The organism is Gordonia sp. NPDC003429 (assembly GCF_053588575.1).
Map to the genome: position 1 here is coordinate 1 of NZ_JBSFQF010000017.1, position 56,274 is coordinate 56,274.

General features: G+C 67.1%; 57 protein-coding genes, 2 tRNA genes and 2 pseudogenes. 29 read left to right on the plus strand and 32 right to left on the minus strand.

Annotated features, from left to right (window positions below):
- Window positions 1–539: alanine:cation symporter family protein (locus tag ACWDSI_RS17130; RefSeq protein ID WP_449757268.1), on the plus strand; the 539-nt coding region annotated here is incomplete at its 5' end.
- On the opposite strand, the gene ACWDSI_RS17135 is transcribed toward ACWDSI_RS17130, so the two are convergent.
- Genes ACWDSI_RS17135 through ACWDSI_RS17155 form a run of 5 tightly spaced genes read right to left on the minus strand, consistent with a single transcriptional unit; the run spans window position 502 to window position 6,017 of the window.
- A complete protein-coding gene (locus tag ACWDSI_RS17135) occupies window positions 502–1,230 on the minus strand; it encodes a sirohydrochlorin chelatase (protein WP_449745047.1) in 729 nt (242 codons plus the stop codon). The genes ACWDSI_RS17130 and ACWDSI_RS17135 overlap by 38 nt on opposite strands.
- Complete coding sequence (locus ACWDSI_RS17140; protein WP_449745046.1) at window positions 1,227–2,537, minus strand: sulfate adenylyltransferase subunit 1; 1,311 nt, start codon at window positions 2,535–2,537, stop codon at window positions 1,227–1,229. Before ACWDSI_RS17140 ends, ACWDSI_RS17135 begins: the two co-directional genes overlap by 4 nt.
- Complete coding sequence (gene cysD / locus ACWDSI_RS17145; protein WP_449745045.1) at window positions 2,537–3,490, minus strand: sulfate adenylyltransferase subunit CysD; 954 nt, start codon at window positions 3,488–3,490, stop codon at window positions 2,537–2,539. The genes ACWDSI_RS17140 and cysD overlap by 1 nt, the downstream gene beginning before the upstream one ends.
- Window positions 3,487–4,263, minus strand: coding sequence for a phosphoadenylyl-sulfate reductase (locus ACWDSI_RS17150; RefSeq protein WP_449745044.1), 777 nt, complete (start codon window positions 4,261–4,263; stop codon window positions 3,487–3,489). The genes cysD and ACWDSI_RS17150 overlap by 4 nt, the downstream gene beginning before the upstream one ends.
- Window positions 4,260–6,017 (minus strand): nitrite/sulfite reductase, encoded by a 1,758-nt coding sequence (locus tag ACWDSI_RS17155; protein ID WP_449745043.1) that lies wholly within the window; start codon window positions 6,015–6,017, stop codon window positions 4,260–4,262. The genes ACWDSI_RS17150 and ACWDSI_RS17155 overlap by 4 nt, the downstream gene beginning before the upstream one ends.
- Before the next feature lie 331 nt (window positions 6,018–6,348).
- On the opposite strand from ACWDSI_RS17155, the gene hemW reads away from it, so the two are divergent.
- Window positions 6,349–7,572, plus strand: a complete 1,224-nt coding sequence (gene hemW, locus ACWDSI_RS17160; RefSeq protein ID WP_449745042.1) for a radical SAM family heme chaperone HemW — start codon at window positions 6,349–6,351, stop codon at window positions 7,570–7,572.
- A 7-nt stretch (window positions 7,573–7,579) separates the two neighbouring features.
- On the opposite strand, the gene ACWDSI_RS17165 is transcribed toward hemW, so the two are convergent.
- Complete coding sequence (locus ACWDSI_RS17165; protein WP_449745041.1) at window positions 7,580–8,050, minus strand: MarR family winged helix-turn-helix transcriptional regulator; 471 nt, start codon at window positions 8,048–8,050, stop codon at window positions 7,580–7,582.
- 80 nt (window positions 8,051–8,130) lie between these two features.
- Here ACWDSI_RS17165 and ACWDSI_RS17170 point away from each other — a divergent pair, with 80 nt between their 5' ends.
- Complete coding sequence (locus tag ACWDSI_RS17170) at window positions 8,131–9,198, plus strand: substrate-binding domain-containing protein (protein WP_449745040.1); 1,068 nt, start codon at window positions 8,131–8,133, stop codon at window positions 9,196–9,198.
- On the opposite strand, the gene ACWDSI_RS17175 is transcribed toward ACWDSI_RS17170, so the two are convergent.
- Entirely contained in the window at window positions 9,186–10,274 is a 1,089-nt protein-coding gene (locus ACWDSI_RS17175) for an AAA family ATPase (RefSeq protein ID WP_449745039.1), read from the minus strand. The two genes, ACWDSI_RS17170 and ACWDSI_RS17175, sit on opposite strands and share 13 nt — an antisense overlap.
- Window positions 10,275–10,525: 251 nt before the next feature.
- Here ACWDSI_RS17175 and ACWDSI_RS17180 point away from each other — a divergent pair, with 251 nt between their 5' ends.
- Window positions 10,526–11,563, plus strand: coding sequence for an aliphatic amidase (locus tag ACWDSI_RS17180; protein ID WP_449745038.1), 1,038 nt, complete (start codon window positions 10,526–10,528; stop codon window positions 11,561–11,563).
- A 19-nt stretch (window positions 11,564–11,582) separates the two neighbouring features.
- Here ACWDSI_RS17180 and ACWDSI_RS17185 read toward each other — a convergent pair whose 3' ends face one another.
- The gene (locus tag ACWDSI_RS17185; protein ID WP_449745037.1) at window positions 11,583–12,029 is read right to left on the minus strand and encodes a type II toxin-antitoxin system VapB family antitoxin; all 447 of its coding nucleotides are present in this window, start codon (window positions 12,027–12,029) and stop codon (window positions 11,583–11,585) included.
- A gap of 153 nt (window positions 12,030–12,182) precedes the next feature.
- On the opposite strand from ACWDSI_RS17185, the gene hrcA reads away from it, so the two are divergent.
- The 13 genes and pseudogenes from hrcA to ACWDSI_RS17250 all read left to right on the plus strand — a co-directional run bounded on the left by hrcA (window position 12,183) and on the right by ACWDSI_RS17250 (window position 24,172).
- The gene (hrcA, locus tag ACWDSI_RS17190) at window positions 12,183–13,217 is read left to right on the plus strand and encodes a heat-inducible transcriptional repressor HrcA (RefSeq protein ID WP_449757269.1); all 1,035 of its coding nucleotides are present in this window, start codon (window positions 12,183–12,185) and stop codon (window positions 13,215–13,217) included.
- A gap of 66 nt (window positions 13,218–13,283) precedes the next feature.
- On the plus strand, window positions 13,284–14,441 hold the full coding sequence (gene dnaJ, locus ACWDSI_RS17195; protein ID WP_449745035.1) for a molecular chaperone DnaJ: 1,158 nt from the start codon (window positions 13,284–13,286) through the stop codon (window positions 14,439–14,441).
- A 30-nt stretch (window positions 14,442–14,471) separates the two neighbouring features.
- Window positions 14,472–15,221: a 16S rRNA (uracil(1498)-N(3))-methyltransferase gene (locus tag ACWDSI_RS17200; RefSeq protein WP_449745034.1), complete on the plus strand. Its 750-nt coding sequence runs from the start codon at window positions 14,472–14,474 to the stop codon at window positions 15,219–15,221.
- Between the two features lie 7 nt (window positions 15,222–15,228).
- Complete coding sequence (locus ACWDSI_RS17205; protein ID WP_449745033.1) at window positions 15,229–16,017, plus strand: alpha/beta hydrolase family protein; 789 nt, start codon at window positions 15,229–15,231, stop codon at window positions 16,015–16,017.
- A gap of 139 nt (window positions 16,018–16,156) precedes the next feature.
- On the plus strand, window positions 16,157–17,251 hold the full coding sequence (locus ACWDSI_RS17210; protein ID WP_449745032.1) for a PhoH family protein: 1,095 nt from the start codon (window positions 16,157–16,159) through the stop codon (window positions 17,249–17,251).
- Window positions 17,248–17,826 (plus strand): rRNA maturation RNase YbeY, encoded by a 579-nt coding sequence (gene ybeY / locus ACWDSI_RS17215; protein ID WP_449745031.1) that lies wholly within the window; start codon window positions 17,248–17,250, stop codon window positions 17,824–17,826. The genes ACWDSI_RS17210 and ybeY overlap by 4 nt, the downstream gene beginning before the upstream one ends.
- The gene (locus ACWDSI_RS17220; RefSeq protein WP_449745461.1) at window positions 17,823–19,244 is read left to right on the plus strand and encodes a hemolysin family protein; all 1,422 of its coding nucleotides are present in this window, start codon (window positions 17,823–17,825) and stop codon (window positions 19,242–19,244) included. Before ybeY ends, ACWDSI_RS17220 begins: the two co-directional genes overlap by 4 nt.
- Window positions 19,245–19,294: 50 nt before the next feature.
- A complete protein-coding gene (locus tag ACWDSI_RS17225) occupies window positions 19,295–19,630 on the plus strand; it encodes a cytidine deaminase (RefSeq protein ID WP_449745030.1) in 336 nt (111 codons plus the stop codon).
- Window positions 19,630–20,544, plus strand: a complete 915-nt coding sequence (era, locus tag ACWDSI_RS17230) for a GTPase Era (protein ID WP_449757270.1) — start codon at window positions 19,630–19,632, stop codon at window positions 20,542–20,544. Before ACWDSI_RS17225 ends, era begins: the two co-directional genes overlap by 1 nt.
- 17 nt (window positions 20,545–20,561) lie before the next feature.
- Window positions 20,562–22,066, plus strand: a pseudogene (locus ACWDSI_RS17235) (YhgE/Pip domain-containing protein).
- A 67-nt stretch (window positions 22,067–22,133) separates the two neighbouring features.
- A complete protein-coding gene (gene recO / locus ACWDSI_RS17240) occupies window positions 22,134–22,892 on the plus strand; it encodes a DNA repair protein RecO (RefSeq protein WP_449745027.1) in 759 nt (252 codons plus the stop codon).
- A gap of 13 nt (window positions 22,893–22,905) precedes the next feature.
- Window positions 22,906–23,745, plus strand: coding sequence for an isoprenyl transferase (locus ACWDSI_RS17245; protein ID WP_449745026.1), 840 nt, complete (start codon window positions 22,906–22,908; stop codon window positions 23,743–23,745).
- 7 nt (window positions 23,746–23,752) lie between these two features.
- Window positions 23,753–24,172, plus strand: a complete 420-nt coding sequence (locus tag ACWDSI_RS17250; protein ID WP_449745025.1) for a hypothetical protein — start codon at window positions 23,753–23,755, stop codon at window positions 24,170–24,172.
- 14 nt (window positions 24,173–24,186) lie between these two features.
- Here the strand turns inward: ACWDSI_RS17250 and ACWDSI_RS17255 are convergent, their stop codons facing one another.
- Window positions 24,187–24,633, minus strand: a complete 447-nt coding sequence (locus tag ACWDSI_RS17255; protein WP_449745024.1) for a Fur family transcriptional regulator — start codon at window positions 24,631–24,633, stop codon at window positions 24,187–24,189.
- Window positions 24,630–25,013, minus strand: a complete 384-nt coding sequence (locus ACWDSI_RS17260) for an ArsR/SmtB family transcription factor (protein ID WP_449745023.1) — start codon at window positions 25,011–25,013, stop codon at window positions 24,630–24,632. The genes ACWDSI_RS17255 and ACWDSI_RS17260 overlap by 4 nt, the downstream gene beginning before the upstream one ends.
- Window positions 25,014–25,155: 142 nt before the next feature.
- On the opposite strand from ACWDSI_RS17260, the gene ACWDSI_RS17265 reads away from it, so the two are divergent.
- The 3 genes from ACWDSI_RS17265 (at window position 25,156) to ACWDSI_RS17275 (ending at window position 28,426) form a co-directional block, all read left to right on the plus strand.
- On the plus strand, window positions 25,156–26,544 hold the full coding sequence (locus tag ACWDSI_RS17265) for a glycine--tRNA ligase (protein WP_449745022.1): 1,389 nt from the start codon (window positions 25,156–25,158) through the stop codon (window positions 26,542–26,544).
- A 123-nt stretch (window positions 26,545–26,667) separates the two neighbouring features.
- Window positions 26,668–27,126 carry a cold-shock protein gene (locus tag ACWDSI_RS17270; protein WP_449745021.1) on the plus strand — a complete coding sequence of 153 codons (459 nt, stop codon included), beginning with the start codon at window positions 26,668–26,670 and terminating at the stop codon, window positions 27,124–27,126.
- Entirely contained in the window at window positions 27,119–28,426 is a 1,308-nt protein-coding gene (locus ACWDSI_RS17275; RefSeq protein WP_449745020.1) for a deoxyguanosinetriphosphate triphosphohydrolase, read from the plus strand. Before ACWDSI_RS17270 ends, ACWDSI_RS17275 begins: the two co-directional genes overlap by 8 nt.
- 15 nt (window positions 28,427–28,441) lie before the next feature.
- On the opposite strand, the gene ACWDSI_RS17280 is transcribed toward ACWDSI_RS17275, so the two are convergent.
- Complete coding sequence (locus ACWDSI_RS17280; RefSeq protein ID WP_449745019.1) at window positions 28,442–30,661, minus strand: glycoside hydrolase family 3 C-terminal domain-containing protein; 2,220 nt, start codon at window positions 30,659–30,661, stop codon at window positions 28,442–28,444.
- 140 nt (window positions 30,662–30,801) lie between these two features.
- Between ACWDSI_RS17280 and dnaG the strand changes: the two genes are divergently transcribed.
- Complete coding sequence (gene dnaG, locus ACWDSI_RS17285; RefSeq protein ID WP_449745018.1) at window positions 30,802–32,724, plus strand: DNA primase; 1,923 nt, start codon at window positions 30,802–30,804, stop codon at window positions 32,722–32,724.
- Window positions 32,725–32,728: 4 nt separating this feature from the next.
- Here dnaG and ppsA read toward each other — a convergent pair whose 3' ends face one another.
- From ppsA to ACWDSI_RS17305, 4 genes are all read right to left on the minus strand, one after another.
- Complete coding sequence (gene ppsA / locus ACWDSI_RS17290; protein ID WP_449745017.1) at window positions 32,729–35,035, minus strand: phosphoenolpyruvate synthase; 2,307 nt, start codon at window positions 35,033–35,035, stop codon at window positions 32,729–32,731.
- A 123-nt stretch (window positions 35,036–35,158) separates the two neighbouring features.
- Window positions 35,159–35,326 carry a hypothetical protein gene (locus ACWDSI_RS17295; RefSeq protein WP_449745016.1) on the minus strand — a complete coding sequence of 56 codons (168 nt, stop codon included), beginning with the start codon at window positions 35,324–35,326 and terminating at the stop codon, window positions 35,159–35,161.
- Between the two features lie 155 nt (window positions 35,327–35,481).
- Window positions 35,482–36,063 (minus strand): zeta toxin family protein, encoded by a 582-nt coding sequence (locus ACWDSI_RS17300; RefSeq protein ID WP_449745015.1) that lies wholly within the window; start codon window positions 36,061–36,063, stop codon window positions 35,482–35,484.
- Window positions 36,060–36,443, minus strand: a complete 384-nt coding sequence (locus ACWDSI_RS17305; RefSeq protein WP_449745014.1) for a TA system antitoxin ParD family protein — start codon at window positions 36,441–36,443, stop codon at window positions 36,060–36,062. Before ACWDSI_RS17305 ends, ACWDSI_RS17300 begins: the two co-directional genes overlap by 4 nt.
- 252 nt (window positions 36,444–36,695) lie before the next feature.
- Between ACWDSI_RS17305 and ACWDSI_RS17310 the strand changes: the two are divergent.
- A pseudogene (locus tag ACWDSI_RS17310) lies at window positions 36,696–36,761 on the plus strand (hypothetical protein); the annotation flags it as partial.
- 196 nt (window positions 36,762–36,957) lie between these two features.
- Here the strand turns inward: ACWDSI_RS17310 and ACWDSI_RS17315 are convergent.
- A complete protein-coding gene (locus ACWDSI_RS17315) occupies window positions 36,958–38,766 on the minus strand; it encodes a PGRS repeat-containing protein (RefSeq protein ID WP_449757271.1) in 1,809 nt (602 codons plus the stop codon).
- A 352-nt stretch (window positions 38,767–39,118) separates the two neighbouring features.
- Window positions 39,119–39,195: transfer RNA gene (locus ACWDSI_RS17320), tRNA-Ile, on the minus strand.
- Between the two features lie 183 nt (window positions 39,196–39,378).
- Between ACWDSI_RS17320 and ACWDSI_RS17325 the strand changes: the two genes are divergently transcribed.
- The 7 genes from ACWDSI_RS17325 (at window position 39,379) to ACWDSI_RS17355 (ending at window position 45,172) form a co-directional block, all read left to right on the plus strand.
- Window positions 39,379–40,092 (plus strand): GntR family transcriptional regulator, encoded by a 714-nt coding sequence (locus ACWDSI_RS17325; RefSeq protein ID WP_449745012.1) that lies wholly within the window; start codon window positions 39,379–39,381, stop codon window positions 40,090–40,092.
- Window positions 40,093–40,216: 124 nt separating this feature from the next.
- Window positions 40,217–41,638, plus strand: a complete 1,422-nt coding sequence (locus tag ACWDSI_RS17330; protein ID WP_449745011.1) for an allophanate hydrolase — start codon at window positions 40,217–40,219, stop codon at window positions 41,636–41,638.
- A 35-nt stretch (window positions 41,639–41,673) separates the two neighbouring features.
- Window positions 41,674–42,384 (plus strand): cysteine hydrolase family protein, encoded by a 711-nt coding sequence (locus ACWDSI_RS17335; RefSeq protein ID WP_449745010.1) that lies wholly within the window; start codon window positions 41,674–41,676, stop codon window positions 42,382–42,384.
- A 44-nt stretch (window positions 42,385–42,428) separates the two neighbouring features.
- On the plus strand, window positions 42,429–44,024 hold the full coding sequence (locus ACWDSI_RS17340; RefSeq protein ID WP_449757272.1) for a regulator: 1,596 nt from the start codon (window positions 42,429–42,431) through the stop codon (window positions 44,022–44,024).
- A gap of 114 nt (window positions 44,025–44,138) precedes the next feature.
- Window positions 44,139–44,211 (plus strand) — tRNA-Asn (locus ACWDSI_RS17345).
- Window positions 44,212–44,468: 257 nt separating this feature from the next.
- Window positions 44,469–44,744, plus strand: a complete 276-nt coding sequence (locus ACWDSI_RS17350) for a hypothetical protein (RefSeq protein WP_449757273.1) — start codon at window positions 44,469–44,471, stop codon at window positions 44,742–44,744.
- Window positions 44,741–45,172: a hypothetical protein gene (locus tag ACWDSI_RS17355; RefSeq protein WP_449757274.1), complete on the plus strand. Its 432-nt coding sequence runs from the start codon at window positions 44,741–44,743 to the stop codon at window positions 45,170–45,172. The genes ACWDSI_RS17350 and ACWDSI_RS17355 overlap by 4 nt, the downstream gene beginning before the upstream one ends.
- Window positions 45,173–45,863: 691 nt before the next feature.
- Here the strand turns inward: ACWDSI_RS17355 and ACWDSI_RS17360 are convergent.
- The 15 genes from ACWDSI_RS17360 to ACWDSI_RS17430 form a co-directional block, all read right to left on the minus strand.
- Entirely contained in the window at window positions 45,864–46,340 is a 477-nt protein-coding gene (locus tag ACWDSI_RS17360; RefSeq protein WP_449757275.1) for a phage protease, read from the minus strand.
- A 17-nt stretch (window positions 46,341–46,357) separates the two neighbouring features.
- A complete protein-coding gene (locus tag ACWDSI_RS17365) occupies window positions 46,358–47,239 on the minus strand; it encodes a major capsid protein (protein ID WP_449757276.1) in 882 nt (293 codons plus the stop codon).
- A gap of 11 nt (window positions 47,240–47,250) precedes the next feature.
- Entirely contained in the window at window positions 47,251–47,631 is a 381-nt protein-coding gene (locus ACWDSI_RS17370; protein ID WP_449757277.1) for a capsid cement protein, read from the minus strand.
- Window positions 47,632–47,641: 10 nt separating this feature from the next.
- Entirely contained in the window at window positions 47,642–48,172 is a 531-nt protein-coding gene (locus ACWDSI_RS17375; protein ID WP_449757278.1) for a hypothetical protein, read from the minus strand.
- Between the two features lie 28 nt (window positions 48,173–48,200).
- Entirely contained in the window at window positions 48,201–48,596 is a 396-nt protein-coding gene (locus tag ACWDSI_RS17380; RefSeq protein WP_449757279.1) for a helix-turn-helix domain-containing protein, read from the minus strand.
- Window positions 48,593–48,949 (minus strand): hypothetical protein, encoded by a 357-nt coding sequence (locus ACWDSI_RS17385; protein WP_449757280.1) that lies wholly within the window; start codon window positions 48,947–48,949, stop codon window positions 48,593–48,595. Before ACWDSI_RS17385 ends, ACWDSI_RS17380 begins: the two co-directional genes overlap by 4 nt.
- Before the next feature lie 321 nt (window positions 48,950–49,270).
- Window positions 49,271–49,744, minus strand: coding sequence for a hypothetical protein (locus tag ACWDSI_RS17390; RefSeq protein WP_449757281.1), 474 nt, complete (start codon window positions 49,742–49,744; stop codon window positions 49,271–49,273).
- A complete protein-coding gene (locus ACWDSI_RS17395; protein ID WP_449757282.1) occupies window positions 49,741–50,862 on the minus strand; it encodes an AAA family ATPase in 1,122 nt (373 codons plus the stop codon). Before ACWDSI_RS17395 ends, ACWDSI_RS17390 begins: the two co-directional genes overlap by 4 nt.
- A complete protein-coding gene (locus tag ACWDSI_RS17400) occupies window positions 50,859–51,140 on the minus strand; it encodes a DUF2742 domain-containing protein (protein ID WP_449757283.1) in 282 nt (93 codons plus the stop codon). Before ACWDSI_RS17400 ends, ACWDSI_RS17395 begins: the two co-directional genes overlap by 4 nt.
- Window positions 51,137–51,274, minus strand: coding sequence for a DUF6011 domain-containing protein (locus tag ACWDSI_RS17405; protein ID WP_449757290.1), 138 nt, complete (start codon window positions 51,272–51,274; stop codon window positions 51,137–51,139). Before ACWDSI_RS17405 ends, ACWDSI_RS17400 begins: the two co-directional genes overlap by 4 nt.
- Window positions 51,275–51,482: 208 nt before the next feature.
- Window positions 51,483–51,683 (minus strand): excisionase family DNA-binding protein, encoded by a 201-nt coding sequence (locus ACWDSI_RS17410; RefSeq protein ID WP_449757291.1) that lies wholly within the window; start codon window positions 51,681–51,683, stop codon window positions 51,483–51,485.
- A gap of 565 nt (window positions 51,684–52,248) precedes the next feature.
- On the minus strand, window positions 52,249–53,409 hold the full coding sequence (locus ACWDSI_RS17415; RefSeq protein ID WP_449757284.1) for a tyrosine-type recombinase/integrase: 1,161 nt from the start codon (window positions 53,407–53,409) through the stop codon (window positions 52,249–52,251).
- Window positions 53,410–54,222: 813 nt separating this feature from the next.
- Window positions 54,223–55,068, minus strand: a complete 846-nt coding sequence (locus ACWDSI_RS17420) for a DUF2510 domain-containing protein (RefSeq protein WP_449747234.1) — start codon at window positions 55,066–55,068, stop codon at window positions 54,223–54,225.
- A 360-nt stretch (window positions 55,069–55,428) separates the two neighbouring features.
- Complete coding sequence (locus tag ACWDSI_RS17425; RefSeq protein ID WP_449747233.1) at window positions 55,429–55,623, minus strand: hypothetical protein; 195 nt, start codon at window positions 55,621–55,623, stop codon at window positions 55,429–55,431.
- A gap of 59 nt (window positions 55,624–55,682) precedes the next feature.
- The gene (locus ACWDSI_RS17430) at window positions 55,683–56,237 is read right to left on the minus strand and encodes a dihydrofolate reductase family protein (protein WP_449747232.1); all 555 of its coding nucleotides are present in this window, start codon (window positions 56,235–56,237) and stop codon (window positions 55,683–55,685) included.
- Window positions 56,238–56,274 lie beyond the last annotated feature (37 nt).

Genomic DNA, 56,274 nt, shown 5'->3' on the forward strand with positions numbered 1-56,274 from the left:
ATTTCGACACGTTTCTGATCTGCTCGATCACCGCGTTCATCATCTTGGTCTCCGTGCCCGATCTCGGCACGGCCTCCAAGGGTATCGGCCTGACCCAGGGTGGGCTGGAATCGGCGCTGGGATCGTGGACCCACGTCGCGCTGAGCATCATCGTTTTCCTGTTGGCGTTCTCCTCGATACTCGGGAATTACTACTACGGCGAGTCCAATATCGAGTTCCTGGGGGCACACCGCGCGATGCTCACCGTCTATCGCGTTCTGGCGGTCCTTGCGGTATTCGCGGGTTCGGTGGCCTCGTCGGATCTGGTGTGGAACCTGGCCGACGGCATCATGGGCGTGATGGCGCTCATCAATCTCATCGCCATCGCGTTGCTGTCCGGCATCGCATTCAAGCTGCTCGCCGACTTCACGCGTCAGCGGCGGGCAGGGCGCGATCCCATCTTCACCCGCGATCGGCTTCCCGAGGTGGGTGGCGTCGAATGCTGGGAGGACGAGGATACGGTCACCGGACCGATGAACGCGGTGTCTCCCGCCGGCTGAGGCCTCGGGCGTACGCCTCGGCGACAGCGGATACCAGTTGCGGGTGTGCGCCGATCGGTCCGGCCACCAATGCGCCTGGGGCCCAACGGTCCAGGGCGTTCTCGACGCGTTCGGTGAGCAGCCCTGCGGACAGGAAGTAGGGACTGAGAACGATGCGGGTGCACCCGGCCGTGTGCAGGCGACGAATCGCGGTGCGCAGCGCGAGGTCTCCGGTGCCCAGCCGGGTCCCGAACACGACGTCCACCGGATGGTGAAGCATGGTGGACAGCTCGATGGCGCGACGTCGGACCATCGAGGCCGCCGACGGGTTCGTGGACCCGACCGCGGTCAGCACGATACCGTCGCCGCGGCGCAGACCCGCTTCGCGCAATCGGTCGGCCAGGGCTGTGGTGAGCCCGTGTGCACCGACGACGTCGGTGCACACCACCGGATGAGTGGCGTGTTCTCGCACGATCGAGGGAACATCGACCTCACTGTGGTGGCCGGGTGCCAACAGCAGCGGCACGACGACGGCTGCTCCCGACATCCGCGCCAGTGCCTCGGAGGTCAGCGGCCGGTCGAGGTCCAGGTACGACAACTGCACGTCGACCGCGGGTAACCGCTCGGCCACCGCCGCCCGAACCCGCCGGGCGGTGTCGGCGAAACGCGGATCGCGGGAGCCGTGGGCCACCAGCAGCAGTGCCGGTGTCACACCAGCTCTTTGAGGTGCAGCGTCGACAACGCGTCACCCACCAGCCCGGCCGCCAGGGTGTTGCCGCCCTGCGGGTCGATCAGCAGAAAGCTGCCCGACTCGCGACTGACCTGGTAATCGTCGGCCGGAATCGGCTCGGCGGTCTGCACAGAGATCCGTCCGATCTGGTTGAGCTCCACCGTTTCCGGGACCTCCACCAGTGTCAGATTCTGTTCGTCGAACAGCGCATCGAGACCACCGACGATCGCTTGGGTGGTCTTGGTGCCGTGCTTGAGCAGCAGCCGCGCGCCGGGACGCAACGGCTTTTCGGCGAGCCAGCAAACCGTCGCGGTGAACTGCTGCACGGGTTCCGGTGCGTCGGAGACCCCGGCGATCACGTCGCCGCGCGAGATGTCGACGTCGTCGGCGAGCAGCAGTGTCACGCTGCGGCCGGTGTGCGCGGTGGCCATCGGGCCGTCGGCGGTGTCGATCTGGGTGACGGTGGTGCGGCTACCCGACGGCAGCACCACGATCTCGTCGCCCACCGATACCCGGCCGGCGGCGATCTGACCGGCGTAGCCGCGATAGTCGGGGAACTCGGGCGTCCGCGGACGGATCACGTACTGCACCGGGAATCGCAGACCGACCTCGTCGTGGCGTTCGGTGGCATTGGGCACGGTCTCGAGGTGCTCGATGAGTGTGGGGCCGTCGTAGAACGGGGTGTTGGCCGAGCGGGTCGCGACGTTGTCGCCGTGTAGCGCCGACACCGGGATCGCCTGCACCTGCTCGGGTGTCCAGCCCAGCGACCCGGTGAGCTCGGCGAACTCGGCCGAGATCTCGGCGAACACGTCGGCGGCACTGTCCACCAGGTCGATCTTGTTGACCGCCAACACCAACTGCGGAACACCGAGCAGCGCCATCACTGCGGCGTGGCGGCGCGTCTGGGACACCACGCCGTTGCGGGCGTCCACCAGCAGGATCACCAACTGGGCGGTCGATGCGCCCGACACCGTGTTGCGGGTGTACTGCACGTGACCCGGCGTGTCGGCGAGCACGAATGACCGTGCGGGCGTGGCGAAGTAGCGGTAGGCGACATCGATGGTGATGCCCTGTTCGCGTTCGGCGCGCAGGCCGTCGACGAGCAGCGAGAGGTCGGGCCCTTCGAGGCCGCGGTCGACAGAGGCCTTGGTGACCGCGTCGATCTGGTCGGCCAGAACCGATTTCGTGTCGTAGAGCAGCCGACCCACCAGCGTCGACTTGCCGTCGTCGACGCTGCCTGCGGTGGCGATGCGGAGCAGATCGGGAACGTGCCCGAAGGTCGATGCCATCAGAAATATCCTTCGCGTTTACGGTCTTCCATCGCCGCCTCCGACACCCGGTCGTCGCCGCGGGTGGCGCCGCGCTCGGTCAGCCGTGATGCGGCGACCTCGGCGAGCACGGCCTCGTTGGTTGTGGCCTCCGACAGCACCGCACCCGTCGACGAACCGTCGCCGACGGTGCGGTAGCGCACGGAGAGTCGTTGCACCTCTTCGCCTTCGCGGGGTCCGCCCCACGAGCCGGCCGTCATCCACATGCCGTCCCGCAGGAACACCTCACGCTGGTGCGCGTAGTAGATCGGTGGCAGCAACACCTGCTCGCGGCTGATGTAGCGCCACACGTCGAGTTCGGTCCAGTTCGACAGCGGGAACACCCGCACGTGCTCACCCGGGGCGTGACGCCCGTTGTACAGATTCCACAGCTCGGGACGCTGCCGCTTGGGGTCCCACTGTCCGAAGGCGTTGCGCAGCGAGAAGATCCGCTCCTTGGCGCGTGAACGCTCCTCGTCGCGGCGGCCGCCACCGAACACCGCGTCGAACCGGTTCTCGGTGATCGCGTCGAGCAGCGGAATGGTCTGCAGCGGGTTGCGCACACCGTCGGGACGTTCGGTGAGGCGACCATCGGCGAGGTAATCCTCGACCTTGGCCACGTGCAGGCGCAGGTTGTGGCGCTCGACCACCTCGTCGCGGAACTGCAGCACCTCCGGCAGGTTGTGTCCGGTGTCCACGTGCAGCAGCGAGAAGGGCAGGGGTGCCGGCCAGAACGCCTTGAGCGCCACGTGCAGCAGCACGGTGGAGTCCTTGCCGCCGGAGAACAGGATCACCGGTCGCTCGAATTCGCCTGCCACCTCGCGGAAGATGTGGATGGCCTCGGATTCCAGCGCGTCGAGCGTGGTGAACTCGTCTGCGGTCTCGCGGGACGAGGTCTCGGGCGACGTGCCGGTGGTGGAGTCGGTGAGAGTCATGCGTGCAATCCACATTCTGTCTTGGCGCGACCGGCCCAGCGGCCGCTGCGCGGATCGGATCCGGGTTCGGGTTTGGCGGTGCACGGTGCGCAGCCGATCGACGGGTACCCCTCGTCGACCAAAGGGTTGACCAGTACACCGTGGGAGTCGATGTAGTCCTGCATTGTCTCGTCCGACCACGGCGCGATCGGGTTGATCTTCACCAGGCCGAAGCCCTCGTCGAAGGAGATCAACGGCGCGTTGGCCCGGGTCGGCGCCTCCACCCGGCGAATACCGGTGACCCAGGCGTCGTATCCGGAGAGTCCGGCCCGCAACGGCATCACCTTGCGCAGTCGGCAGCACTCTCCCGGGTCGCGGGCGAACAGGTTGCGGCCCAACAGTTCATCTTGCTGGGCCACGCTGTGTTCCGGAGTCAGGTTGACCATCTCCACGCCGGGACGGGCGAGGCGTTCGGCGCCGTGGTTGTAGACCTGTTCGACGGCGTCACGGGTACCGATGGTCTCGGCGAAGTGGTAACCGGTGTCGAGGAAGAGGATCTTCACCGCACCGCCCACCAGGTCGCGATCCACGTGGTTGACGGCCAGGTCCACCAGGGCCGCGTCCTGCATGTTGGAGGCCACCACGAAGTTGTCGCCGAAGGTCTCCGCGGTCCAGCGCAGCAGGTCTTCGGGCGATGCCTCGGCGCCGAGTTCGTGGGCGCCGCGTGTGGCGATCTCGCGCAGTTCGTCCTCGGTGAAGCGTCGACCGGTGCGGGCGGTGGTCGTCGTGCTCATCGCAGTGCCTCCTCGTCGGCGCGAACGGCCCATTGTGCGAACCGTTCCCCGTCTTCGCGTTGTGCCACGAAGTTGCGGACGACGCGTTCGATGTAGTCGCCGAGCTCGGTGGACACCACCTTGTGCTGGCGCAGTTTGCGGCCGAATCCGGCGTCCTGGCCGAGGCTGCCGCCGAGGTGGACCTGGAAGCCCTCGGTGGTGGTGCCGTCGGCGTTGTCGACGAGTTGTCCCTTGAATCCGATGTCGGCGATCTGGGCGCGGGCACAGGAATTCGGGCAGCCGTTGATGTTGATCGTGATCGGCACGTCGAGTCCGGCGTTGATGTCGGCCAGCCGCTTCTCGAGTTCGGGCACGAGCACCTGCGAGCGTTTACGGGTCTCGGTGAAGGAGAGTTTGCAGAACTCGATTCCACTGCACGCCATCAGGTTTCGTCGCCACATCGATGGCCGCGCGTTCAGTCCGAGCTCGCCGAGTTCGGCGATCAGCGCTTCCACCTTGTCGTCGGCGACGTCGAGGATCACCAGCTTCTGGTACGGCGTGAAACGGATGCGGTCCGAACCGGCGCGGGCGGCGGCGTCGGCGACCGCGGTCAGGATGGTTCCCGACACCCGGCCGGCGATCGCGGCGAAACCGACGGAGTTGGTGCCGTTCTTGAGTTTCTGCACTCCGACGTGGTCGCGAGGTGCGGTCAGCGGTTCCGGTGCGGGCCCGTCGATCAGCGTGCGGCCGAGGTACTCCTGCTCGAGCACCTCGCGGAACTTCTCCACGCCCCAGTCCTTGAGCAGGAACTTCAGCCGCGCCTTGGTGCGCAGCCGACGGTAGCCGTAGTCGCGGAAGATGCTGACCACGGCCTCCCACACGTCGGGCACCTCGTCGAGCGGCACCCACACGCCGAGTCGTTGCGCGAGCATCGGATTGGTCGACAGTCCGCCACCGACCCACACGTCGAGTCCCGGGCCGTGCTCGGGGTGCTCCACGCCGATGAATGCGATGTCGTTGACCTCGTGCGGCACATCCTGCAGGCCGGAGATCGCGGTTTTGAACTTGCGCGGCAGGTTCGAGTACTGCGGATCGCCGATGTAGCGCCGCACGATCTCGTCGATCGCCGGAGTCGGGTCGAGCACCTCGTCGACGGCCTCGCCGGCGAGCGGGGAGCCCAGGATGATGCGGGGGCAATCGCCGCACGCTTCGGTGGTCTGGAGTCCCACGCCCTCCAGACGCTCCCAGATGGTGGGGACGTCTTCGATGCGGATCCAGTGATACTGGACGTTCTCGCGATCGGAGAGGTCGGCGGTGTCGCGGGCGAACTCGGTGGAGATCTCCCCGAGGGTGCGCAACTGTTCGGCGGTGAGGGCACCCGCGTCGCAGCGCACCCGCATCATGAAGTGGTTGTCCTCGAGGATGTCGATGTTCTCGTCGCCGGTCCAGGTGCCGTCGTAGCCCTGCGCACGCTGCGTGTACAAACCCCACCAGCGCATGCGGCCGCGCAGGTCCTGCTTGTCGATGGAGTCGAAGCCGCGGTGGGCGTAGATGTTCTCGATGCGCGCCCGCACGTTGAGCGGATTGTCGTCCTTCTTGATCTGCTCATTGGGATTGAGCGGTTCGCGATAGCCGAGCTTCCACTGGCCTTCGGCGCGGCGCTTGGCTGGCCGGGGCTTGCGGGCGGGGCGTTCCCCCGTGGCGGATGCGCGGGCCGGACGCTCGGGTGTGGGCTCGGCGTCGGAGGTGGAGGGCGCGTCGGTGGTGGACGTCATGAATACTCCTGGCCGGCGGCAGGCACCGGCGATCGTGGCACGGGCGAGGGGCTGTGCGTGCGGGCATCCCGGGCGCGACGACGCAGGCGAGCGTCATGCATGGAGGGGACCTTCGAGGCCGGCAGCGTCGTCAGATGCGACAGAAAGCGCTGCACACGCGCTTGAGGTCGATGTGGCGCCGCGCGGCGAGCCACACCCCGGGAGAAGTCATGTCACCCATGGTGCCATGCTGACGACGCCCGCGTCTACTTGCGGATACTTTGCGTCACGCTGAGGGAAAGCGCCCGAGCGCGGTGTCCGGGCACGTCGCGCGCATCATGGAGGGCATGTCATGGCGAGGAGAACGGGTGTGGTGACCTCGATCCTTGCCGACGATCTCGCCGCCGTGGGCGGGGCGTGCGCAGACGCCGATCCGGCGACCGCTTTCGGGCTGTACGTCCACGTCCCGTTCTGCGCGACCCGCTGCGGCTACTGCGACTTCAACACCTATACCGCCGGCGAATTGGGTAGTGCGTCGTCGCCGTCGACCTGGCACGACGCGGTGGAACGCGAACTGGATCTGGCCGCCGGGATGCTCGGTGCCGACCGCCCGGTCTCCACGGTGTTCGTCGGTGGCGGCACCCCGTCGCTCCTCGGTGCCGACGGCCTGGCGCGGCTGCTCGATGGGGTGCGTTCACGGTTCGATCTGACCCGTGACGCCGAGGTCACCACCGAATCCAATCCGGAATCCACCTCGCCGGCGTTCTTCGACGGGCTCCTCGAGGCCGGCTTCACCCGCATCTCGCTGGGTATGCAATCGGCGGCGCCGCATGTGCTCGCCGCGCTCGACCGCACCCACAGCCCAGGCCGGGCCGTCGCGGCGGCGCGCGAGGCCGCCGCCGCGGGCTTCGCGCACGTCAACCTCGACCTCATCTACGGCACCCCGGGTGAGACCGACGCCGACCTGGACGTCAGCATCGATGCGGTGCTCTCGACCCCGGTCGACCACGTGTCGGCGTATGCGCTGATCGTGGAGGACGGCACCGCGCTGGCCCGCCGTATCCGGCGCGGTGAGATGCCCGCCCCCGACGACGACGTTCTCGCCGACCGGTACGTGCGACTCGATGAACGGCTGCGCGACAACGGGTTCGATTGGTACGAGGTGTCGAACTGGGCGCGGTCCCCGCAGGCGGAGTGCCGGCACAATCTGGGGTACTGGCACGGTGCCGATTGGTGGGGGATCGGCCCTGGTGCGCATTCGCATGTGAACGGGGTGCGGTGGCACAACGTCAAACATCCGGCGCGGTATGCGGCCGAACTCGCCGCGGGGCGGCTACCGGTGGCGTCCTCGGAGACGTTGACGGCCGCCGACCGTCACACCGAAGAGGTGATGCTGCGGATGCGATGCCGCGACGGTTTGCCGACGTCGGTGCTCGACGCGGACGAGATCGGCGGTGCTCGCCGGCTGTGCGCGGACGGTCTGCTCGTGGCGATCGCCGATCGTTACGTCCTGACCGATCGGGGTCGTCTCCTTGCCGACGGCGTGATCCGAGACATCCTGCTGGCCGGGGAGTGAGTGCGGGTCACCCGACCGTGGGCTCGGAGGCGATGCGCCTCAAGGCATCCTGCAGGCCGACGTATCCTCGCGGGCCGAGCGAGCGCGCGATCTCGTGTTGGGCCGTCCGCTCCGCGTCGGTGATCGGTGCGACCGACCGTCGGCCGCGGGCGCTGAGGAACACCACCACCCGACGCCGGTCGGTGGGATCGGCTCGCCGGTAGACCGTGCCCGAGGACACCAGCCGATCGACCGTGCGGGTACAGGTGGCGGCCGGAAGCACCGCCAGGGTGGCCAGTTCGGTCATGGTGTGGCCGCCGCCGGCGGTGAGTACGCAGATGATCCGCCACTGTTCCGGCGTGATGCGCAGGGCGGCGAGCTCGGCCGACACCCCCGATTCGATCTGACGGGCCGCACGTAGCAACTGCAGCAGCAGAGTGGTTTCCGCCCCGTCGTCGGCTCGCCGGTCGCGCACGTCGGGTGTAGTCTGGCCGCTCATCGTCGATCCGCCCTGCGCATCGGTGCCCACCCGGGTCGACGGACGGTGGAGATGGGGTTCGCGCACGTCAGGGGGGTCCGATGGCGAATCGCGAACGACCTGTCCGGATCGCCTTCGTGGTGCCGCTGACGGGTTCGGCGGGCATCTTCGGCCCGTCGTGCGAGGCTTCGGGCGAGTTGGCCGTTGCCGAATTGCATTCGCGCAGTGGCATTCTGGGTCACGCCGTCGAGTTGATCATGGTCGATGGAGGCCGTGCCCCACAGTTGGTGGCCGCCGAGGTCGCCGCCCTGTGGCATGCCGGCCTTGTCGACGCGATCGCGGGGTGGCACATATCCGCGGTCCGCAAGGCGATCCTGCGACGGCTGGGCGGCCAGGTGCCCTATGTGTACGCGGCGTTGCACGAAGGCGAGTTTCGCACACCCGGGCTGTTCATGACCGGCGAGGCGCCGGAAAGCCAAGTGCTGCCGGGCCTCGACTGGCTCGCGCGCGAACGCGGTGCCCGCCGGTGGTGTGTGGTCGGCAACGACTACGTGTGGCCCCGGCAACTCGCGGGCCGGGCGGCAGTGCATCTCGCCGGCGCCGGCCTGACCCACCTCGGGTCGATGTTCCTGCCGCTCGGTATCGGCGACTTTTCCGGCACATACACATGGCTCGAGATGTGCGGCGCCGACGCGGTTCTGGTGCTGCTCGTCGGCGACGACGCGGTCCGGTTCGGTCGAGGGTTCGCCCGCCGCGGACTCGATCAGGTGATGCTGCGATTCAGCCCCATCCTCGAGGAGAATCAAGTGCTCGGCATGGGTGCCACCGCGACCTCCAACATGTATGCCGCCGCAGGGTTCTTCGATTCCCTCGTCACGAGCGAAACGGTAGACTTCGCCGGTCGTTACCACCGACTGCACGGGCCGGATGCGCCCGTGCTCAACAGCATCGGGCAGTCCTGTTTCGACGCGATCACCGTACTCGCCGAATTGGCCGACCGGGCAGGCTCGTTGACGGTGTCGGGCATGGAGCGTGCCGCGGCCCGCGTCGTGGTGGAGGGTCCTCGTGGGGCGCTCCATCTCGACGGGGGGACAACCGATCAGGACGTGTACCTCGCCGTTGCCGACCAACTCGATCTCGACGTGCTCGCGCGTATTCATGTGGCCTGACCGTCGGGCGCGGTCGGTCCGGTCCCGCCATCGGCGGGGCCGGCCGAGACCACGATCGCTCCCGCACGCACCGACGCATGCAGGTGTAGTGGGCCGTCACCGGGGGTGCTGCCGACGATCGCCTCGGCGATCGGCGCATGCAGGCCCAGGCGTATGGTGCGGTGCAGATTTCGTGCACCGTACACCGGGTCGAACCCCGACTCCGCGAGGTGCGCTCGGAGCTGCGGGTCGGCGTCCCAGGTGATGCCACGGGTACGCAGGCGGTCGGTGAGGCGGCCGAGTTCGAGATCGACTATCGCCGCGGCGGTGATCTCGTCGAGGGCATCGAAACGGACGATCTCGTCGAACCGGTTGTAGAGCTCCGGGTCGAAGAAGTCCTCCACCGCGCGGAGCACCGGATCGTCGGCCGGCGACGCGCCGCGGCGACGTGTCCACCATCGCCTGCCGAACTCGCCGCGATGACGTGATGCGATCTCGGCCGACCCGAGGTTCGATGTGAGCAAGACGATCGCGTTGCGGAAATCGATGGTCGAGGTGCCCGCGGTGAGGCGCAGGGTGCCGGTGTCGAGGATCTGCAGCAGCGAACGCAGCACCGTCGTATGGGCCTTCTCCACCTCGTCGAACAACACGATTCCGGGGCGAGAGATGTTGCCCTCCACCAGCTCCCGGTCGAACAGCGTGTACTGTTCCTTGGCACCCGAATAGCCCGGCGGTGCGCCCGAGAGGGAGGCCGCGTAGTGCTCCTGGGCGAGTGAGTTCATGTCGATGCGACACAGCTTGTCGGGGTCTCCGGTGATCTCGGCCGCCAGCCGCCGCGCCAGTTCGGTCTTGCCGACTCCGGTGGGCCCGACGAACAGCAGCGAGGCGATCGGCCGGTGGGGGTCACGGATGCCCGCGGCGGCGATCGTCAAACCGCGAACCACCGCCTCGATCGCGTGATCCTGTCCGATGATGGCCGACTCGAGGTTTGTCTTCAGGCGCTGCGGCGATGTCGCCCGCCCCATCCGGAACGATCCCGAACCCGCGGTGGGGCCGGAGTTCAGGTCGTTGACCTTGGAAGACAGATACCCCGACACGTCCCATCACCTCCGCACCGACCGTGCATTCTTCCGACGAACTGTTTCCGAATGAAAGCAGAAGAACGCGACATGCGCACGCCGTCGCGCGTGCTCGGAGATCGAAGCGCGCCTCAAAACCGTGTCATGTCACCGGGTTCACACGTCATGGCAATCCGCGCGTAACGGTGCGGGGATTAACCTGGCATCTCAGATGCTTCCGAACGGAAGTAATTGACTGGTCCGGTGCACACCGGTCGAGAGGAGTACGCATGCGACACGGAGACATCTCGTCGAGCCCGGACACCGTCGGCGTGGCAGTGGTGAACTACAAGATGCCGCGGCTGCACACGAAAGCCGACGTCCTCGACAACGCCCGCAAGATCGCCGACATGGTGGTCGGCATGAAGACGGGTCTGCCGGGGATGGATCTCGTTGTCTTCCCGGAGTATTCGACGATGGGCATCATGTACGACACCGAGGAGATGTATGCGACCGCCGCGACCATTCCCGGCGACGAGACCGACATCTTCGCCAAGGCGTGTCGTGACGCGAAGACGTGGGGGGTGTTCTCGATCACCGGCGAACGCCACGAGGATCATCCCGCGAAGCCCCCGTACAACACGCTGGTCCTGATCAACGACGAAGGCGAGATCGTGCAGAAGTACCGCAAGATCCTGCCGTGGACTCCGATCGAGGGGTGGTATCCCGGTGGGCAGACCTACGTCACCGACGGCCCGAAGGGGCTCAAGATCTCGCTGATCATCTGCGACGACGGCAACTATCCCGAGATCTGGCGCGATTGCGCGATGAAGGGTGCCGAACTCATCGTGCGGCCGCAGGGCTACATGTACCCGGCCAAGGAGCAGCAGGTGCTGATGGCCAAGGCGATGGCGTGGGCCAACAACTGCTACGTCGCCGTGGCCAACGCGACCGGTTGGGACGGCGTCTACACATACTTCGGTCACAGCGCCATCATCGGATTCGACGGAAGGACCCTCGGCGAGTGCGGCGAGGAGGACTACGGAATCCAGTACGCGCAACTGTCGTTGTCGACGATCCGCGACGCGCGCCACTTCGACCAGTCCCAGAATCATCTGTTCAAGCTCCTGCACCGCGGCTACACCGGCGTGCTGGCCGGCGGTGACGGTGACAAGGGAGTTGCCGAATGCCCGTTCGACTTCTATCGCAACTGGGTGAACGACGCGCAGGCAACACAGGCCGCTGTCGAGGAGATCACCAGGGACACGATCGGGGTGGCGGAGTGCCCGGTGTACGACCTGCCGTCGGAGAAGACCCTGGAGGTGTGAGAAACCGCCGCCCGGCGGCTCACCAGGCGGGCGGCGGTGCCGACCAACCGGTGGATCGGGCGCCGCGACGGTGCGCGCCACCTCTGCCGGGTGCGTCGGCCCGTGCCGCCGGAATCGGGCCGGTGTCGTCGAGTTGATCCTCCAGTGGCGCGGCCGTCGGGCGCAGATCATAGGCATCGAGATCGAGCAGCCGGGCGTGGATGATGTGCCGGTTGCGTAGCGCCGATCGCACCGCCCGATGCAGTCCGTCCTCGAGATACATCTCCCCGTGCCAGCGCACCACGTGCGAGAACAGGTCGCCGTAGAACGTCGAGTCCTCGCTCAGCAACTTGTCCAGGGCCAACACGGTGGTGACCGTGGTCAGTTCGTCGAGGCGCAGCTGCCGGGGCGGGATCTTGGCCCAGCCGCGATGGGACAGTCCGTGCTCGGGATAGGGCTTTCCCTCCCGCACACCCTTGAAGATCATCCCGGTTTCCTTTTCCGCCCGGCGGCGTCCGTCGAGGCCGACCGCCGGTGACCCGCGACTCGATGCCGCGTGGAGGCCAGGTTTTCGTCGGCCTTTCGTAAGATGGAACCCACCAACTGTATTGCAGAGTTCGTGTCGAGGAGGTGTCAGAGAGTGACGGCGACCGACGATCGGCGGTTCGAGATCCTTCGGGCAATCGTCACCGACTATGTGGACACGCAGGAGCCGATCGGCTCCAAGGCGCTGGTCGAACGCCACCACCTCGGGGTTTCGAGCGCCACCGTCCGAAACGACATGGCCGTTCTGGAGGCCGAGGGTTACATCACCCAGCCGCACACCAGTTCGGGACGCGTGCCCACCGACAAGGGTTACCGGATGTTCGTGGACCGGATCAGCGAGGTCAAGCCACTGTCGTCGGCCGAGCGCCGCGCGATCCTGTCGGTCCTCGATTCCGGCGTCGACCTCGACGACGTGCTGCGCCGGTCGGTGCGATTGCTCGCACAACTCACCCGGCAGGTCGCGGTCATCCAATACCCGGTGCTGTCCGCTGCGACGGTGCGTCACCTCGAGGTGATCACCCTGTCGCCGTCGCGGCTGCTGCTTGTGGTGATCACCGACAGCGGCCGTGTCGAGCAGCGGATGGTGGCCCTTGCCGAGGACCACGACGAGGCGGGTATCGCTCGGTTGCGTGACATCTTCTCCGCAGCGCTGCACGGCAAGCGGCTCGAGGCCGCCTCGGCGGCGGTCGCCGAGGTGGCCAATCAAGCGCCCGAGGACATCCGTGACGCGGTCATCCGCATCGCGACGGTACTGGTGGAGACGCTGGTCGAGCGCGGCGATGACCGGCTGGTCCTCGGTGGTACCTCCAACCTGGCCCGGGCGGCTGCTGATTTCGCGCCGGCCAGCGGTGGCATGGACTCGGTGCTCGAGGCACTCGAGGAGCAGGTCGTGGTCCTCAAATTGTTGGCCACCACCCAGCGGATGGGTCGGGTGACCGTGCAGATCGGGGAGGAGACCATGACCGAGAACCTGCGCGGCACCTCCGTCGTATCCACCGGGTACGGTGCTTCGGGAACCGTGTTCGGCAGCCTCGGGGTGGTCGGCCCCACGCGGATGGACTATCCGGGAACAATCGCCTCCGTGGCGGCCGTTGCGAAATACGTGGGCGAGGTGCTCTCGGAGCGCTGAGCGGGCGCGAACAACGCGCTGAATGGGCGCGAACAAGACGTGTGAGACAAGAGGACCAAGACAAGCGTGGCAACTGACTACTACGGAATCCTCGGTGTGGCAAAAGGTGCCAGCGACCAGGAGATCAAGCGTGCGTACCGCAAGAAGGCGCGTGAACTGCATCCCGATGTGAATCCGAGCGAAGAGGACCGCTTCAAAGAGGTCACCACCGCCTACGAGGTGCTCAGCGACCCGGAGAAGCGGCGCATCGTCGATGCGGGCGGCGACCCGCTCGCCGGTCCCGGTGCCGGCGGTTTCGGCGGCTTCGCCGGCGGCGGGCTCGGCGACGTGTTCGAGGCGTTCTTCGGCTCGGGCAGCGGGTTCGGCGGCGGTGGCTTCGGCGGCGGCCGCGGTCCCCGGGGTCGGGTCCAGCCCGGTGAGCCCGCTCTGGTCGCGGTCGAACTCGACCTCGAGGAATGCGCCGCCGGTGTCAACAAGGAGATCACCGTCGACACGGCGATCCTCTGCGACGTCTGCCACGGATCGGGCACCAATGGTGACTCCAAGCCGGTGACCTGCGACATCTGCAAGGGTGCGGGCGAGATCCAGGCGGTGCAGCGATCGATTCTCGGACAGGTGATGACGGTGCGCGAGTGCCCCACCTGTCACGGCACCGGCGAGGTGATCCCCGATCCGTGCCGCAAGTGTGGCGGCGACGGCCGGGTTCGGTCACGCCGCACCATGACCGTGCGCATTCCGGCCGGAATCGAGAGCGGAATGCGTGTCCGCCTGGCCGGTCAGGGCGAGGTGGGCATGGGTGGCGGCCCGGCCGGTGACCTGTATGTCGAGGTCACCGAGCGTCCCCACGATGTCTTCATCCGCGACAAGGACGATCTGCACTGCACGTTGCGGGTCCCGATGGCCGACGCCGCTCTGGGAGCCGAGTTCGACGTGCCGACCATCCTGGGTGACTCCACCACGGTGGCGATCGCTCCCGGGACGCAGCCGGGTCAGGTGGTCAAGGTGCGCGGTCAGGGCATGCCCCACGTCAACAGCGGGGTCCGCGGCACACTGCACGTCCACCTCGACGTGCACGTGCCGACGAAACTCGACGCCGCGCAGTCCGAGGCGCTGCGCAACTATCGTGCCGGTTCCGGTGAGCAGATCGATCTGGTGACCGCCAGCGCGGCCGCCGCACCCGGAGGGCTGTTCTCGCGTCTACGCAACGCTTTCGCCGGGCGCTGAACCGGGCGCCGACGAGAGAATCGACCGTTTGTGAGCCCGCCGCTGTTCTGGGTCGACGAGGTACCGGCTGTCGGTGCCGACATCGTCTTGCGCGGGGCGGAAGGCCGCCACGCGGTCACCGTGACCCGACTGTCGGTGGGGGAAAACCTCGCCGTCGGAGACGGCAGGGGATCGATCGCGGTGTGTGAGGTGGTATCGATCACCGCCAAGGACACCCTCGTCGCGCGAGCCCATGAATATCGCTTCGTCGATCGGCCGCGTCCGACGGTGACGCTGGTGCAGGCGCTGCCCAAGGCGGAGCGGTCCGAACTCGCGGTGGATCTGGCCACCGAGGCGGGGGTCGATGCCATCGTGCCGTGGCAGGCTGCGCGCTGCGTCGCGCGGTGGACCGGCAAAGCCGACAAGGGTGTGGCCAAGTGGCGTGCCGCCGCGTCGGCCGCAGCCAAACAGAGCCGTCGGCCCTGGATACCCGAGATCGCCGATCTGGCAGGCACCACCGAGGTGAGGACGCGGTGCGCCGAGGTGTCGGCGACCGGTGGTGTCGTTGCCGTCCTGCACGAGCACGGTGCGGTGTCGCTGCGGACCCTGCCGCTGGCCGACGCCACCGCCATCGTCCTCGTCGTCGGACCGGAGGGTGGACTCGACGACAGCGAGATCGCCGACCTCACCGCGCTGGGCGCGCACTCGGTGGTGCTGGGGCCCGAGGTGTTGCGGACGTCGGCGGCCGGCGCGGTCGCGCTCGGCGCGATCGGGGTGCTGACGCAGCGGTGGGCGCGGTGAGAATCTCGTGGTGAAGCGCTGCGCCGTTCACCGCAGCAAGCTCGTCTACGGCTCCGAGCCATCTCAGTTCGGCCATCTCTACCTCGCCGCCGACGTCGCCGACCGGCCCGAACGCATCCGTCCGGTGGTGCTCGTCCACGGCGGGTACTGGACCACCGAATTCGGCCTCACCATCGAGTCGGCGATCGCCCGCCAGTACGCCGAACGAGGTGCATTGGTCTGGAACGTCGAGTACCGCCGCGTGGGCGAACCCGGTGGGGGATGGCCCGCCACGGGGCGCGACGTCGTCGCCGCCATCGAGGCACTCGACGGCCCGGTGCGCGAGGCGCTCGACCCACATGCCGCCGCCGCGGTCGACTGGTCGTCGGTGGCCGTGGTCGGGCATTCCGCGGGTGGGCAGCTCGCGGTGTGGGCCACCGCTCGGCTCGGGGCGCGCACTGCCACCACCCGGATCTCCACGGTGGTAGCCCAGTCCGCCGCTCTCGACCTCGTCGCCGCGGGGCGCACCGGCAGGGAGTCGGTGTACGCGCTGATGGGCGGCGCATACCCCGATATGCCCCAGCGCTACCGGGATGCCTCGCCGATCGAGCAGCCGCGGTTCGACGCCCATGTCGTGGCGATCCACGGTGGTCTCGACACCGCGATCCCGGTGGACGTGAGCCGGCGCTACGTGCAGACGGTGGCGGCCCGCGGTCAGTCCGCGGAACTGATCGTCGTCCCCGACGAGGGGCACGACGCCTTCGTCGACCCCCGCAGCGTCTGCAACAGGCAGACCCTACGCGTGCTCGGTCTGTGACATCCGCGGGTCCGCGACCATTCGCGACGGAATATTGCCTGCTGATCGGCCGTTGGGGAGCGATACACTCGTCTTCAGCGGGCACCCGTTTTCAGCGGGCACCGTCCGAGACCCCAGACCTGCAGGAGTGATTGCATACGTGAGTGATCCCACCCCCGACGTGAACGCGCAGACCAGCGGAACCTCCGGGGGCAGACCTGTGGTCACCGCCAACGTGGAAATCTCTCCCGAGGTGGTATTCGGTCTGCTCGGCGCCAGCGACGTCAACCTGCGCACGCTCGAGCAGCTTCTGCCCGCGTCGATTCACGTCCGCGGCAATCAGGTCACCCTCACCGGCGCGTCGGCCGACGTCGCGGCCTCGGAGCGGGTGATCGCCGAGCTCGTCGACCTGGTGGGACGGGGCACCCCGCTCACCCCCGACCTGGTGCGCCACAGCGTGTCGATGCTGTCGCAGGATTCCGGCGAATCCCCGGCAGAGGTGTTGTCGCTGGACATCATCTCGCGACGCGGCAAGACCATCCGGCCCAAAACGCTGAACCAGAAACGATACGTCGAGGCGATCGACAACCACACCATCGTGTTCGGGCTCGGTCCGGCCGGCACCGGAAAGACCTACCTGGCGATGGCCAAGGCCGTGCAGGCGTTGCAGGCCAAAGCGGTCAACCGCATCATCCTGACCCGCCCGGCGGTGGAGGCGGGCGAGCGGCTCGGATTCCTGCCCGGCACGCTGAGCGAGAAGATCGACCCCTACCTGCGGCCGCTGTACGACGCGCTGCACGACATGATCGATCCGGAGTCGATCCCCAAGCTGATGGCCGCGGGCGTCATCGAGGTGGCACCGCTGGCATACATGCGCGGACGTACGTTGAATGACGCTTTCATCATCCTCGACGAAGCCCAGAACACGACGGGTGAGCAGATGAAGATGTTCCTCACGCGCCTGGGTTTCGGCTCGCAGATCGTGGTCACCGGCGACGTCACCCAGGTGGATCTGCCCGGCGGTGCGCAGAGTGGTTTGCGTTCGGCCACAAAGATTCTCGAGGGTGTCGACGACATCCACTTCGCCCATCTCACCAGCGCCGACGTGGTACGGCACCGGCTGGTCGCCGACATCGTCGACGCCTACGGCCGCGCCGAGGAGGCCAATCGCGGGCCGGGCCGGTTGCGTGACGCCGACCAGATCTCGGGGAATCGCGCGGCACGCCGCGCCGCGACTCAGGCCAGGCGCTCATGAGCATCGAACTGGCCAATGAATCCGGCGTCGACGCACCTGCGGAGCTGATCATCGACGCGGCGCGGTTCGCGGTGATCGCCATGGACGTCAACCCGGCCGCCGAACTGTCGTTGCTACTCGTCGACGAACAGACCATGGCCGACATGCACATGCAGTGGATGGATCTGCCCGGCCCCACCGACGTGATGAGCTTCCCGATGGACGAACTGGTGCCCGGGGGCCGTCCCGACGCCGCCGATCCCGGTCCGGCCATTCTCGGCGACATCGTGCTGTGCCCGGAGTTCGCGGCCCGCCAGGCGAAGGACGCGCGGCGGTCCTTCGACCACGAACTCGCGATGCTCACCATCCACGGGGTGCTGCATCTGCTCGGTTACGACCACGCCGAACCCGACGAGGAGAAGGAGATGTTCGGCCTGCAGAATCGCATCCTGGAGGATTTCTACGCGCAACGTCATCGCGATGCGCAGGATCGTCGACAGTCCCAGCGTGACTCGCGCCTGCTGAGCAACATCGGATTCACCGAGTTGAACACCCCGCCCGGTGGCGGGGACCCCGGCACCTCCGGAGGCACCTGACCGTGCCCACCGACGTGTGGTTCCTCATCCTGGCCGCACTGCTGCTCGCCGCCGCAGGCGTGTTCGCCGCCGTCGACACCGCCGTGTCGACGGTATCGATCGCCAGGGTCGAGGAGATGGCGAAGGAACAGCGTGCCGGGGCCCGGCGCCTGATGTCGGTTCTCGACTCCCGGGCCACCTATGTGGGTCTCGCAGTGTTCCTGCGTGTCGGTTGTGAGACCGCGGCGGTTGCGTTGGTGTCGGTCGTCGCCGTCGACGAGTGGGGAGTCGGCTGGGGGCTGGCTGCCGCCATCCTCGGGATGACCGGGCTCTCCTATGTTGCTGCGGGCGTCGGGCCACGCACCCTCGGCCGCCAGCACGCCTACAGCATCGCGCTCGCCGCGGCGGCGGTACTTCAGGCGGTGGGTGTGTTGCTCACACCGGTCACGCGCCTGCTGATCCTCATCGGTAACGCGCTCACCCCGGGCAAGGGGTATCGCAACGGGCCCTTCGCCACGGAGGTCGAGCTACGCGAGGTGGTCGACCTGGCCGAGGCCAGCGGTGTGGTCGCCGCCGACGAACGCCGAATGATCCAGTCGGTCTTCGATCTCGGCGACACCAACGCGCGGGAGGTGATGGTGCCGCGCACCGAGATGGTGTGGATCGAATCGGACAAGAACGCCTCGCAGGCGATGAATCTGGCATTGCGGTCCGGGCATTCACGTATCCCGGTGATCGGGGAGAACCCCGACGACATCTTGGGCGTGGTCTATCTGAAGGATCTCGCGGAACGGGCGGCCACGGCCGACGGTCTCGCCTCGATCCGGCTGAGTGAGCTGATTCGTCCCGCCGAGTTCATCCCGGACTCCAAACCCCTCGACCGCGTACTCGCGGACATGCAGCGCACCCGCAACCACATGGCGCTGCTCGTCGACGAATACGGCGGTATCGCCGGTCTGGTCACCATCGAGGATGTGCTGGAGGAGATCGTCGGCGAGATCACCGACGAATACGACACCGACGAGGTGGCGCCGGTCGAGGAACTCGGCGACGGCCGCTATCGGGTGTCGGCGCGGCTGCCGGTGGAGGATCTCGGTGAACTCTTCGACATCGACATCGACGACGACGAAGTGGAGACCGTCGGCGGACTCGTGGGCCTGGAACTGGGCCGTGTGCCGTTGCCCGGCGCGTCGGTCACCTCGCACGGTCTGCAACTGATCGCCGAGGGCGGACCGAACCGGCAGGGCCGCCAGCGGATCAGCACGGTGCTGGTCAGCAGGCTCGACTCCGACGATTCGCACGATGACGACGACCGGCCGACCCGCCGCGAGCGAGGGGCGGGCGCGGATCGCGACTCGGATGCGGAATACTCGGGGCCTGATGGTTCGGGACACCACAGGTCGGTCCCGGCCCGCAGCGGTGGCAAGGATCGGCGATGACGGTCGCGAATCAGGGATGACCAGGAAACAGGGATGACCAGGAAACAGGGATGACACAGACGCTCGACGACGAGGATCGCAAGCTGGTCGTCCTCGCCAAGGGTGCGCGGGCGCGCGCCGAATCACGTTCGGGCGCGGCGGTGCGCGACTCGGACGGCCGCACCTACGCCGGCGCCGACGTGGACACGGCAACCCTGGTGCTCTCGGCGCTGCAGGTCGCGGTGGCCGCTGCGCTCTCGAGCGGGGCGTCGGGCTTCGAGGCCGCGGTGATCGTCGGCGGCGACGCCACCGATCCCGGTGTGGCCACGCTCACCGAGATCAGCTCGGATGCCTACCTGGTGATCACCGATGTGGCAGGCGCCGTCGTGAACCGTGTGAGCTCGTGATGACGGCGGAGTTCCGTTCGGGATTCGTCTGTTTCGTCGGGCGCCCCAACACCGGCAAGTCGACGCTGACCAACGCGCTGGTAGGCGAGAAGATCGCGATCACGTCGAATCGGCCGCAGACCACCCGGCACACGATCCGCGGCATCGTCAATCGTCCCGACGCGCAGTTGGTGATCGTCGACACTCCCGGCCTGCACCGGCCGCGCACCCTGCTGGGGCAGCGCCTCAACGACCTGGTGCGGGACACGTACTCCGAGGTGGACGTGGTGGGGATCTGCGTGCCCGCCGACGAGACCATCGGCCCCGGTGACCGCTGGATCGTTTCCCAGGTCAAGGAGATGGCCCCGCGCACAACGGTTCTCGGAGTGGTCACCAAGATCGACCGGGTGACCCCCGATCGGGTGGCCGCACAGCTGCTGGCGCTGAGCGCGCTGCTCGGCGACGGGTGTGAGGTGGTACCCGTGTCGGCGAAGTCCGGCAAACAACTCGACGTGCTCACCGACGTGCTGGTGTCGCTGATGGAACCGGGCCCCGCGTTCTATCCCGACGGGGAACTCACCGACGAACCCGAACAGGTCCTCATGGCCGAATACATCCGCGAGGCCGCTCTCGAGGGAGTGCACGACGAACTGCCGCACTCACTGGCCGTGGTGATCGAGGAGGTGATCCCCCGCGAGGACCGTCCCCCCGACGCGCCACCGATGGTCGACGTGCACGCGATCCTCTACGTCGAGCGCGACAGCCAGAAGGGCATCATCATCGGGCACAAGGGTGCCCGCCTCAAAGAGGTGGGCACCGTCGCACGCGCCCAGATCGAACGGCTGCTGGGGGTCAAGGTCTACCTGGATCTGCACGTGAAGGTGGCCAAAGACTGGCAGCGTGATCCGAAACAGTTGGGCCGCATGGGATTCTGACGAGAGGATCGAATCGGGTGGGAAAACACGAGAGCGGCGCGCCCGTCCCCGACGTCGCACCGTCGGCCGAAACGGAGCGGGACGAACCAGAACAACAGGCGGTCGCGACGATCTCCGAGGTGCTCGGCACACCGAAGTTCTGGTTGCTGCCGCTGCTTCTCGTCACCGCCATCATGTCGTTCATGGCGGCGCTGTACATGGGGGCGATCGCCGATCCGGAGGGAAATCTGCACGACTTTCCCGTCGCCATCGTCAATCAGGACGTCGGCGGTGAGGTGCCCAACGCAGACGGCACCACCACCAAGCAGAACTACGGACAGCAGGTGGCCGACGGCATCGTGGCCACCGCCGCCAAGAGTGGTATCTCGGTCCGGCCCACCGACCGCACCACCGCCTTGGACGACCTCAACTCGGGCAAGGTCTACGGAGTGGTGCTCATCGACCCGAGCTTCACCAATCGTGCCATCGCCCTGGGCAAGTCGACGGTCTTGCAGGCAAAACCCGGTCGCATGCCCATCGATGTCTACATCAACCGCGGCTCGGGCACCTTCGCGTCCGCGGTCACCACCACCTTCGCCAGTGAAGTGACCACGCAGGTCAACGAGCAGGTCGGCAAGCAGCTCACCGACTCGGTACGAGACCAGTTGGCTGCCGCGAACGTCCCGTTCTCCGGGGCCGCGCAACTGGCGTTGTCGGAGCCGGTCAGTGTGCGGACCATCGAACCCACCCCGCTGCCGAAGGGGTCGGCCAACGGGTTGTCGGCGTTCTACTACACGCTGCTGTTGGTGCTGGCCGGCTTCACCGGAGCCATGATGGTGAGCATCGTGGTCGACGCCGCGCTCGGGCAGACCCCCATCGAGTTCGGCCCGTTCTACCAGTTGCGGATGCGGTTGGCCATCTCACGGTGGGGCACCCTGGCCGCGAAGTGGGTGATCATGGCGCTGGTCGCGTTCGTGCAGTCGGCGCTTTACATCGCGGTGTGCACGGCCGTGGGCACATCGTTGCCCAACGCATTCACGCTGTGGATGTTCTCGACGCTGGTCATCTTCGCGGTCGGTGTGTCGGCGGCGTCGATGATGGCGGTGTTCGGCACCCGGGCCTGATCCTGAATCTGGTGTTCTTCGTGATCCTCGGACTGCCGTCCTCGGGCGGCACCGTCCCGTTGGAGGCCAGCCCGCGCCTGTTCGCGTGGATCGCCGCCTTCGAACCGATGCACCTCGTCTATCTGGGGTCTCGGGCCATCCTGTACTTCGATGCCGACTGGTATTCGGGGCTGGGGCAGTCGGTGATCCAGACCGTCATCGGGCTGGTGGTGGGCCTCCTGCTCGGTTGGGGTGGCACCAAGATCTACGACCACAAGGGATGGCATCGTTTTCCCGGCGGTATGACGCTGCCACCCCGGCTGTCGAAACTCGTCGAGGGCGGGGAGGGCTCGCTGCCGACGATCACCACTCCGGCGCCCGAGCATGTGGCAGGGGTCGAGGCCGCACGCGCCGATCGCTTCGCGGACCGGCCCGAGTAGACCGCATGCCCGACGGGGACGCATGTCGTAGCCGGGTGCTGTCGGGGTGCGGTGGAAGAATGTTGCGGTGAGGTTTTACCGGGACGAGGCGGTGGTGCTGCGGCAGCACAAGCTGGGTGAGGCCGACCGCATCATCACGCTGCTCACCGCCGATCACGGGTTGGTGCGTGCGGTCGCCAAAGGGGTGCGCCGCACCAGGTCGAAGTTCGGTGCGCGGCTTGAGCCGTTTGCCCACATCGACGTGCACCTCTATCCGGGGCGCAATCTCGACGTGGTCACCCAGGTGCACACCTTGCACGCCTTCGCCGACGCCATCGTCGCCGACTACGGCCGTTACACCACCGCATGCGCGGTGCTGGAGACGGCCGAACGTCTCGCCGGTGAAGAACGCGCACCCGCACGGCAATTGCACCGCCTCACCGTGGGGGCGCTGGAGGCACTGGCCGACGACCGACGGCCCGGTGAACTGATCCTCGACGCGTTCCTGCTGCGGGCGATGCACTGTGCGGGCTGGATGCCTGCACTGGAGGAATGCGCCCGGTGTGCTCAGCCGGGTCCGCACCGCGCCTTCCACGTCGCCGCAGGTGGAGCGGTGTGCCTGCACTGCCGCCCGCCGGGAGCGGCCACCCCCTCGCCGGGCGTGCTCGATCTGATGGACGCGCTGTTCCGCGGTCAGTGGGATCACACGGCGGCCTCGACGCAGTCGCAGCGTCGTCAGGCCACCGGACTCGTCGCCGCCCACCTGCAGTGGCATCTCGAACGACAGTTACGGACCCTGCCGCTCATCGAACGCACCAGCCCCCATAGGCTGGTCGAGACGGCGTGAGAGGAGTGCGGTGATGGCGCTACGGTCGCGTGCCGCGGCACGGGGCGCCCGAGGCGCGGATGCCGCACAGCAGGGACGTCCCCGCGCGGTTCGGTCACCCGATCCGCATCCCAGCGGAGCAACCCCGCCGCAGTTGCCGCCCGAACTCGTTCCCCGGCACGTCGCCCTGGTGATGGACGGCAACGGTCGATGGGCCACCGACCGTGGACTTCCGCGCACGGAGGGACACAAGCGCGGCGAGGCGGTGCTCATGGACACCGTGTGCGGCTGCATCGAACTCGGCGTGGGCTGGTTGTCGGCGTATGCGTTCTCCACCGAGAACTGGTCGCGAAGCCCCGACGAGGTCCGCTTCCTGATGGGATTCAACAGGGACGTCATCCGGCGCCGCCGCGACGAGATGAACGAGATGGGCGTTCGGGTGCGCTGGGCGGGGCGCAGGCCCCGACTGTGGCGCAGCGTCATCAAGGAACTCGAGATCGCCGAGGAGATGACCAAGGACAACACGGTGATGACGCTCACCATGTGCGTGAACTACGGTGGCCGCGCCGAAATCGCCGACGCCGCACGAGAGATCGCGCGTCGCGCCGCGGCCGGGGAGATCGACCCCGAGCGGGTTACCGAATCCACCTTCGCCAGGTACCTCGACGAACCCGACATGCCCGACGTCGATCTGTTCCTGCGTCCCTCGGGTGAGCAGCGGATCTCGAATTTTCTGCTGTGGCAATCGGCCTACGCCGAGATGGTGTATCAGTCGAAACTCTTTCCCGATTTCGACCGCCGCGACCTGTGGGACGCGTGCGTCGAATACGCTTCCCGCGACCGACGTTTCGGCGGCGTCATCGACCCGAAGTGACGTGCCGATGATTCCAGGGACGAATTCGGATGGGGCGCAGGACGATCTGCGTCGGGTGGCGTCCTTGCTCACCGAGGTCGGCGAGGTGTCCGAACCCGATACGGACTCGGTGGTGGTCCAGGTCGATGCCACCCGGGCATCGGTGCGGCTCGTCGAGCTCGGTGAGGGGCTCGTCGTCGTGTCGGTCACCCAGCTCGTCGCACTCGACCTGCCGAACACCGACGCACTGCGCGACGATGTCGAGCAACTCGACGCCGGGTTGAGTTTCGGCAGCCTGCGCCGGTCCGACCCGGTGGGTGTGACCACCGATGTGCTGCAGTACTACACGTTTCCGCTCGGCGTCCTCGACGATGTTGCGCTGCTCACGGTGCTGCACATCGTGCTGATGGCCGGGGCCGACATCGCCCACCGATTGGTGGGGCGCTGAACGGCGAGCGCCGATCAGTCGCCGGCAGCCGTTCGGCAGTCGGCACAGACGCCGAAGACCTCGACGGTGTGGTTGATCTCGGTGAATCCGTGGTCGGCGGCAATCCGCGCCGCCCAGCGCTCCACCGGTTGGGCCTGCACCTCGACGGTGGTGCCGCACACCCGGCACACCAGATGGTGATGGTGTCCCGACGAACAGTTTCGGTAGCGCATCTCCCCGGAGCCGTCCCAGAGCACGTCGATCTGCCCGGACCGGCTCAGCGCCTGCAGATTCCGGTAGACGGTGGTCAGCCCGATCGACTCGCCGCGCGCCTTGAGCCGGTCGTGGAGTTCCTGCGCCGACAGGAAATCGTCGCTGGCGGCGAGCGCGTCGGCGATGGCGGCGCGCTGGCGGGTGGAGCGCACCCCTGTCGTCGGCCCGGCCCGCTCGCCGGTGGCCGTTGGGCCGGTCCCGGTTTTCATGCGTGTCTCGCCGTCCTCGAGTCGGCCCCCGTGTCCGCAGGAGCCCGCGTCTCGGTGTGAGCTTCCGTGGCGTGCGTGAGTGCGTCGGTCACGATGTGTGCGAGGTGATCGTCTGCGAGTTCGTACACGATCTCGCGTCCGCTGCGGTGACCACGAACCACGCCGGCGTCCTTGAGGACCCGCAGGTGCTGGCTGACCAGCGGTTGGCTGAGCTCAAGCAGGCCGACGAGCTCATGCACGCACTTCGCGCCGTCCTGTAGGTGCAGCACGATGGCGATGCGGGTGGGGGAGGCCAGCGCGCGCAGCAGATCACCGGCTGCGGCACGGGCCGCGGCGTCGTCGCGCCCGCCTTGGTAGGTGCACGGTCGGTCGGGTTCCACGAACCCATCTTATGGGAATTCGTTGTCATTTGGAGTGGACTGCGGGGGCTCCCGCCGCGGCGGCTACCCTGTAAGGGTTGTCGGTTCGCACCTCAGCCGACGTACCTGACCGAAGTCCCAACGTTGTGGAGAGCGATTCATCGTGGCAGCCGCCCCGTCCAAAGTCGAAGCCGTCGTCAACCTCGCCAAGCGGCGGGGTCTGGTCTACCCCAGTGGCGAGATCTACGGCGGGACGCGCTCGGCGTGGGATTACGGTCCGCTGGGCGTGGAACTCAAGGAGAACATCAAACGCCAGTGGTGGCGGACCATGGTCACCTCGCGCGACGACGTGGTGGGTCTCGACTCGTCGGTGATCCTGCCGCGCCAGGTCTGGGAGGCCTCCGGTCACGTGGAGGTGTTCACCGACCCGCTCGTGGAATCGCTCTACACCCACAAGCGCTACCGGGCCGATCACCTCCTCGAGGCCTACGAGATCAAGCACGGCCATCCACCGGAGAACGGGATGGCCGACATCAACGATCCCGAGACCGGTCAGCCCGGAAAATGGACCGAACCCAAGGCGTTCAGCGGTCTGATGAAGACCTTCCTCGGTCCGGTCGACGACGAGGAGGGCATGCACTACCTGCGCCCGGAGACCGCCCAGGGCATCTTCGTGAACTTCAAGAACGTGATGACGACGTCACGCAAGAAGCCGCCGTTCGGCATCGCCCAGATCGGTAAGAGCTTCCGCAACGAGATCACCCCGGGCAACTTCATCTTCCGCACCCGCGAGTTCGAGCAGATGGAGATGGAGTTCTTCGTCAAGCCCGGCGACGACGAACAGTGGCATCAGTACTGGATCGATCAGCGCTTCAACTGGTATGTCGACCTCGGCATCGACCCGGAGAACCTGCGCCTCTACGAGCATCCCAAAGAGAAGCTGTCGCATTACTCCAAGCGAACCGTCGACGTGGAGTACAAGTTTGGTTTCGCCGGCAACCCGTGGGGTGAACTCGAGGGCGTGGCCAATCGCACCGACTTCGACCTGTCGACGCATTCGAAGGCCTCCGGTGAGGATCTGTCGTTCTTCGACCAGGCCTCCGGCGAGCGGTACACCCCGTACGTGATCGAGCCCGCAGCAGGCCTCACCCGGTCGGTGATGGCGTTCCTATGTGACGCGCTCACCGACGAGGAGGTACCGAACGCCAAGGGCGGCATCGACACTCGTACGGTGCTCCGTCTCGATCGCCGGCTGGCGCCGGTGAAGGTCGCGGTGTTGCCGCTGTCACGCAACGAGAAGCTCTCGCCCAAGGCGCGGGATCTGGCCGCCGAGTTGCGCAAGTACTGGAACGTCGATTTCGACGACGCGCAGGGAATCGGCAAGCGGTATCGCCGCCAGGACGAGGTGGGTACGCCATTCTGTGTCACCGTCGACTTCGACACCCTCGACGACCAGGCGGTCACCGTGCGTGAGCGCGACACGATGGGTCAGGAGCGGGTGGCGCTCGACAAGGTCGCCGAGTATCTGGGAGCGCGGCTGCTCGGTGCCTGACGCCGGGTGCCCCGTCGTCTCGATTGGGCCTGACCTGCGAAGGTCTGTCACAATTGGGTGAGTTTGCCGCGCGCTTGTGACACGGGGTTGCAGCGTCCGCGGCGAGGAGAGCGAGTTGGAGTCGTGGCTGTCAGCGGGAAAGTCGTGCATTACGACGCGAATAGGGGATTCGGATTTCTGGCACCCGAATCCGGGGGTGCCGATGTCTTCTTGCACATCAACGACATCGACATCGACGAGCAGTCGCTGAAGCCCGGCGCGAAGGTGTCCTTTGACATCGAGGAGACCGATCGCGGCGCCAAGGCGGTCAACGTGGCGGTCACCGAGGAGGCCCCGGCCGACGAGGCTGCGCCGGCGCGGCCGCATCGGCGCGACAGCCACGATCATCACGGCCGTTCGCACAGCCCCGACCGTGGTCGCCGGTCGCGGGGGCATGGCGGATCGCAGGAATCGTCGGCGTTCGCCGAGGAGATCACCGAACTTCTCCTCGACTCGTCCGACGATCTCACCGCCGCGCAGATTCTCGCCATCCGGCAGCGCATCATCGACCTCGCGGTGTCCCGGGGATGGGTGCTTGACTAGTACCCCGCTCACTGGGCGTTCCGGGATTCCGCCGACCGCGGATTACGGGTCCGAGGCCGTCGAGCGGATCGTGGCCGAGGGCCCCAAGATCGCCAGCCTGCCCGGCACCCGCACCGACCACCGCAGCGAGTACGCCCGCGACCGTGCGCGCGTGCTGCATTCGGCTGCGTTGCGTCGGCTCGCCGACAAAACCCAGGTGGTCGGTCCGCGTGAGGGTGACACCCCACGGACCCGGCTCACCCATTCGCTGGAAGTGGGTCAGATCGGGCGGGGTATCGCCATCGGTCTGGGCTGCGAACCCGATCTGGTGGAGCTCGCGGGCCTCGCCCATGACATCGGCCATCCGCCCTACGGACACAACGGCGAACGGGCCCTCGACGAGGTGGCCGCCGATATCGGCGGCTTCGAGGGCAACGCGCAGAACCTGCGCATCCTCACCCGGCTGGAACCCAAGCTCCTCGACGAGCAGGGCCGGTCGGCCGGATTGAACCTGACCAGGGCGTCGCTGGACGCGACCCTGAAGTATCCGTGGCTGGCACGGCCACCGGCGAAGAAGTTCGGCGCCTACGACGACGACGCCGCTGCGCTGCGCTGGGTTCGGCGTGACGCGCCGGGCGACCGTCAGTGTATCGAGGCGCAGGTGATGGACTGGTCCGACGACGTCGCGTACTCCGTGCACGATCTCGAGGACGGGGTGATCGCCAACCGCATCGATCTGCGCTCGCTCGCCGACCCCGACGACCAGCGCACGCTCGCGCAGATCGGGGTGACCGAATTCCCCGAACTCGAACCCGAACCGTTGATCGACGCCGCCCAGCGACTGTCGCAGATGGACATCGTGCGTGCCGTCGGCGTGTTCGACGGCAGCCTCGACGCGTCGGTGAAACTCAAACGCCTCACCAGCGAACTCATCGGACGCTTCGCGTCGGCGGCGATCACGGGCACCCGCGAGGTGGTGGGCGGACGATCCATCTCGCGCTACGACGCCGACCTGACGGTGTCGCCGCTGGTCGCCGCCGAGGTGGCGATCCTCAAGACGCTGGCATTGAGATTCATCTTCTCCAATGCCCGGCACAAGGCGCATCAGGCCCGGCAGCGTGAACGCATCCAACGGGTCGCGGACTGGCTGATGGCGGCTGCCCCCGGCGGTCTGGACCCGGTGTTCGTGCCGAGTTGGCTTGCCGCGCAAGACGACGCCGCGCGGTTGCGGGTGGTGGTCGACCAGATCGCGTCGATGACCGAGGGGCGGCTGGAACGGATGGACAAGCAGAACTCGGGAGCCCAGGCGCACCTGGGTTGAGCGCTTCCGATGCGATCATTCCGTCGAGTTCGCGCTGTCCAGAGCAGCTTTGAGCATGTCGGCGGTGAGTTGCCCGCCGGAGAAGGTCACGATGCGGCTCAACGGAACCGACCCGACGACCTTGGCCATGTCCATGCCGAGCGCATCACCGCTGTCGGGGCCGCCGAACATGCCCTCCACGATCGACGACAACGCCGCACTACCCGCGGGATCGGCCATCACCTCGGCAACCGTCGACTCCAGGGTCAGTGGCGCCCGTACCTCGTCACCGGGCACCGCAACGGTCGCCGTCAGACGGATGTCGCGGCTCGATGCGCCGACCCCGATCAGGTAGGAGCCGCCCTCCACCACGAAGCGATGCGCGCGAATATCCCAGTAGCACAGGTCATCCCGGCGGATGTCGATGCGCACTCGCTGCTGTGCGCCGGCGGCCACCGTCACAGCGGAAAACCCTTTGAGTTCGCGCGGCACGCGCACCATCGACGAATCGTCGTGTCCCACATAGACCTGCACCACCTCGCGCCCGTCGCGGTCACCGGTATTGGCCACGGTCACCTCCACCGCGAGTCCCTCGTCGGTCACCCGCACCGACAAGTCGCGGTAGTCGAACGTGGTGTACGAGAGCCCATGTCCGAAGGGGTAGGACACCTCCATGTCGCGGGCATCAAACCAGCGGTAGCCGATGAACAGACCCTCGCCGTAGCGCACGTGCCGCTGCTCGCCGGGAAACGACAGGTACGCCGGTGTGTCCTCGATTCGTAGTGGCAGCGTCTCGGCGAGCCTGCCGGACGGGTTGACCACTCCGAACAGGACATCGGCCAGGGCCGATCCGCCGGCCTGTCCGAGCAGTGCCGCGTCGAGCAGGGCGGGTGCGGTCAGCGGCGCCACCCGTACCGCACCGCCGTGGGACAGCACGATCACCGTTCGCGGGTTGGCCGCCACCACGGCCTCGGCGAGTGCGAGTTGGTCGGCGGGAAGCTCCATGTCGGCGCGATCGAAACCCTCGGACTCCTGCCCGTCGGCCAGCCCCAGGAACAGGACCGCGGTGTCGGCGTCGGCGGCAGCCGCCACGGCCTGCGCGTGCAGGTCCCCGGCAGGCGCGGCGTCGGATCCGGGAATCGTGTATCCGGCACTGAAGGTCACCGAGTCGGCGCGGGAGCTGATCTCGTTGAGCGGGATGTCCACCCGGGTGGCATTGACGTGGGACGATCCGCCGCCCTGGTAGCGCGGTGTGGCCGCGAGTTGCCCGATGACCGCGAGCCGACTCGTCGTGTCGAGCGGGAGCAGGTCGGCGTCGTTGCGTAGCAGCACGATCGCCGCCGACGCGGCCTCCCGGGCCAGGTCGTGATGGGCCTGCGCGTCCACGGTGATGGGCGACGGTCCCGGCTCGGTGGCCCGCGCCACCAGCAGTGCCACGCGCTCGGCGCTGATGCGCAGGGCGTCGGGGTCGAGATCGCCGGATTCCACGGCGTCGGCCACCGCGGCGTCGACGCCGTCACCGCCGAACGGCATCATCAGGTCGAGGCCCGCGGCCACCGACCGCGTCCGATCCACCACCGCGCCCCAGTCGCTGATCACCACGCCGTCGAATCCCCAATCGTCGCGCAGGATCGAGGTGAGCAGTTCCCGGTCCTCGGAGGTGTGTACGCCGTTGATGCGGTTGTAGGAGCACATCACCGTCCACGGTTGACTGTCTTTGACGACGCGCCGGAAAGCTCGCAGGTAGAGCTCGTGCAGGGTGCGTTCGTCGATGTCGGCGCTCACCCGCATCCGGTCGGTTTCCTGATTGTTGGCGGCGAAGTGCTTGAGCGAGGAACCCACGCCGAGTTTCTGGAGTCCGTCGATCCATGCGGCGGCCAGCTGCGCGGTGAGGATCGGGTCCTCGGAGAAGTACTCGAAGTTGCGGCCACCGAGGGGTGAGCGTTTCAGATTGATCCCCGGGCCGAGGACCACCGACACCTCCGCGGCGATCGCCTCCGCTGCGATCGCGGCGCCGATGCGGCGGGCGAGGTCGGGGTCCCACGTCTGTGCCAGGCCGACGGCGGGTGGGAAGCAGGTGGCCGGCACACTGGCCCCGATGCCGAGTGCATCGGCGGCGCCCTCCTGTTTGCGTAGCCCGTGCGGTCCATCGGTCATCATGATCGACGCCAGACCACCCTCGGGTTTGGTGGTCCAGAAGTCGCGGCCACTGGTCAGGCGTGCTTGTTCGGCGGTGGTCAGCGCTGCAACGTCCATCGGTGCTCCCTGTGCCGGCGGTGGGACCTACACCACGAACCTATCCGTGCCGCGCTCCGCCTGGACGAGGATGGGTCGACGGGAGGGGCCGACGGGGATGGATGGTCCGTGTGCGACCAGCAGATCACTACACTGGTCGCGTGGCAGGCCGAATTCCCGATCGTGACATCACGGCGATCCGTGAGCAGACACGGATCGAGGAGATCATCGGCGACTACGTCGCGCTGCGTCAGGCGGGCCCGGACAGGTTGAAGGGTCTGTGTCCGTTCCACGACGAGAAGACCCCGTCGTTTCACGTCCGCCCCAATCACGGCCATTTCCACTGTTTCGGGTGTGGCGAGGGCGGCGACGTCTACAGCTTTCTGCAGAAGCAGGAACATGTCAGCTTTGTCGAGGCCGTCGAGCAACTCGCCGACCGGATCGGTTATCAGATCCACTACGAGGGTGGCGGCACCGCGGTCAATCGCGACCGGGGGACGAGGGCGCGGCTGGTCGCGGCCAATGCGGCCGCACAGAAGTACTACGCGGCGCAACTGCAGACCCCCGAAGCGCAGAAGGCGCGCGACTATCTGACCGAACGCGACTTCGATGCGGCCGCCGCGGCGACCTTCGGCTGCGGTTACGCACCGGCCGGCTGGGACACGATGACCAAGACGCTGCTGGCACAGGGTTTCGAGTTCGCCGAACTCGAAGCGGCGGGATTGTCCAAGCAAGGCCGCAAAGGGCCGATCGACCGCTTTCATCGACGGTTGCTGTGGCCGATCCGCAACCTCGGCGGCGACATCATCGGTTTCGGTGCGCGCAAACTCTTCGATGACGACAACCTCGGCAAGTACATGAACACGCCGGAAACCATGCTGTACAAGAAGTCTCAGGTGCTTTTCGGTCTCGACCACGCGAAGAAGAACATCGCCAGGGGACATCAGGTGGTGGTGGTGGAGGGCTACACCGACGTGATGGCGATGCACCTGGCCGGTGTCACCACCGCGGTGGCCTCGTGCGGCACCGCCTTCGGTGAGGATCACCTCGCGCTGCTTCGCCGCCTGATGATGGACGACGCCTACTTCCGCGGCGAGGTGATCTACACCTTCGACGGCGACGATGCGGGAAAGGCGGCCGCGCTCAAGGCATTCGAGGGCGAGCAGTCGATCGCCGGCCAGACCTTCGTGGCCATCGCGCCCGACGGCATGGACCCGTGCGAACTCCGCCAGCACCGCGGCGACGCGGCGGTCCGTGACCTCATCGCCCGGCGGGTGCCGATGTTCGAGTTTGCGATCAAGGCGCTGCTCACCGATTACGACCTCGACACCGCCGAGGGGCGAGTACACGCACTGCGACAGGCGGTTCCGGTGGTCGCGCGCATCAAGGATGTGGCTCTGCGCGACGAATACGCACGACAACTCGCCGGCTGGGTGGGCTGGGAAGAAGTGGGTCAGGTCTTGGCCCGTGTGCGCGAAGAGGGGGCGCGCGTCGCCCGCATCAACGGAACTGCACCGGCCTCCGCACAGCGTGGGCGGCCCATGCGCCGCGATCGACCCGAAGCGGCGAAGGCGCCGGGCCCGGGCCGACCACAGCCCGACGACCCGCGGTTGTGGCCGCAGCGCGAGGCGCTCAAGGCGGCGCTGCAGTATCCGGCGATCGCGGGCACCGTCTTCGACTCACTGCCCGAGGAGTGCTTCACCGACCCGGCCTACGCCGCGGTCCGAAACGCGATGTCGGCGCTGGGTGGCACGTCGTCGGGAATGGGTGGCGCGCAGTGGGTCGACGCGGTGCACCACGAGGTGGACAACCCGGTGATGGGCCCCCTGGTCACCGAACTGGCCGTGGAACCGATGCCGGTGAGCGAGAACAACATCGCCCGCTACATCGGCAGTGTGCAGGCGCGTCTGCAGGAGGTGTGGGTGGGTGCGCAGATCGCCGACATCAAGTCGCGGTTACGCCGGATGGCGCCGGGTGACGATCCCGATGCCTACAACGCCGTGTTCGGCGATCTGGTGGCGCTCGAAGCGTATCGGCGCAGCCTCCTCGAGCAGGCCGTCGACCCGAGCGTCGACGTCGGCTGACCCGTCATCCGCGCGCGGCGTCGAGCAGGATGCGACGCTCGGCGCGTGCCACCACGCGACGGGCAGCGTCGGCGGCGTCGGGATTGACCGAGATCGATGTGATGCCCAGCGCCACGAGGTGCTCGGCGAACGCCGGCCGCGTCGACGGTGCCTGACCGCACAGCGAGGTGGTGATTCCCAGTCGCCGCCCGGTGGTGATGATCTGCGAGATCGCATCCAGCACCGCCGGATCCGATTCGTCGAACAACTCCGCGCAGATGTCGGAATCGCGGTCCACTCCCAGCATCAGCTGGGTGAGGTCGTTGCTGCCGATGGAGACCCCGTCGATACCCAGCCCGACATACTCGGGCAACCAGTGCACCACCGACGGCACCTCGGCCATCACCCACCGGTGCAGACCGCGCTGCCGTCCCAGTGGACTCGCGTCCACCAGGGAAAGGCATTCCTCCAGTTCCCATTTCGTCCGGACAAACGGGATCATCAGACCGAGATTGGGATGCGCCTCGCGGATTCGGGCCAGCGCCTGCAACTCCAGCCGGAACAGCTCGGGCTCCTTGATGTACCGGAAGCACCCGCGATAGCCGATCATCGGATTGTGTTCGGTGGGTTCGTAGGACTCGCCGCCGCGCAGGGTACGGAACTCGTTGCTGCGGAAGTCGGTGGCGCGGTAGATCACCGGGCGCGGGTCGAAGGCGGCTGCGATGCGGCCCACCGAGTTCACCAGCGAATCGACGAGTTGGTCGCTCTCGCCGCGGGCGATGAGGTCGTGCGGGTGCCGGCCACCGAGTGCCTCGGTCAGGATGAATTCGGCGCGCAGCAATCCGACGCCGTCCACATCGCGCGCCGCCACCGCCTCGGCGCTGTCGGGCATTGCGAGGTTGACGTAGATGCGGGTGGCGGTGACCTCCGCGGCGACGGGCGCGGGTCCCTCCGGCTCCCGCGTCGTTACCGGGGACGGAGCCGTCGCACCGGCCAGCACCTGACCGTGCGTGCCGTCGACGGTGACGGTGGTGCCGTCGACCAACGCGGTGGTGGCGTGGTGGGCGCCGACGATGCAGGGAACCCCGAGTTCGCGGGCCACGATCGCGGCGTGGCAGGTCATGCCGCCCGCTTCGGTGACGATCGCCGCTGCGCGACGCAGCGTGGGGAGCCAGTCGGGGTTGGTCATCGGGGCGACGAGTACTTCGCCGTCGATCAGCCGGCGGCCCTCGTCGGGGCTGTGCAGCACGCGCACCGCACCGCTGGCCATTCCCGGCGCCGCCGACAGCCCACGCAGCAGCGTCGCACCGGCCGGACGTGCTTCGGATCCCGGTGCGGCACCGAGGGTGGTGACCGGTCGCGCCTGCACCAGCCACACCCGACCGGCGGGATCGACCGCCCATTCCAGATCCTGCGGAATGCCGTAGTGGGCCTCGACCTGCACGGCGAGTTCGGCCACCCGCCGCAGTTCGGTGTCGTCGAGAACCCGGACGTCGGCGCGGTCGTCGGAGAGTTGTTCGCGGCGATCGGTGCCGTCGGCGGCGCGCACGATGCGGAAGTCCTGGTGGCCGATACGAACCTCGAGGGGTTCGAGGGTCGCCTTGTCGAGCACATACGTGTCTGGTTCGACGAGGCCGGAGACCACCACCTCACCGAGCCCGAGCGCGCCTTCGACGACGATGCGATCACGGTCTCCAGTGCTCGGGTCGGCGGTGAACGCGACGCCGGCTCGCTCGGATCGCACCATCTGCTGCACGACGACCGCCATGGCCGGGGTGTCGGTGAAGCCGCGCGACGCGCGGTAGGCCACCACACGTGGCCCGAACAACGACATCCAGCACTGCATGACCGCGTCGACGAGGGCGTCGTCGCCGACGATGTCGGTGAGGGTGCGGTTCATTCCGGCGAAGGAGGCGTCGCGACCATCCTCGCCGGCCGCCGACGAGCGCACCGCAACGGGAACGTCGGAACCGAGACGGTGATATGCGTCGAGCAGGCCGGTGCGGACGGCGGGATCGATTCCCGCGCGGGCCACCTCCTCCTGCATGGTGCGGCACAGGTCGGTGAGTTCATGGCCCTCGGCGCGCAGTGCCGTGCTGTGGACGTCGGCCAGACGATCGGCGACACCGCCCGCCTCCATCGACAACTGGTAGCAGCCGCGAAGGAGCACGAATCCGGGCGGCACCGGTAGTCCGGCGCTCACCATCTCGCCCAGGTTGGCGCCCTTGCCGCCGGCGTCGTCGGCGTCGGACAGCCCGAGATGCTCGAAATCGCGGATGAGTTCGTCGGCGGCGGGCACAGATCCACTCCGCGCCGACTCGGTTGTCGTCATGACACGCCTCCTCGTCGAGACCCCCTTCTATCGTGCACCCGAGGGGCAGGCGGTGCACCAGGGTTGGAGGACCTGATCTCGCAACGTGGCCAAGGGGGCCGACGGGCCGGCTGTACGACCCGGCTACGCGGCGGCGGTGTACTTGTTTCCGGGCCGCAGTTCCGGCGGGAAGAGGGGACGGTGGGGGTCGTCGGCGTTGTAGCGACAGCCGCCGGCGTAGGTGTGCGGGCCGGCGCATCGATCGGGCGTCGGTTGGGGGCGACCCCAGATATGTCCCGCGCTGCTGCTCATTGACGCCTCCCCGTGGTCAGAACGATTCCCGCGATCGGCCGGTGGCGCGCTGCGTCGGTGAAGCTGCCGGAGTATGCACAGAAGTATGGGGGGATACCTGTCCGATCGGCTAGTTGGGACGCGCGTTTCGCTCAGACAGAGGCTTGTGTCATGAGTCACTCGACGGCGGGCCACGCGCCGGCCAGGGCGCGCGGGGTCCATTCCGGCCAGAGCGGTGCGGCGATCGATAGGCCATCGACGAAGCGGGCCACGATCGCGGTTCGTCGCCCGCTGTTGTCATACACGGTCGCCTGCTCGCAGCGGGAGACGGCCTGCGCCACCAGCGGCCAGAGGCGGGCGTAGCGTTGCCGGATCTTCTCGACCGGAACCGCGTGACCGCCGCTGTCCACACGTAACCGGACCCGTTCGACGGCGAGTTCTTCGGGGATCATCACGACGTGCAGGATCACGCGGAATCCGTGGTCGTGGGCGTCGTCGATCAGGTCGAGTTTGGATTCGTGGGAGAACACGGTCTCGGCGATGAACGATCGCTGCAAGCCGAGCAGGGTGGTGCGGGTGCGTGCCGCCACCCGCGCGGCGTCGTAGGAATGATGCTCGGGGTTCTGCGGCCAACGCCGCCGGGCTATCTCGTCGGCGTTGACGAACGGCGTGCCGAGGAGCGGACTCAGTGTGGTGTCCACGAGGGTGGTCTTGCCGGCGCCATTGCATCCGACCACCAGGTCGAGGCGGGCGCTCACGTCAGGACGACGCTGGTCCCGTCCGGACGGTACTCGACCACTCGTCCTTCGTCGTCGACGGCCACCGACGAAAAGCCCTGTGCGGCACGACGATCCACATGGTCGGTGCCGTCGAGGCGGGACTCGATGAGTGCGTCGACCTCGGCGTCGAAGACCACGCTCTCCTCGGCTGTGAGGTCGCCGATCGGCAGACTTCCGGCGAGTGCGGCCTCCACCCGGCGGCGCGCGGCGCTGGTGCGGATGGAGACACCACGACCCACCCGGGCCCAGTGCTCGAGTTGCTGACGGGCGGAACGGTGCTCACGCGCGCCCTCGGCGCCGGCCTCGTCCACGAGTGCGGCGGAGAAACGGGTCACCTTGTCGGCGGCGGGTTCCGACATGATCGCCTCCTGATCAGCTGTTACATTCTGCTACACGATCAACTGTAGCAGTCTGCAACGCAATGCACGAGATGCGTTCCGCAGAAGAACACGAGCGGCATCGCCGAACGCGGGGAGTGGGGCGGGCGGGGCTCGAACCCGCGACCTACGGATTATGAGTCCGCACCACCGGCCACATACAACCGCGACAGTCTCAGACAGCCCGACCAGGCATTACACACAACCGAGACCACCCGAGACCGCGCGCGACCGGCCGCCACCGCGATCGCGCGCCGGTCTCGGGGCACCCCGCGCATCGCCAACCGGCTGCTGCGGCGTGGCATCACCTGGGGTTGACGCCCCCGGCGGGTGCGATGAACGCTGGTTTCGCGGTCCGCGCCCGGGACGCTGCCGGGGACACTTTCTGTCCGACGACCTGTGACGCGGAAACAGTGAGGCACCAAGGTCCTCACGCGGAGCGGCGGAACCCCTGAAGGGGGTTCCGCCGCCGATGGTGGGTTGCCCGATTCTGCTCTCAGTAGTTGTTGCTGGCTGGTCCTCCGGCTCCTCCGGCGCCGCCACTCCCGCCTTCGCCTCCGGTGCTGCCGGTGGCGGGTGCACCGTCATTCCCGGCCGCACCCGCACCGCCGGCGACACCGCCGGCGCTGCCCTTCGTGCCACTGGTGCCGCCCTGGCCACCGGTGCCGCCCTGGCCGCCGGCACCGCCGGCACCATCGCCGGCTGACTGGCCGGTGGAGCCGGCGGCTCCGATGAGTCCGGCGCTTCCGCCGCTGCCGGGTGTGCCGGCAGTGCCGCCGTCACCACCGGTTCCGCCCTGGCCACCGGTGCCACCGGCGCCACCACCGCCGATCCACGCGGCATCGTCCGAGGCGCCGCCGGCACCGCCGGCACCGCCGGCCGCGCCGCTGCCGCCGGTGCTGCCGTTTCCACCGGCACCTGCGGTTCCGCCGGTTCCGCCGACGCCGATCAGCACGCCCCCGCTGCCGCCGGCGCCGCCGTTTCCGCCGTTTCCGCCGTTGTTGCCGTTGACCCCGGCCCCCCCGATCCCGCCGGCCCCGCCGGTGCCGCTACTGCCGCGCCACTCCGGGGTGTTCGGATCGCTGGGTGAACCCGTGGTCGCCCAGCTAATACCGCCCGCACCGCCGACGCCGCCGATGCCGCCGATCCCGCCGGCCCCGCCGGCCCCGCCGGTGCCAGCGATCGCATTGTCCCAGGCATCGCTGCCGCCGACGCCGCCGGTACCGCCGTTGCCTCCGTAGCCACCGTCTCCGCCGGGACCGCCGTTGGTCGGGCCCTTCTGGTTGTTCCAGTTGTTGTCGGGGTTGCTGTCATCGCCCTTGGTGCCGGTGGTGCCGTTGTTGCTGGGGTTGGGGATGACGGCGAGTACGGTGGCGCCGTTGTATCCGGTGCCGCCGGTGCCGCCGCCGCCGCCGTTGCCGAACCCGCCGGCGTTGCCGCCGTTGCCGCCGTTGCCGGCCTCGATGGTGATGATGGTGCCGTCGGCGCTGGTGGTGGCCGAGCCGTTGGCGCCGTTGCCGCCGTTGCCGCCGTCACCGATCAGCCAGCCGCCGTTGCCGCCGTTGCCGCCGTTCTGTCCGGCGACGGTGGTGGTGTAGCCGTTGCCGCCGTCACCGATGAGCCGGCCACCGTTACCGCCGTCGGGATGATCGGCGGTGCCGTCGGCGCCGGTGCCGATCCACAACACGCCGTCGGGTCCGATCACCGCCAGTCCCGTTTTGGGGTCGGTGGTGATGGTCGGCAGGAAGTTCATGGTGGTGCCGTCGCTGGACGTGGTGCTCAGCAGCGCCACCGGGGTCGCGGTGGTGGACAGTGACACCTTGCTGGCGTTGCTGCCGGTGGTGTCGTCGGCGTCGAGGGTGGTGATGGTGTAGGTCGCCGGGTCGGCCGTGGCACTCGCCGGGTCGGTGGAGTGCGTGGTGGCCGGGGGCATCGCCTCGGACAGGCTGCGTCCGGTCACCTGGTACACCGTTGCGCTCAGTTGCTCCACCAGGGCACCCAGCGCCGGATCGGCGCCGGGCTCGGCGGCGTCGGAGACCAGTTGACTGATGAATGCCCGGGAGCTGACCACCGCGACCTGTCCGGTGCTGGTTTGTGTGGGCAGGCCCTCCGGCTGGGTGGTGCGTGCCAGCCGTACCAGGGTGGCCGGTCCGGACAGGATGGCCTGACTACTGCGGGAGGCGTTGATCGCGGGGAGCCCACCCAACGCGGCGGGCAGCACCACCGCCCCGATCCCGACCATGGCCGCAGCCGCGGCCGCGACTCCGGTACCAGTGAGAATGCGTGTGCCGTGTGTGGTCGTCATCGACCCCACCTCCCGCTCAGTAGTTGTGTTTAGTTCTTAACCAAAGTTTACTACCGCACATTTCAGCATTTGCCGACACGTACTGTCTGGCCGATCACGCCACACCGGGTTATCGAAAGTGAAGACGTCGCCGAGTGCATTGAATGTGCAACCACTGGCGGTCGCACGGAGAGATCGGGCACGTCCCGCCCGTCGAGTACGAGGGCACGCCAGCGTCAGCTTCACGATGGCCACCTACGCGCACGCGCAGCCCGACGCGCTCCGGGCGGCCGGTTACGCGATGACCGGCCAGTCGGTTCCGACCGACCTGTGAGGTTCTGAGGTACCTCACAACCGGAAACCGGCCCTGACCTGGTGGGGCGGGCGGGGCTCGAACCCGCGACCTACGGATTATGAGTCCGCGGCTCTAACCGACTGAGCTACCGCCCCGTTCGGGCCGTGTGACCCGCGCTCGCACATTACCGCACCGAAATGCGTGCTGACCTGTCGCGGTGCGGTGTCGCCGATCGGGGCGCAATGGGCGCGGATGACTAGACTCGCCAACAACCGACGCCGCATCGTGCCGAACGAGAGGCGTGTCGAATATGAGCCGCGGACGGGAGTGAACGCACGATGACCGAGGTCGATGGGATGGGCGTGACCCGCGATCTCCCGGAGAGCCTCGTGGATGTGGCCGGTCGTCGAATCCGCGATGCCATCCTGGCCGGGGCGTTGCGGCCGGGGGAGAAGATCGTGGAGGAAAACCTCTGCGCCGACCTCGGTATCAGCCGCGCACCGGTGCGCGAGGCACTGCGACTGCTCGCCCAGCAGGGTCTCGTCGAGCATCAACCCCGCCGCGGCACGCGTGTGGCCGAATGGTCACCCCGCGACATTCTCCAGCTCTTCGAGCTCCGTCAGCTCTTCGAGCGGTACGCCGTCGAGTCCGCGTTGCCGCTCTCAGACCCGAAGACTCAGCTCGAGCCGCTGCGCGCGGCGATCGATGCCATGCGACGTGCGGGCGACGACCTCGCCAAGGACGACGCGCATCGCCGATTCCATGCCGCGGTGGTGGGTCTGGCCGGCAATCGGCAGCTCGACATCGCGCTGGCGCCGATTCTGCTGAAACTGCAGTTGCCGATGGCGGTGAATCTGCGGACCGAGACTGCCGACCATCACGGACCCGACGACGGCTATCGACGGCATCTGGCCATCCTCGATGCGCTGGAGAACAACGACGTCGACGCGGCGCTTGCCGCACTCCACGACCACGGTCATCTCCGCTACCTTGATCTCATCGCCGCCACCGACGACGCGGAGGCGACAGCCGGGGACATCACCACCGCGTAGTGGCGCGGCTCGCGGTCGAGATCACGGTCGCGTGCTGTCCACACTGTGAGCGGTGTGACATCCGCTAACACAAATGACACACACGCGTACCGCAGATGCCACGATTCTGTCGACAATCGACGGTATGAGTCATTCACCAACGGGTCCCACCACCGGTCCGACGGTCGCCGAGATTCTCGAAGACCACCTCAGCGGGGGCGGCTCACCGAGCCGGACGGCCGGCCGGGTGGCCGACGCGATCGCCGCGCGTGGCGATGACGGCACGTGGTTGTCGACGGTGCCGCGTGAGGAACTGATGCTCGCCGCTGCCGAACTCGAAAACCGTCCGGGGGCACGGGCGCTGCCGCTCTACGGTGTGCCCTTCGGGGTCAAGGACAGCATCGACGTCGCCGGAGTGCCGACCACCCTCTCGTGTCCGGACTATGCCTACGTCGCCGACACGACGGCCCCCGCGGTGCGGCGACTACTCGATGCCGGGGCGCTGTACGTCGGCAAGACCAACCTCGATCAGTTCGCGACAGGACTCAACGGCACCCGGACCCCCTACACGGTTCCACGCAGTGTGTACGGCAACGAGATGATTTCCGGCGGATCGAGTTCCGGATCAGCGCTCGCCGTCGCCCTCGGACAGGTTCCGTTCGCGGTGGCCACCGACACCGCCGGATCGGGGCGGGTACCCGCGGCGCTCAACGGGATCGTCGGCTACAAGCCGTCCCGCGGACTGATCAGCACCGTCGGGTTGGTGCCCGCCTGCAAGTCCCTGGACTGCATCACGATGATGGCCGGCGGTATCGACGACGTGGACCGGGTGATGGCGGTGATGGCCGGGCGCGACGACGCCGACCCGTGGTCGCGGGATGCCGGCCCGGCGTTCGCCGCCGGATCGATCAGGGTGGGGCTGCCCCCGGTCGAGGAGTTGGAGTTCTTCGGCGACGAGGCCATGCGGGAGTCGCACCTGGCTTTCCGAAAGAGCCTGACGCAGGCGCGATTCCCGGTCACTGTCGACATCGTGGACGTCTCACTCGAGTCGTTCCTCGCGGCCGGTGAACTCCTCTACTCCGGGCCGTGGGTGGCCGAACGTCTCGTCGTGTTCGCCGACTTCCTCGCCGAGCACCCCGACTCGATCCACCCCGTGGTCCGCGACATCCTCCGCAGCGGTGAAAAGTACTCGGCGGTTGACGCTTTCGCGGCGATGCAGCGACTACAGGAACTCAAGGCCGAGGTGTCGCGCCTGTGGCAGCGCATGGATGTGCTCGTCGTTCCGACGATCGGACGCACATTCACCGTGGAGGAAGTGCTGTCGAACCCCGTCGGCGCGAACACGATGCTCGGGCACTACACCCATTTCGGCAATCTGCTGGACCTGCTCGGTGTCGCGGTGCCGCAGGGCATCACCTCCGATGGCCGTCCCCACAGCGCGATGCTGCTGGGCAACGCACTGTCCGACGACACGGTGCTGCAGTTGGCGGCCCATCTGCTCGACGAACCCCGCAGTGTTCGCGGACACCCGGCCGATAACACCGCAACACAACCGATCTCGTCCTGATCGCGCTGTTCACTCCCCACCATCGAGAGGAATCCATGTCTGACAGCATCATTGCGGCAGAACCCGCACCCTTCCACCTCGACATCGACCACACCGCACTCGTCATCATCGACATGCAACGCGATTTTCTGCTGCCGGGTGGCTTCGGCGAGACCCTGGGCAACGACGTGAGCCGATTGCAGCGGGTGGTGCCACCGTTGGCGACGCTACTCGAGGCCGCACGCGCCGCCGGAATGCTCGTGGTCCACACCCGGGAGGGTCATCTCCCCGACCTCTCCGACTGTCCGCCGGCAAAACTGAACCGCGGCGCACCAAGCAAGCGGATCGGAGATCCCGGCGCGTTCGGCCGCATCCTGATCCGTGGTGAGTACGGCCACGACATCATCGACGAACTCGCTCCTCGAGACGGTGAGATCGTGATCGACAAGCCGGGTAAGGGTGCGTTCTACGCCACCGACTTTGCAAAGGTGCTCTCCGACAACGGAATCACTCAGCTGCTGGTAACCGGCGTCACCACCGAGGTGTGCGTCCACACCACCACACGCGAGGCCAACGACCGCGGCTACGAATGCGTGGTGATCGCCGACTGCGTCGGCTCCTACTTCCCTGAGTTCCAACGCGTCGGGTTGGAGATGATCGCCGCGCAGGGCGGCATCTTCGGCTGGACGGCCCAGAGCGCGGATGTGATCGCCGCGCTGCGCACGCATTCCCCGTCCGCCTCGACCGCCACTGCTGCCGCGTCCTGACCCGTCCACCCTCGCAAGCATTCTCCTGTAAAGGATTTCCGACGATGAGCGCTACCACCGAAACCCAGTCCTCCGCGCCCTCACCCGAGTCGTCGCCGTTGCGCATCCCGTGGTGGACGCGCGGCGACACCAACGCCTTCTTCGGTCTCGGCTTCAACATTCTGGTCAATGTCTTGACGCTCACCGGGTTGATGATCGCGGTGGTCAACATTCCCGCCGCCGATGTCCTCGGCACGGTGTTGCCCGCGCTCGGCGTCGCGCTGGTATTGGGCAACGTGTACTACACGATCCTTGCGCGGCGTCTTGCACGGAAGGAAGGCCGCACCGATGTGACGGCGCTGCCATATGGGCCCAGCGTGCCGCACATGTTCATCGTCGTGTTCGTCGTGATGCTGCCGGTGTACCTGAACACCAAGGATGCGATGCAGGCCTGGGAGGCGGGTCTGGCCTGGGCGTTCATGATCGGTGTGATCGTGATGATCGGAGCCTTCGTGGGTCCGTATGTGCGCAAGCTGACGCCGCGCGCGGCGATGCTCGGCACGCTGGCAGGCATCTCGATCACCTTCATCTCGATGCGTCCGGCCGGACAGATCTGGGATGCCGCCTGGATCGGCCTGCCCGTGCTGGCGATCATCCTGATCGGGTTCTTCACCGATGTGCGGTTGCCCGGAGGCATACCGGTCGGCCTCGCCGCCCTGCTCGTCGGCACCGCGATCGGCTGGATCGGCGGCTACATGTCGGTGCCGGATCTGAGTCACGCCGTCTCCGACATCGCCGTGGGTATCCCGGACCAGCGTTTCGACATGCTGTTCTCCGGGCTCGGCCATCTGGCGCCGCTGCTGGGCACCGCCATCCCGCTGGGCGTGTACAACTTCACCGAGGCGATGAGCAACGTGGAGAGCGCGGCGGCCGCCGGCGACAGTTACAACCTGCGGAGTGTGTTGCTTGCCGACGGTGCCGGCGCCTGCATCGGTGCGGCCTTCGGTTCGCCGTTCCCGCCCGCGGTGTACATCGGTCACCCGGGTTGGAAGGACGCCGGCGGACGCACCAGCTACTCGCTCGCCAGCGGCGTGGCCGTGGGCATCCTGTGCTTCGCCGGGCTCTTCGGCGTGCTCGAGGCGCTGCTGCCGGTGCCCGCGATCGTGCCGATCCTGCTCTACATCGGCCTGCTGATCGGCGCGCAGGCCTTCCAGGCGGTGCCACGGTTGCACGCGGTGGCCGTTGTCGCCGCGATCCTGCCGAACCTGGCGCAGTGGGGCTCGGGCTTGATCGACAACGCGTTGGCCGCGGCGGGGACCACAGCGGACAAGGTGGGGGGCGATGCGCTGACGTCGGCGGGCCTGGTCTACAGCGGTCTGCGGACGTTCGGTGAAGGTGCGGTGCTGGTGGGACTGGTGCTGGGTGCCATCGTGACGTTCATCCTGGAGAAGAAGTTCCACTTCGCCGCGATCGCCTGCGGCGTGGGTGCGGTGCTCTCGTTCATCGGACTCATTCACGCCTCCGAGGTGTCGTGGGCGGCCAATCCGGAGGTGGCCCTGGGCTATCTGTTCTTCGGCATCGTGTGCATCGCCTACTGGTTCCTGCCGAGCGCCCGCACACCGGTCACGGTGAACGAGGCGGATGTGGTCGCCGGGCACTGAACCGTACGATCAGCCGTTTTGTTCTCCGGCCCACCGATGCGCTAGAGTCAGCGTTCGGTTCTGATGGACTCCGACACCCCCGCTGGGTCGCGGTTCATCCGGGCCGGAGAGCAATCCCCCATAGCTCAATTGGCAGAGCATTCGACTGTTAATCGAACGGTTACTGGTTCGAGTCCAGTTGGGGGAGCAAGTAAACCGCCTGGTCACAGGCGGTTTTTTGTATTCCAGTGCACGTTGCGTGCCAGATACGTGCCAGATGCCGGGTGAAAAGACGGCCCCGGTCGGTGGTGACACACCTTCCGAGGCCTCGACACACCGGAGGTCTGATCCGATGCACCGTCATCACACCCTATCCGCCGATGTCGTCACGGTCCTCGTGGCACTCGGCTTCTACCTTGTTCCTCTCGCGGTGTTGCGGCTCTGCGTCGAGCTGGGGTGGCACGCATGAACGAGGTCACCGAAACCCGCAGCAACGGCGAGATCGCCACAACCCGCACCGTCGCCACGCTCGACATGTGTTATGGCCACCGCATGGTGGTCGAGTATGTGCATCTGCGTGACAGCGGCAGCGGCCAGGAGTGGAACAACATCTACGCGGTGCGGGTCGTCGGCGAGACCCGCACCGACGTCCTTGAGTTGGACTGGCGTCAGGCACTCGCGATCGGGGCCGCTCTGATCGACGCCGGACTGATGGCAGCCGATGCGGAGACACAGCAATGAGCGCCGCGAGCAGGTTCACCAGTCGTGACGATGCGGTCGCGGAAGTTGTACGGGCCATCGAGGCGTCGGGTGTCGTCGCCGACGCCTGGGCCGAGTACGACGTACCCGCCATCTGTGACGCGGTGATCGGCACCTACGCCACCGGATACGCCCAGACGGTCACCACCGACGAGTTCTGGGCGTGCGTGCAACGTCATGTGCTGTTCGTGGCCGATCCGGGCCGCAAGACGGTCGAGCAGATGATCGCCCACGCCTGGGACGTCGCCGAACGTGCCCAGAACGGCGGGGTGCCGCGTCCGCTCATCGAGGCACTCACCACGGCCATCTGGCGGGTCGAGGATCACCTCGACCACGGCAACGGGGACCGGGCGGCGTGCGTCATCGCTCTCGCTCAGGCGTCGGTCGTGGTGGGACGGTGCATGGGATGAGCCCCGTCCTCGCGCTCGTCTAAATCCTCTCGCGGTGCTGGGCACCGCAACAGCCTTTGACGGATCAACCGTTGTGGTCATCACAACGGTTGCCGGGTTCGACCCCCGGCGAGGGCACTCAGCGCGCGTAACCGACTCCCCGACCTCGCGCCCGTCGTCATCGACCAGCTCGACGTAAACCAGCGGTCAGCACGTAGCCCAGTCCTCAGCCGTGCTCTGAGGCCACCACTCGCGTCGTCGCGAAACGAGAGCAGGTGCCAGATGGTTACCGCCTTGCCCTCGGGCCAGGTGGCAATCGGTGCTGGCCTGACGCGATCAAGGGCTCGGGTTCGTGGGTCGGTCCGGGATGGGGTTCAACGCGCGGCCACCCGCAAGGGTGTCCATCGGCGGTGAGAGCCAGTACCCAAACCCGAACCGCTCCCCAAACGGCCGCTGAACAGCCTCTTTCGTGGGCATTCTTCCCGGGGGAGAGAGATTTCCTGACCACCACGGCGGGTCAGGTGGGGGGTGGGGGTCGGATTTTTTTCGGGGGTGGGGCACCCGGGGAGGGGTGCAGCCCCGCGCCGGTGGTGGCGCGGGGCTGCGGTGTGGGTGGCCTCCGCCAGGGGCGTGTCTGGCGGGCCGAGGTGGCCTCCCACGGGCGGTGGACTCGCTGGGTGAAAGGAACGAAGCCCCGGCGAGTCCTACCGGGTCAGCGGAACCATGCAGGTGTGTCGGTGAGGTCGTCGGTCTCGTGGCCGTGGCCGATTTCGTTCATGGGTGCGGCGGTTTCGTTGGGGACGCCGGCGAGGACGTCGGCCATCCCAGGGTCGGCGGTGATGAGGTTGACCCAGTGCGCGCGTCGTGCGGGCGTGATCTTGCCGTGTTGGATGGCGTGGTCGACGGCGGTCTCGACCTTCGCGCGGGCGGCCGCGGCCTTGATCTGGCGGCCTTCGTCGGCGTCTGCGTGCAGTTGGGTGAGGGTGTCGGCGTCGATGACGGTGAGGCCGAGTCGGCCTGCTGCTGCGGCGATCTCGGAGGGCTTGGTGTCGGCTCCGTCGCCACTCTTCTCGGCCTTGGCCAGGTCGTCGATGACGGCGAGTATCGCGTCGATGTCGGTGGTGTCGATGGGCAGGCCGAGGAGCTCGAGGAGCGTGGTGGTCTGCGCGTCGGTCAGTGTCAGTGCCATGGGTCTGTCTCCTCGGGTCAGCCGGCGAGGCCGGTGATCTTCTTGGCGGCGTAGGGTCGGTCGACGGCGAACGCGGGTACGGCGTAGGCCTGCACCCAGCGGGAGCGGGTGGAGCGGTCGTCCCACACGTCGACGGTCAGCGGGGCTTCGAATCCGACGGTGCCGACTTCGCCGGCCTGGATGGCCCAGCCGGTTCCGGCGGTGACGCGCGGGTTGGCGAACAGTTCTACGCCGGCGGATTCGAGCATGGCGGCCAGCCCGTCGCCGTAGGCGACGCGCAGGTTGTGCGCCTGGGTGGGGTGCAGCACCAGCATGTTGTGGCGCACGCCGAGCTCTTGGAGGTCGGCGGCGAGCTGCGCAGCCGAGAGGTCGGCGGTCGGCAGGGACGCCGAGGCGGTGAGGGTGGCCGGATCGCCGACGGTGACGAGGTTGGACCAGTCGTGTCCGATGAATGTGTTGCCCGCGTCGATCGCCGCGGTGACGGCGGCCATGGCGGCGACGTCGAGTTTGTGGGCGATGGTGTTGGCGAGCTGGGTCGTCTGCTGGTCGAGGTAGCTGACGTTGTTGCGGGTGATCTGCTCGTCGAAGATCTGGAACTTGCCACCCCAGTCCTCGACGACAGCCAGCTTCGGGTCGGGGTCGACTCCCTCGACGATGCGGTATTCGTTTCCGGGGGAACGCTTCTCGACGTCGGAGGAGTAGAAGTCGGAGGCCTGCACCACTGAGTAGAGCATGCCGCCACCGGTGACGGGGGCGCCGAGGTTGTGGAAGAACTTGGGCAGCAGCAGCTGCTCGTCGGCGAGCCGCGCGATTTGGTCGCGGATCAGGCTGGGTTGCTGCAGGGCGTAGTCGACGGTGAGTCGGCGGCCGGAGAGTTCGGGGATGAGCGCGTTGGGCATGGCGGGTTCTCCTACTGGTAGAGGTGGATCTCGGCGTCGGCGCCCGAAGCGGCGCCGGTCAGGGCGTAGCCGACTGCGACTCCGGAGGCCTTGGTGACGGCGGTGCCGTTGGCGCCGACTTCGACTTCGGCGAACGCGGCGACTGCTCCGCTGGTGGTGACCTTGACGACCCCACCGCGGGCGACGCCGAACAGGGCGCCGGTGGTGGCGTCCTCTTTGGCGACGCCGACAATGCGGCCGGCGGCGGTGGCGTGTGCGGCCGACAGTGATCCGGTGGCGGTGCGGTTGCCGGTGATGGCGACGAATCGGCGGGCGGTGACTGCGGCTGAGGCGGCGGCGGTGACGTCGACTCCGGGCGCGTACACGCGAGGGTTGGCCAGTGTGGTGGACATGGGCGGTTTCCTATCTGTTGAGGCGGCGACGACGTGCAGCGGCAGCGACGACGATGGTGCGGCGGTGTCGGTCGGCTGGGGTGAGGCGGGCGACGACGAGGCGACCCCGGCCGGCACTCGCGGTGACCAACTCCTGCAATGAGGCCAGCGTCGTGACGGCGGGTCGTTCGGCGCCCAGCAGCGCGACCGCGGTCAACACCAGCGGCCACGTGCGGCCGTCGGGGCCGGCGAAGTCGCACAGCGCCTCGACGGAGCGGTCGGGGTAGTGGGTGGGCATAGCCGCCGCCAGCCACGCGGGCACGCCGACGAGATCACCGAGCAGAGTCTCACCGTCCACGCGCAGGTTGTCGATGTGCCCGAACGCCGGTTCACCGTCGAACCGCGGGTCGGTGTGGCCGAGTTTGACGACCGGACGGCGCAGCACTCTGGCCTGGTGGGCGTCGACGGCGGCCTGCAGGTCGGCGGCCGTGGGTGACCAGGTGCCGGTCAGCGTGTCCCAGTGACCGACCTTGGCGAGTTCGACGTCACGAACCGTGGTCACCTCACGGTGATTACCACCGCAACTGTGGTCAGGCCGTGTCGGCCAGTCGCACGATCTGCTCCGCCGGATATACCCACCGCCCACCGGCACGATGAGCGGGCAGTGTTCCTCGGCGCGCCCTGTCGCGGACGTTGTTTGCGGTGCAGCCGAGGATCGCTGCGGCCTCCGGTGAGGTGATCCATCCATACACCGGATCATCATCTGAATCAGGCTGCTGCAGTGACCGACTGGCGCTCGCACTCACGTTTCGTGTTGCGGCACTGGTGTTTCCGACAGCCTTGGCGATCCGTTCGGTGATCATGTCGAGTTTCGCCGACGGCCGGGTGTTGTTGGCGCGCAACTGCTGGCGCAGCAACTCGAGCGCGCGGGCGATGTAGTCGGCGTCATCGGCGGTCAGGAACACGCCGGTGAGTGGTTCGATCATCGTGGTCCACGCTCGGGGTCATCGGGTATCCCATACAGCCTCGTGAGCAGGCCGACGAGCTCGGTGGGTTCCTCGGCGCCGGCGGGTAGATGCGACAGCGCCCAGAACAGCGGTCGGGCGATCTCGGCCATCGTGGCGTGCTCGGTCAGGGCAAGATCGGTCAGAGCGTCGTTGTATCCGAGGACGTCACCGCGGGTGCCGTGGAGCACCAGGGCAACGGTTGCCCGACGGATCCGCAACGTGCGCTGCGCCTGCCGCGGGTAGTCGGCCACCCGGTCGGCCTCGTAGGACTGATGCTCGTCGGCGCCCGGGATCTCGTCGCTCGGGAAATCAGGGTGAGGGGTGTCGTTCATTGTGGTGTTCCCTTCCGCGGTTCGGTTCGGGATTAGCCAGTGAGCCTAAGTTCGACATCGAGCTGGAGGAGTTGGCTCTCCCTCGGCTGCGAATATCCCGATCTGAATCCGACCATCGAAGTCGAAGACCGGGTCGTATCTCCAGTACTTCAGGTCAGGTTGGGAGTGCGTTTCAGTCATCGCGATGACTCCTTATCGGGTTCAGCCGCTCGCGGGCCTCATCGACACGCATGCGGTAGTGATCCACCCCGAGCTGAAGATGGATCGGCAGCAGCTCATCGAGACGCGCAACTCTCGCGCGCATCCGCCGGGCCGCCTGTCTCACCGGACGACCTCGAGGCGGGTGGCCGGTGGGAGGTCGTCGACACGCACAGCGCAGGGCCGGTCGTCCACCCACACGCGGTATCCGCCCCGGTCGTGGGCTCCGGGGTCGATGGGCAATCGGCCTTCGAGCACGAGTCGCCAGTCCCCGTCGAACACGACGCCGTCGCGGGCGGCGTATTCGATGTGTGCCCAGTCGGGGTCGGCGGCCCACACGATCACGAACGTGACGCCGTCGACGATGGGGACTTGTGAGCGGATCGGCCGGCCATCGCTGTAGCGGGTGAACTCGCGGAGTGCGGCATCGAGTGGCGTGCTGGCGTCGGCGATGCGGCACAGTTCGAGACTGCTGTCGGTGTCGATGGCGTCGCCCATGGCGAGTTGGTCGATGCCCCAGTCGATCGCGTCGTGGCAGTTCCATGCCGCTTCGATGAGGCGGTCGGTGGCGCGGTTCGGTGAGAGGTTCAGTTTCATGGTCGGGTCTCCTTGAGGAAGTGGACGACGTTCGTCTGTGATGGGGTGTCTGTTGTGTCTGTTTGTCTGTTTGTCTGATCTGTTTCAGACACTTCAGACACAGAAGACAGGGGTTTGTAGACACCGCGGCTCACCTTGTCGATGAGTCCATCGGAGTACATGCGGCGCAGATACGTCCCGGCGTCGTTCGCGGAGATGTCGAGCCACGTCGACAATTCGAGCGGCGTCGTCGTCTTCCGGCCCTTCACGTACTCAAGGGCCTTGAGCGTCCGATCACCCTTGTTGCCGCGCTCACGGCGGCTCTGGGCATCACTCGACGCCTGGGCAACGCTCGGACTCGACAGCCGCCATGTGCCGTTGTCCATCACGAGAGCCAGCTCGGCCTCGTCGACGTCGCGGCCGGTGATGTGCAAGATGCCTTCCTCGGACTGACGTTTCCGTGCCAGCACGAGCACGAAGTCGGCGGCACCGGCCAAACCGTTGGTGCCGCTCACACTGTCGACGAAATCGTCGGACTCCATCTTCCTGGTGTGGTGGACGCCGACGAGCGAAGAGCCGGGGTGATCGTCGACGATGCGTTTCAGCGCGGAGCCGACCGCGTAATCGGCGTGGTAGCTGTCCTCACTCGCTCGTCTCGGTGGGCGTACCTTGCCGATGGTGTCGAGGAACACCACGGGTTTGCGGCCCTTGTGGCGTTCCATGAACGCACGGATGACCGCAGTCACCGAGTCACCGGCCAGGCCGGTCAGCGAGTGCATGTCACGTGGGATCGGTTGGTTGGCGAGTAGTTGCCGATACCGGGCCTGGAGTCGCCGGTGCGAATCCTCTAGAGCGAGATACAGGCACGGCCGCTGAGCTACGTCGATGTAGCCCAACGCTTTCCCGCCACTGGCACATGCGAGCCCGGTCCCGGCGACGAGCCACGACTTGCCGGCCTTCGGCGGCGCGGCGAGCAGACCAAATCCCTCGGGAATGACCTGGGGCACCGTCCACTCCAGCGGCGCGAACACGCGCTTGTCGAGGTCGTGGCCGTCGATGACATTCCGCAGTGGGTGCGGATCACCGTTCTCGTCGAGAAGCACGCCGTCGTCGCTGTAGTTCTCTCCGTAGCCCATCATGCAACCACCCGCTTCGCCCACGGGTTCGCCGCCAACCAGGCTCGGCGCTGAGCAATCGAGCGACCCACCTCGCCCCACGGCAGAGCCTCAGCGACCACCAGTGCCGCCGACTTCGTGACCCGCTTCTCGGCGAGCGCGTCGAGTTCTTGGATGAGCACGTCACGCACGCCGGCGGTGAGGATTGCATGGAACTGCGCTCTGTCGATTCCCTCGGGGAGCGGCATGTCTAGCAGCCGGGAGCGCAACGACAGTGCGTCCGTGTAGGACACGTCAGTCACGGGTTGCTCACCGCCTTGCGCCGGCACGCTGGTCCGACGCCGAGGGCCCGCGAACGGCGGGAGGTCAGCGGAGCACCGCAGCGCCGGCACCGCACAGCCAAGACGAACGTGCCGTCCCGCAGAGCGGCCAACATGAGCTTGTCGGCTGGGTCGAGATACGCCTCGAGATTGATAGACTCAACATCGAGATTCGCGCCGCCAGCAGGATCTTTCCGAACCCCGCCGTTGCCCGCGGCGGGGTTTCGCTTCGAAATCACTCGACGTCACCGCCGATCGCGTCCGCCTGGAACTCGTCGTCGATGAGATCCGCGTGATTCTCGAACTGTTGGTAGTCGGGGTCGCTCATGCGGCACCGCCGAACGGTTGCATCGACTCGTCGACCTCGTTCAGGTCGACTCGGACCAGACGGTTTCCGTTGCGGTATCCGGTGATCCGTCCGTCGGCGATCATCTGACGGATGGTGCGGTCGGTGACACCGAGGTATTCGGCGGCTTCCGCGAGTTTGGCGTAGCGGCGTGAACCGCGGGGTGAGGTATTCGACATGCTGACTCCGGGCAGGTTGAAGTGCCCGAACTCGCATTCGGTGGTGAACTGCTGACGCACGCGGCGTCAACGAGGATGACTATAGCACCGCGACGTTCCGGTTGGCGTGATCGACACTACGGGTCCAGGAGCATTCGTCTGAGCTTGAGAGCGTGGCGTAGTGAGTCGAGGGTGATCGTGACGGACTGGTCGTCGCTCGTCACGGGGAGTAGCGCGAATGCCTGGCGGAATCCGTCGCCGCCTCTCTCTGCATCGTAGTCGGACCACATGCACAGCATCCCGAACACCTCTTGGAGCGAATCATCTTCGGCTGCAACGGAATTGCGGCAGCGGCATGTTGTCTCAAGGTGGACCCGCAACGGGCGCGTTCCGTGCTCGCCTTCAGGGATGGTCCACGTGTCTACCTCGTCGCCGTGTAACCAGGTCATGCGCGTTCGCGCGTCCCTGGTGTACACCCAGCGGGCCTGATCCTCGTCCCACGTGAACCTCTGGACGAGATCGGTCCGTCCTCCGCGTGTCGCGTGGTCACATCTGATGACAATGTCCCGTCGGTTTCGGTCCATCGCTATGTCTCCTCCGGGTCTACGAGCTTCGACAGCGCCTCGGCGATCTTGCGGTCGCGGCCCTTGGCGGCGTGCTGGTAGCGCATGGCCGCCGATACGGTCGAATGACCCAGACGCGCTTGCAGTTCCGCGAGACTCGCGCCCGTGGCGGCGGCGAGGACTGCGCCCGTGTGCCTGAGGTCATGGAACCTGAGGTCGTCGCGCTTCGCAGCCTTGCGGGCTGGGTAGAAGTAGCTGTAAAGCGTTGTGGGCGTGAGGTATCCGCCCTCTGGTGCGGGGAACAGGAGTGCGTCCGCCTTCGGGCGGGTGTACTCGGCAAGGTGCCGCTCGGCGGCAGCGAGCACGTGCGGAGGAATGTGAACGTCTCGGGTGCCGGCGTCCGATTTCGCCGAGTCCTGCATCACGTAAGCAGATTCCTCCGCGTCCCACACCGCACCGCGGGTCACCGACACGACGCCTCCAACGAGCTGGCGCTCACCGTTCTCGTCGGTCTCGTACTCAAGTGTGACGTCGCGTCGGCGTATTTCGATCAGCTCGCCGAAGCGCAGTGCGCACCAGGCGGCGAGCAGCGCCATGAACCGATACCGAGGCGGCATGGTCTCGACGACGGTGGCGAGTTCGTCGATGCTCGCGGGCACCGTGCGCGATCGGCGGCGTGCTGACCCGGCACCTTCGACGCGGCACGGGTTCGCGGTGATGAGTTCGGCGTTGTAGGCGCTCGTCATGATCGTGCGCAGCAGCGAGTACGCGTGAGCCCGCATCGTCGGGGCGTCAGGCAGGAGATGGTCGTGCCACTTCCGGACGTCGGCCGGGGTGATCTGGTCGAGCCGCTTGGCCTTGAACGTCGGCAGCAGGTGAAGGTCGAGCAGCGAGCGGTAGTGATCGCGGGTGCGGATCTTCAGCGGCCGGCCACGCACCAGCCGTGTGCGGAGCCACGTGTCGGCGTAGGGCTCGAACATCGGGGACTCGGCTTGGTCTGCGTCGGTGGGGTTCCACAAGCCGTGGTCGATCTCGCGGCGTCGGTCTGTCAGCCACGCCTCGGCGTCGATCCGCGCCCCGAACGTCTTCGGCGCCTTGTGCTCGGCACCGTCGGGGCCGGTATAGCGGACCTGGTACCGCCCGCTCGGCAGCCGGCGGATGTTCCCGAATCCGCGTTTGCTCACGGTCGCTCCTGTGTGTCGGCGTGCCAGATACGTGCCAGATCAGATTACATCGGCTTCCGTGACATTCCGCGTGGTGCTGGTGTACTGTCGGCCTTGATCGCAGGTCAGGACGTCTAACCCGCTGGTCGCTGCTACAAATCCATAGAGCCCGGTTTACTGGTTCGAGTCCAGTTGGGGGAGCAAGTAAACCGCCTGGTCACAGGCGGTTTTTTGCTTTCGGGCGTCGGCCGCTTGCCAGATTCGTGCAATAGCCGCCAATCATGAGCTCGAGCCGACGGGTGCGGAGCGCCATCAGCCAGCGGGTGTCTCTGCCGTATCGGTAGAGGTTGTTTGCGGCTCAGCGGTGGTACTGGACGCGTCGCCGTCCACGGCGCGGCACTGGTCAGCGGTGTGGGTCTGGAGACACTCTGTCCATTTCCGCTGTCCCTCGGTCCAGGGATCTGATGGACGCTGTCCGACGTCAGGCGCCCACATGTAGTTATCGCAAATGATCGCGTTTCCATCGGGATCGTTGGCACGTACGCCGATCTCGGCGCCGATGCACGGTTCACCCTGCCTGTGGACCGGTCCGCTGGGAACTGTCGTCGTCTCGGTCGTTGTCTCGACTATCGGTGCCGGCACCATCGTGCCGCTGACCTCGTTCGGGGTAGCCGGCACGGAGATACTCGTCGACGAGTAGACCGACGATGTGGCGCCGTCATCCGTGGAGGTGGCACATCCGGCGAGCGCGCACGATGCCAATGCGGCGACCGAGACGATGATCCGCGTTCGCATGGCTGGTGAGTCTTTCGATCGGCGCGTGTGGAAGTGAAGCTATTTGGTGTTACCGGTGACTTCGATGATGTTGACCTCCACAACGGGAGCGGTGACGCTTCCCCCGATTGTTGTGTCATAGGTTTCTGATCCCTTGACTTCTACCCACATCGTCACGAGATCGTCCTCGACGATATCTGCGAAAGATGCCAGACCTGCCTTGGCAATTGTGTTGATGTCCATGTCGTAATAGTCGACCTGGGCTCCGTCGGTATTGACGCGAATCTCGGATGACCCCAGTGCGACATCTGCTTGCACGACACGTCCGTAAATCACATACTTTTCTCCGACATGTGAGTCAGGACTCTTCGCGATGAGCTGCCAGCCGCGCGAGTCCGTGGTTTGGTATGTCGCTTTGTCCAGGCTTTCCGCCCTCTGCTGTTCGAGCTCGCGTTCGGCAGATTCTGCCGCGGCCTGTTGTCGTGACTGCTCCGCGGGGTCGACAGTGGTAGTTGTTGTTGTTGCCACCGCCCCTGCTCGATCTGTCTGCTTCGAACCTGTCACAGAGACGGCCGCGATGACAACGCCGACGACGACCGCGACCGCCACGGCGGCAAGGCCGTACCACAACCACTTGCGCTTCTTGGGGGGCACAGGCGAGTTGGGGGCCACAGGCGAGGGCAGGGGTGTTGGCGACATGTCCGACCCGTCCCGCGCGAGCGATTCCGGGGCCGATTGATTCACCGACGATGTTTCGGCAAAGGGCGATACCGATATCGGCGGCGGCGCCGACACGGTCGTGTGTGTGTTGTTCGTCCACTGGTGTCCATCCCACCAGCGGTAAGTGCCACCGTCGGGGTTTTGAGGATCCGGATACCAGTCAGGCGGCACAGTGGGAGTTGTCACCACGCCCTCCTTTTCGATACTCGCAAATCGAAATGTTTCACGAGCATTAGAACCACACTAGCTCGCCTTTGTGCATCGGCGATATGGGAAAAAGGACCTCATCATCTGTGGCGAAGGTTACGCAGAATGCAATTATTCAGGCACAAAATTGCGTCCGTGCGCTCATCCTCTGGTGGCGCAAATCGGCAGCGCTGTTGATCGCTCGGTTCGGTGCGCCATTGAACTTCGCAAATGGGCCGCAAGTGTGGCGCGCGAAAGAACAAGACCGCCTGAGGTCAGGCGGTCTTGTTACACGCTAAGTCTTCAGATGGCGCAGGTGCGGTGGCAATCGCCACCGACACGTCTTGTCACCGATGTGGTTCAGGAACCGCCCTTGCCGACACCGATCACACCGGCACCGACAACGGCGGCGAGCAGGCCGAAGATCAGGTACAACCATGCCGCGACGCCGCCACCGTAATTCGCGATGTTGCCGATTCCGGCGGCGACGAAGATGAGGCCCATCGCGATCACCAGTCCCGGAATGATGTAGAAGAGCGGTGAACGCGACGACATGGTTCAAACCTCCCGAGGTTGCCACCTCCGTCGGCACCCGACGGAGAACGTCTCGGAGTTTAACCCATGGCACGTCGGTAACGCTCGTAGACCACCCGCTCGGGGAAGACGCGGGTCTCGATCAGCTCCAGTGCGATGTCGGAGGTGACCGGCGGGAGGAACGGTGTTCCACCCCCGACCACGACGGGGTACCGGAAGATCCGCAGCTCATTGACGAATCCGAGCTCGAGCGCCTGCCCGGCCAGCGTCGCGCCGCCGATCTCGACGTCGGCGTCGGTCGCGTCGAGTACGGCGGCAACTTCCTCGGCCACCGAACCCCGCGCGAGTCTCGCGTTTCCCTGCACCGCATCGAGCGTGCGGCTGAACACCACCTTCGGAAGTGCGCTCCAGAGGTCAGCAAACTCATTGCTGGCCTCATCGTGACGCATCGCGGGATCGTTCTCCCACACCAGCATCGCCTCGTACAAGCGGCGCCCGAGCACGGTGGCGCCCAACTCGCGGATGCGTGCGGTGTGAAATGCGAACAGCTCATCGGTGGGCGCCGACCACGCGAATGATCCACGTCGGTCGGCGACGTAGCCGTCCACCGACACGCCCATCGAATACAGAAGCACGGCCTCACCGTACCGATTCGGCGACGGCGGTGGTGAC

Bases quoted from the DNA above. Each gene is read 5' to 3' on its own strand.
- ACWDSI_RS17140 (WP_449745046.1), bottom strand. From the start codon at position 2,537: ATGGCATCGACCTTCGGGCACGTTCCCGATCTGCTCCGCATCGCCACC.
- cysD (WP_449745045.1), bottom strand. From the start codon at position 3,490: ATGACTCTCACCGACTCCACCACCGGCACGTCGCCCGAGACCTCGTCC.
- ACWDSI_RS17150 (WP_449745044.1), bottom strand. From the start codon at position 4,263: ATGAGCACGACGACCACCGCCCGCACCGGTCGACGCTTCACCGAGGAC.
- ACWDSI_RS17155 (WP_449745043.1), bottom strand. From the start codon at position 6,017: ATGACGTCCACCACCGACGCGCCCTCCACCTCCGACGCCGAGCCCACA.
- hemW (WP_449745042.1), top strand. From the start codon at position 6,349: ATGGCGAGGAGAACGGGTGTGGTGACCTCGATCCTTGCCGACGATCTC.
- ACWDSI_RS17165 (WP_449745041.1), bottom strand. From the start codon at position 8,050: ATGAGCGGCCAGACTACACCCGACGTGCGCGACCGGCGAGCCGACGAC.
- ACWDSI_RS17170 (WP_449745040.1), top strand. From the start codon at position 8,131: ATGGCGAATCGCGAACGACCTGTCCGGATCGCCTTCGTGGTGCCGCTG.
- ACWDSI_RS17180 (WP_449745038.1), top strand. From the start codon at position 10,526: ATGCGACACGGAGACATCTCGTCGAGCCCGGACACCGTCGGCGTGGCA.
- ACWDSI_RS17185 (WP_449745037.1), bottom strand. From the start codon at position 12,029: ATGATCTTCAAGGGTGTGCGGGAGGGAAAGCCCTATCCCGAGCACGGA.
- ybeY (WP_449745031.1), top strand. From the start codon at position 17,248: ATGAGCATCGAACTGGCCAATGAATCCGGCGTCGACGCACCTGCGGAG.
- ACWDSI_RS17225 (WP_449745030.1), top strand. From the start codon at position 19,295: ATGACACAGACGCTCGACGACGAGGATCGCAAGCTGGTCGTCCTCGCC.
- era (WP_449757270.1), top strand. From the start codon at position 19,630: ATGACGGCGGAGTTCCGTTCGGGATTCGTCTGTTTCGTCGGGCGCCCC.
- ACWDSI_RS17245 (WP_449745026.1), top strand. From the start codon at position 22,906: ATGGCGCTACGGTCGCGTGCCGCGGCACGGGGCGCCCGAGGCGCGGAT.
- ACWDSI_RS17250 (WP_449745025.1), top strand. From the start codon at position 23,753: ATGATTCCAGGGACGAATTCGGATGGGGCGCAGGACGATCTGCGTCGG.
- ACWDSI_RS17255 (WP_449745024.1), bottom strand. From the start codon at position 24,633: ATGAAAACCGGGACCGGCCCAACGGCCACCGGCGAGCGGGCCGGGCCG.
- ACWDSI_RS17280 (WP_449745019.1), bottom strand. From the start codon at position 30,661: ATGGACGTTGCAGCGCTGACCACCGCCGAACAAGCACGCCTGACCAGT.
- ppsA (WP_449745017.1), bottom strand. From the start codon at position 35,035: ATGACGACAACCGAGTCGGCGCGGAGTGGATCTGTGCCCGCCGCCGAC.
- ACWDSI_RS17295 (WP_449745016.1), bottom strand. From the start codon at position 35,326: ATGAGCAGCAGCGCGGGACATATCTGGGGTCGCCCCCAACCGACGCCC.
- ACWDSI_RS17305 (WP_449745014.1), bottom strand. From the start codon at position 36,443: ATGTCGGAACCCGCCGCCGACAAGGTGACCCGTTTCTCCGCCGCACTC.
- ACWDSI_RS17315 (WP_449757271.1), bottom strand. From the start codon at position 38,766: ATGACGACCACACACGGCACACGCATTCTCACTGGTACCGGAGTCGCG.
- ACWDSI_RS17325 (WP_449745012.1), top strand. From the start codon at position 39,379: ATGACCGAGGTCGATGGGATGGGCGTGACCCGCGATCTCCCGGAGAGC.
- ACWDSI_RS17330 (WP_449745011.1), top strand. From the start codon at position 40,217: ATGAGTCATTCACCAACGGGTCCCACCACCGGTCCGACGGTCGCCGAG.
- ACWDSI_RS17335 (WP_449745010.1), top strand. From the start codon at position 41,674: ATGTCTGACAGCATCATTGCGGCAGAACCCGCACCCTTCCACCTCGAC.
- ACWDSI_RS17340 (WP_449757272.1), top strand. From the start codon at position 42,429: ATGAGCGCTACCACCGAAACCCAGTCCTCCGCGCCCTCACCCGAGTCG.
- ACWDSI_RS17350 (WP_449757273.1), top strand. From the start codon at position 44,469: ATGAACGAGGTCACCGAAACCCGCAGCAACGGCGAGATCGCCACAACC.
- ACWDSI_RS17355 (WP_449757274.1), top strand. From the start codon at position 44,741: ATGAGCGCCGCGAGCAGGTTCACCAGTCGTGACGATGCGGTCGCGGAA.
- ACWDSI_RS17360 (WP_449757275.1), bottom strand. From the start codon at position 46,340: ATGGCACTGACACTGACCGACGCGCAGACCACCACGCTCCTCGAGCTC.
- ACWDSI_RS17365 (WP_449757276.1), bottom strand. From the start codon at position 47,239: ATGCCCAACGCGCTCATCCCCGAACTCTCCGGCCGCCGACTCACCGTC.
- ACWDSI_RS17370 (WP_449757277.1), bottom strand. From the start codon at position 47,631: ATGTCCACCACACTGGCCAACCCTCGCGTGTACGCGCCCGGAGTCGAC.
- ACWDSI_RS17380 (WP_449757279.1), bottom strand. From the start codon at position 48,596: ATGATCGAACCACTCACCGGCGTGTTCCTGACCGCCGATGACGCCGAC.
- ACWDSI_RS17385 (WP_449757280.1), bottom strand. From the start codon at position 48,949: ATGAACGACACCCCTCACCCTGATTTCCCGAGCGACGAGATCCCGGGC.
- ACWDSI_RS17390 (WP_449757281.1), bottom strand. From the start codon at position 49,744: ATGAAACTGAACCTCTCACCGAACCGCGCCACCGACCGCCTCATCGAA.
- ACWDSI_RS17395 (WP_449757282.1), bottom strand. From the start codon at position 50,862: ATGATGGGCTACGGAGAGAACTACAGCGACGACGGCGTGCTTCTCGAC.
- ACWDSI_RS17405 (WP_449757290.1), bottom strand. From the start codon at position 51,274: ATGTTGGCCGCTCTGCGGGACGGCACGTTCGTCTTGGCTGTGCGGTGC.
- ACWDSI_RS17410 (WP_449757291.1), bottom strand. From the start codon at position 51,683: ATGTCGAATACCTCACCCCGCGGTTCACGCCGCTACGCCAAACTCGCG.
- ACWDSI_RS17425 (WP_449747233.1), bottom strand. From the start codon at position 55,623: ATGTCGTCGCGTTCACCGCTCTTCTACATCATTCCGGGACTGGTGATC.